Below are 46,550 nucleotides of genomic sequence, written 5' to 3'. Positions count from 1 at the left end.
CACCGCCCTGGACCACGCCGAGCGCCTTGTGGGGGAACTCCTGGATGCCTACCATGGGCAGTTCGGATATTTTCCTGTCAGCCATGGACTAGCCTCTATCGTATACCATGTTGTCGCCGCCCTCGGTAAAAAGGGCGTCGCCGTTTTCCGCGAGCAGCTTGCCGCTGCGGGCGGGCAATGTTATGGATCCGACGCCGGCCTTCAGCCACCAGAAGACGATCAATGCCGCTCTCATGGTCAGAATATCCCTATGATCACGGTGGCCAGCGTCGTTTCAGCATGGTCCAGGATCCTTCTCACGCCGACCAATCCGCTGCCGGGCCCTGTAATCGAGGCACCGCCGGCCAGCGTCACGGTTTCGAGTGTGCCGTCAGCGTACTCCACCCGCAGAGTGCCCTGGGCGGACGTGCCGTTGGCCACAGCGAAGAACCCGTGGCCGGGCAACGTGTAATCGGCGTTGCCCAGGGTAATACTCCTGCGCCCCCTGAAGCATGGCAGCGGATCGTCTCTTCTGTCGAGGTTTGGGCTTGGCATTGTCTTACACTCCTGCTGGCATGATCGTCCGGCGCATAAGCCCGGCCGTATCGGGCACTATCTCGATGTCGATGTTGTCGATGGCGCCCAGGCCGCCCCGCGAATCGACCACCACGGCGCCGATCGCAAGGTCGAGGCCGGCGCGCTCTTCCCACTCGTCATCATCCACCTCGGTCATCAGGCGCACATCGCCGGCGCGGATGAAGGTCAGTCCCAGCTCTTCGGCCTCGAGGACGCCCAGGGCGGATCCCGCCCAGATCCTGAAGGCGTGGGCCCTGTCGACCGAACCGCCGCGAAACCACTGCAGCGAATAGGAAAACGTATAGCTCATGAATGCATCCTGTTCGTCCGGCGCCGTATCGTTCAACCTTGCCCAGGCGTGACCGTCTGCGCGCGCGCGCACCAGGAGGCACGTAGCGTAGGCATCCTCCGGAGAGGGCCCATTGCTGCGTCCAGGGATGACCAGCTGGCGGTCCAGTTCGGATCCGGAAGCCACCCACCTGCGCACGGAGCGCTCGAGGGTTGTCGACGTAGGGGCAATCATGCCGCTCTCCTGATGGCCATGAGCTCCCTGAAGGCGCCCCAGTCGTCCACCATGATTACTCTGTACTCGGTCCCGTTCTCGGCCGGGTACCTGACCACGTCGCCGTCGGCTTCGCCTTCGCGGACCGCATCGGAAGATTCCAGGGTCCAGAACTTCCTGGCCTCCGACAGCCTCAGGCCTTCGGGCAGCTGCTCGCGGTCCTCGCCAGTAACGGGCGCAGTGACAACGAGGATCTGCGTCTCCGTCTCGGCGCCGGGCACCCACTCGCCGTGCTCGTTGCGATCGCCGTCCGCGGTCTTGACGATCACGGCCGCCTCGGTCAGGTAGCTCGAGCGCAGTGCCTGCGCTACGCTCTGGGAGATCTGGCTGCTCATAGCTTCACGGTCCTGTAGGTCACCGCCGTCCGCATCGTTCCGGTATCAATCAGGGGGTTCGTCTTGGGCTTCTTCCGTGCCAGGGTCGATGGCGCATTGGGCGGCTCGCGCAGCTCCACGATCCGCTCCTGGATGGCCTGCTGTACGATCTCGCCGATCTCGTCGCCCAGGGCGTCGCCCACCACCAGGGTCTCGCCCTCCACGTTATCCTTCAGGTGTTCGAAGACCCGTTCCTTGGCAATGCCGAGGGCCTGGCGGAAAAAGGGCCGCTCCGGGACGAGTGTCTTGCCGTCCCGCGTCCTGGTGCCGAACTCGTTCTTGGCGGCCACCGCGGCCACGGGCGTCCCGTCGGGGTACTTGGCCGTGGAGAAGAACCCGATTTCGATCTCGTCCACGCCGATCGCCGTCAGGGCTCTCCTCAAGCTCCGCTGCAGCCTGCGTCCACCCGTTACAGGCATAGCCCGCCTCCATCGTAGCTAGAACACCCTGGCGGTTATTACCAGGGGCGGCGTGCGTCGCTCCAGCGCCAGGAACCGCTGGCCGTACCTGGTCGACGTGAAGAACGACTCGGGCCCGTCCTGGGCCTGCGTGACGTAGGAGACCCGTATCGGCCCCACGCCCTCGCTCTTGACCTCACCCTTCGTAACCTGGCCGGCGGATGCTTGGCGATCGAGCTCATACAGGTGCGCGATCACGTATAGCGTCGCCAGCTTGCGGACGTTGTGAATCTGTACGGCCTCGGCGATCAGCCTGTCGAGGTCGTCGTCCGTCAGTACATCCGAACCTATATCCGGAAACTGGGAGCGGAACTCGTCCCGGGTCGGGGTAGGCAAGGGCGAAACCCTCTCAAGCACCCGAAGGTGGTTTACCAATCGTACTGCGGGCGGGGCAGTTCGCGGTCTGCCCCATTATGGCTGGTAGATCCGCCCGCATCAGCGTGCGCTGTGCGCAGTCCGGAAACCGCGCGAGCGGTTAGATACCGTCGAAGTAGAAGATGGCCGTCGGGCGCTTCACGTTCAGCCCGCTGATCTTGTACTCCATTGGGCTGCAGACCGTGTAACCCTTGTTGATCGTGGTCAGGATCCGCGGGTAGATGGGAATGGCCATCTCCATGACACGGCGGTCGTTGACGGTCACGATCATGCGGTCGGTACTGGATGCCCCGGCCCCTTTGAGCTCCTGGACGGCCTTGAGCATGGGCGTCTCGCCCGTGTACTCGCTCCAGGCGTTGTGGAGCTGGATGTACTGCCAGATCGACCTGTCGGCGTTGTCCCCGATGGGGTCCGACGTGATGATGTTGAACTGGTCGATCGGCAGGTAGATGGTGAGTCCGGAGCGAATCGTCCGCCCGAACACCTCGGCCGTGGCACTGATGACCTGGTTGATGGCGGCCGTAACGAAGTTCCGGATGGCCTCAGACGTGGAGCCGCTGAAATCGACGGGACGCAGGTCCGTGTTGGAGTGCGAGCTGTCGATCTTGGTCACGGCGCCACTGCCCGTCGTCTTCAGGTTGGTGAGGCCCTGAAATCCCCGGTCCTTGTCACCCAAGAGGCCGACCATCTCGATGTGGTCCAGCGCCCCCTGCATGCCCGCTTCCACCGTTTCGGAGTCGAGCGGCACGCCGGCCAGCATGGCCCTGCGCAGGTCCTCCATCGTCCACTCGGGGATGATGCCTGCATACTCCAGGCCGTAGGGCACCAGCCGGACGCCCACGTTGGCGGACGGTGCGGAGGTGCCGTCGTTGTCGATGAACTGGCCCAGGCCGGCCCGGTCGACCACTCGGTAGGCGTAGGTCGCCGCTCCCTCGGGGACATCGGTCACCAGGGGGATGAACTCGGGCAGCCTGAAGCTGGTGTAGAGAATCTCCTCCATCATCGAGTGGATGGCCTGGATGTTGTTGGTCAGATAGCCGAACGCCTGGGCGTTCTGCTCGGGGTTGGCCGCCCGGCGAATGTCGCCGTCGGCGCGGCCCAGAGCGCCAAAGTCGTGCGGCTGGCCACCGAACTCCGCCGCCCGCATGCGCCTCTGGTCCTCCCAGATCCCCGCCTCCTGCATGGAACGGATGTGGGAATACTGGTGGGCTTCTCGTCCGAAGATGTCGGGCATTGTACTCTTCTCCTTGTTACGGTTTGACCAGCATGGCCGGTTTTTGCGTTGCCTGGATCTCAAGGTGACCTAAAAGGCCATCTTGATGGCTAGAAAGCCCGTCCGTTGATTCGGACCTCCGCCAGTTGGTTCGCCGGCACCGGTTCGCGCGAGACGCACACGATCGGGCAGCGCCGCATGGCGGCCAGCAGGGCGTTGACGCCGGTGTTGATCGTCGTGCTTGTCTGGTTCCCCGTCAGGGCCAGGGCCAGGTCGGAAACGGGATTCCACAGATAGTCGTCGCGCTGCCACTCCACCAGCTGATCGTACTCCATGGCCGCACCGGCCATAACGAAGAACGTACCCATCACGCCGACCTTGACGACTGCGTCGTTCTCGTACTCGACGAAGGCCTCGGAGTTGACGCCCGTCGGCGCGGAAGCCAGAGACTTCTGAACCGTGCCCTGGTCGTAGGCCAGGATACCGCACACCTTGGCGCTCTCGGCGTCCGACGTCGGCAGCTTGAAGGAATCCTGGCTCGAGTCGTACACCAGCGCGTCGCCTGGGCGCGGCTTGCGCCCGTTGGCCGGGATGTGCAGGATGCCGGTGTGGTAGTAGTGCGGCTCGTTGGGCCGCGCGAGCTGCCCGGGCCAGCCTTCCTGCTGGTGCGCCCGGTAGCGCTGCTGAATGTTCGTCATCGTGCTGCTCCCTTGCTAGGGGTGGTTTCAGATGTGCTGAAGCATTCTTTGAGTGTCAAATCTTGTCCCGGGACAAGATTCGGCGATCAGGATCTGCTTAAATTAAGCAGAATCAGGACGCCTTCTTCTGGCTCTCCATCCGGCGTAACTCCACAGCCGTCATGGCGCGAGATCCGGACTGCCAGATCTCGGTGCCGCCGCCCGTGCCGATGCCGCTCGTGCCCCTGGACGCGTCCGCGCGCCGCTGGGCGATCTCCTCGATCCGCCCGAGCAGGTAGTCCTCGCTCCTGTCGGCCGCGTTCTCCACCTCGTCGCCGCCTGCGGCCACGAGGATCTCTTTGTCCGTCTTGCCCGCGGTGTCGAACCCGTCGGGCAGCAGGCCGTCGACCTGGCGGAGCAGCGCCACGCGTGCAGCTGCGCGCTTCTCGACGTCCTCCTCGGTCAAGCCTTCGCCGGTGCCGGTACCCTCGCCGGCGCCCTGGTCTGCACCTTCACCAGTGCCCTGGGCACCCGCGGCGCGCGTAAGGCCCGCGGACTCGAGCTTGTCGTCGATGATCTTGCCCAGGCGCTCCTCGAGGGCGCGATCGGCGTCCTTCGCCTCGAGGTCCTTGACCAGGCTTTCCAGCCTGGATGCCAGGGCACTCTCGTTCTCCGAGCCCTTGAACTCGGCCTTCAGATCTTTGATAAGAGCCTGGCGCTCTTCGGTGGTCATGGTGCTTTCTCCTTTGTTAGCGGCCGCCAGCCGGGCGCGGACTGCGTCCGTATCGGCGGGAACGCTGACTATGGACCATTCTACAAGGCGATGACGGCCGTCATCCATGGGCCTGGCCGAGATGCTGGCGGACCGCAGGTGACCCTGGTCCCACAGATTTTTCTTCTCGGCCGCGCGGTCGTTATTCTTCGAGAACTCGAACTCGGCAATAAGCCGGTTGCGATCGTCGAAGTAGAGCTTTGTCGTGCGCCCGATCGGATCTTCCCAGGACTCGTGGGCGTAGAGCACAGACCCGTACTTCATGTACGTGTCGATGTCCATCGTCCGGATCTGGATGGGATAGCCGTCGCCGACGTCGTCGTTGACCGCTATGACCGCGGAGTAGCGGCCGTCGGCCAGACGCTGGATATCCTCGTCCGTGTTGTAGTGGTTACGCACGACGATGTCGATCATGCGTTAACGCTACACAAACGATGAGCACTTTGTCAAAATAAGTTGTAAAATGTTGGAGAGCCGGAAGGTACTAAACGTCTGTGAATCTTGACAGCGGGCGTTAGGTTTCAAGGGACGATCGGGTAATGCGGAGGGTTTTGGAAACCCGTGTCCGCCAGATCGTGTCCTGAGATTTCCATAAACGTCCTTTATGCGAAGTAGGCACCTGGTGAAACTGCTCTGCTGGAATATCGGCCATCGATGGGCGGCATGGAGATCCTTGCCTTATCAGGACGTAGACGTAGTCCTGCTCCAGGAAGGCTATGCACCGCCAGAGGATGTGGCAGACAGGATAGAAGTGGACCCTGCGTCATATTTCAAGGAGGATCCACTGCGACCAGGCAGAAAGGGCAAGGCACTGTCCAGATGTGCTATTGTACGAATTTCCGACAAGGTCAAGGTCGATTATCTGACGGATATACAGTCCAGTCATCCCGGTTGCCTGTCCGCGGCCGTCGTAACTCCTCTTGAAGGCAAGTTCCAGGGCTGGCCGATTCACGTGGTCTCATTCTGTCCAAAGTATGAGACATACCATCCTTCATCCGGCCTTAAAAGCAATGACCTGGTGGACCCGTCGGTACATCGCGTCATATCGGACATCTCGCTCCTGATAGGCAGGAAGGACAGTTTCCGGATGATCGTGGCTGGAGATACTACGGTAATGTACGAAGACGAAGTAGGCGATTACTGGAAGGCCCGCAACCAAGCCGTATTCGACAGGATGTCATCACTCGGGTTGCCCATGATCGGTCCCCAGGGTCCCACCTACTACCATCCCCGTCAAACGCCGGCGACGGCCACCAGGCAACTGGACTACGTGTTCGCTTCGCGAAGCCTGATGCATTCCGTCAGCACAAGGGCACTGAACAGTCCGGCTCAGTGGGGGCCCAGTGATCACTGCAGGATACTTATCGAGGTGTCTTGAGGAACGCTTTGCGCAGGCAGGCGCCGCAGCGGGTTGCGTCCTCGGCGCGGTAGACGAGTGCCTTGCCGCACTCCACGCAGGTGCGGCCGCCATGGCCGTTGAGCGCCGCGGGGCCGGCCTTCACCGCGGCGCCATTGCGATGGTGGCCGTTCACCTTCGACCGTCGAGACGGCTTTGAGAGGTCGTAGTATTCCTGGTCGTAGTGCTTCCTGCACAGGCCCTTGGCCTTCACGGGCCTGTTACATCCCTTCTTCGAGCAGATCTTCACTGACTTATCCACATATCCCCCGAGTTATCCACAGTCCTGGACTGCTTCCTCAAATCTTGCCCCGGGACAAGATTTGGCCTGAGATTCGTAGTGTACGTCATGATAATCCCTGTCTATGCCCGATGGCGCCAGGTATGAACGCCAGGAGCGTCTTCAGGGCCACTGCCATCGAGGGCTCGTCTTCGATCGCTGGCGCTTTCGGGTAAGGAACGACAGCCGCAGACCGAAACGCACTCCAATGTTCATACAGATCGTCCCATATCCGATTCACCACCACCATAACAGCCCCGTTGTCCGGTGGGTCTGTTCCAGGCATTACATCCTCCCCGTCGAAAACCATCGCCTCGGGGTTCAGTTCGGACACGACACCACCAGCATCTCGATAGGCATAGGCATACGCATCGAGTATCAGCTGGCCGTATGAATCGTCTTGTATTCGGACCAGGCTGCGGCCACCCTTTAAACCCTCGGGCGCCTTCCGCTTGTAGTATCCGCATTTGATTCGCCAGAATAGCAGCGCTTCTGCAAACAACGTGAGTGTTGATTCATCCGGGAATTTCAACGGCACGATCTTATCCCCCTATGTCAACATCAACCAGGTAGTCAATCCCGTACTTTTCTCTTTGTGTCCAGTTCGCCTGTGTCACGCGGAGCACCCTCATGCTAGTTTCTGGGTGAAACTGTTGCTCGTTCAGGAAGTTTCCCCAGTCTACATGATCTCCCAGTTCAACCCGCCTGACGCCTTTTCTGATGTTGCCCCTTAGAACGACCCTCGACAAATCTTCCCCGGGTTTCTTCTTGCCGGCGTATTGCTGGGCAACGCCCAATCTATCGGACCAAGAATCCATTCCACCGTATTGCCAGTTCTGTCCCGCTTTGGGAAGGTCAGTGCGTCTCAGTCTTATACCCCTCCAGGAAACGCCGGTTGACCCTGGCTTACATGACTGAACACGTTGATTGTGCAGAGCAGTTTCAGTGGCGTCCAACGCTTCGCCCCGACGTAATTTCTGGTTGAGGTCGCGCTGCAAATGGTATCGGAAGGGGTTGTCGGAATTGTCGGCTATTTCTTCAGTAACGAACGTCCCCTGCTTCTTCGCCCGATCGCGGAACCGCAGGTATTTCTTCTTCCTGGCCTCGATCGCCTTTTCAGTCATCCGTCCTTTCGGTGATTCAAACTGTTTTGAAAAATCCCCGAACGGGTCGGGAGGAAGTTCCGGATCCGGCGTCTTTTTGGGTTTAGGGGACTTTTTGGGAGCTGGCTTCGGCACGGTGGCAGGTGGTTTATTTTTCGGGGCAGAAGGTGTTTTCTGACCCGCCATTGCCTTCAGACGGTCCCGGTCCGCCTTGAGCAGCACCGGGTAGGCCACGCACCGGCACTGAATGTCGTGGCCAGGGGGGCCCGTCCCGTTCGCCGGAGGCTGATCCCACCGGAACATCTTCCCGCCGTTCTCTCTGTGCGTCGGCCGCACGGCCTCGTCAGCGGACGTCCCCCACCTGTATCCCTGGACTCCCAGCTGGCGCTGCCGGATCTCCGTCAAGTTGCCGATCGTCTTCGTGGTCTGGTCGCGGGCGATGCGCCGCAGGTTGTAACCGGTGCTGGCGTATTCCTCGGCCAGGATCTTCGACAGCTTCTGACGGTCGAAGGGCGCGTCCCGGAACTCGCTGCGCAGCCTGTCCGTCAGGCTGTCGTGCATCCGCTGGGGGATGGTTTTGATCAGGCTGACGTTCTCGGCGATCTTGCGGTCGATGAACTGCATGACCTCGGGGCGGGTAAGCAGGAAGGAGATGTCGACGCCCAGGGCGGCCTGGAACGTTTCGATGAGGCGCCGGCGGTGATATCCCCGGACCTTGTCGAAATGCTCCCGGATGAAGTCGATCGGAACCCCGCGGACGGCGGCCGCCTCCACCGCATCGTCAATGGCCCGGTAGACCTGGGTTACGGCTGTAGCTTCACCCAGGCCCGCGCGCAGTCCCTGGAACAGGGGATCGAGGATCTCCCTGCGCAGCTCGCGCTCGTACTGTCGCTCGTGGGCGCGCCTGGCGCGGACGGGTCGGGGGTTACGGGGCATTACTTGTCCTTGTACTTTAGGCCACTTGCCATCAGCAAATACACCACCGAGAACCCCACCAGCGTCCAGGGCCCTGCACCGTTGTAGACGAGAAAACACACTGCGCCGGCGTAGAAACCGAATATCGAGCAGACAATCAGTACGGGAATCATACTTCGCATAATCACCTGAAGAGGGCTACAAGCCATTCTACATAGGCCATCCAAAGCAGTATTGCAGGTGGAGTAGCCAACGCGAGACCGGCAATTATCATACAAGCTTGAATAGCCGTTTTCTTCATGACCTTACCTCCAGTTCGCCGACCGGCTACTGCGCATAATGGTTCTTCTGTAAACGTATGTTTAGTGTTTCCGGGTCTTGGGCTTTTCCGGGTCTCCGCGCCGCGGCGGACGCTCCCTGGGTATCGGCTTGGTCTCCCTGGTCTGCTTCTGGGCCTCGCGGCGGTCCTGCTCGAGGTGACGTCTACTCATCGCCACCACCTCCACCAGGTGGATCCGCAGGACCTCCCGGAGGCGGATCGGGCTCGGGCAGGCCCGGCGCCATCCCCTCGAGCGTGCCGAAGACTGCATCGCCGTCCAGCGCCTCGCGGGCATCATCCTCGTCGATCACTCCGGAGTTGACGGCCGCCATCATGGCCTCGGCCTTGTTCTTGGCGATCGTGGCCTGGTCGACCTCGCTCATATCGGTCAGCGGCAGCCATTCGTATTCGGGCGCCTCGCGGATCCCCGCATTGCGGGCCAGGACCTCGTCCAGGCGCATCAGCGGATCGGTGAGCAGCCTGTTCTGCATGGCGGCCACGTGCTGGGCGTAGTTGACCATATCGGACTCGCCCGTGGCGTTCATCCCGACGGGCGACTGCGACCAGAACCTGGTGGCCGGGATCCCTGCTGCCGCTGCCAGCCGGCGGGCGAACTGCTCCTGGACGTCCTTGATGCCCCCGAAGTTGACAGACACCCGCTCGAACTCCTCATTACCGGCGTCCATCATGAGCAGCCTGAACACGGACTTGTACAGGTTGATGTCCTGGCCGATCTTCTCAGCTGAGGCCTCGTTGTCGTTCTCCGCGGCCGCCAGGGCGTCGCGCAGGTTCGCCACCTTGATGACCGGGATCGAGGCCTCCGTGGCCAGGTGGGCGACCGCGGTGGCGATCGTCTGGTCCTGCATGATGGCCAGGATCGCAGGCACGACCTCGCTGATGCCCCAGTCCCGCTCATAGAGCGTATACCCGTCATCGGACAGCGGCGTGATCCCATCGAAGCGCACGACCCTGGATGCATGTACGTTGAAGCCGAAGCCCCGGGCTGGATTGATGCGGTACACCAGGGCCTGGCCGTAGGTGGGGCTCATGTGATCGTCGTCGCGGACCATCACCGAGGCGTCGAAGCGATCGAACACCTGCAGGCCCACCAGGTCGCCCGGGCGGATCCGCTTTGGATCCATGGGCATCTCGAGGGGCGCCTCCCTCGTCATCATCACCAGGAGGCCCGTGCCGTACAGCCTGCCGGCCTTCATGGCGCGGCCGAGCTTCTGCACGACCTGGTACATCTTCTCGGCCTCGTCCATGGTCTCAGCTGCGGATTCGTTCTCACCTGCTTCCCACTGGCGCCACCTGATCATCATGTCGTCGATCGGGATGTCGATGAATTTTTTACAGGCCCACGATTGAGCATACAGGACTTCAAGGTCCCCTCGCCAGCTGACCCGGGTCGGAGTGAAGAAGGCGTGCTCGGACTTGTCCGCTTGCGTGCCCATGCCGCTGACGGGATTCACGGGCCCGCCCTGGGTGAGGCCGTAGAACTTTCCGTAGGCGGCCGAGCCCGGTCCGGACAGCTGGCGTTGCTTGAGGAAGCGCCTGGCGCGGGCCCTGATGACGGCGCCGCGGATGCGGTTGGGGATCAGATTCATTGGTTTTCTCCTGCATCGGGCGGCTGGATCCGGCCGGCGACAACGACCTTGGGCGGCTCGATCCTGCTGGCGATTTCTTTGATGAGTCGGACGGCTTCGGTCGCGGCGTGGCTGCCCGGACCGGTCGGCTGAACGCCACCGCCTGGTCCAAGTGGTGCTGGGTGGTCGCCGTGCTCGAGGATGTGGGCGACGACGTCGTGGCTCAGTTCCAGACCATGGTTCGTCCTGGCCAGTTCGCGGACCAGGTCGACGGCTTCGGGGTTGATTGAATTGGTCATGAGATCTCCATGGGCAAATCTTGTCTCGGGACAAGATTTGGGGCGAGGCTGCTACTGCGCATAATGTACATTATCAAAACCTATGTTTAGTGTCTATCGTTTTCGGGTTGCCCGCCGTCTTCAGTCGGCGCGAAGCCTCCTACTGGCGGCGGGCTGGGTTGAGGGAACGCTTTGCGAGGATAGCGCTGCCGCCGGGAGGTTGTCCTGGACCCTCGCAAGCTTTCACCGGCCGTCCCTCGCGACCGTAATCCACCCAGGGCCTCCCGAGTTCTGAATCACCTTATGTGGGCCGCGTCAGCCCACCCTCCGAGTCATAGGCGAACGACAGAATAGCCCCGTCGTACGCATCTGGAGACGGCGCGTCGTCAGGCGTCTTGTCGATCTTCATGCGGCCTGACGTGTCCTCCTCCCAGATCGGCTGGTCGAATTCTGCTAATGCCTCCTCGCGGCGCTCGAGCTCCGGACTGATGAACAGGCACTTGTTCATGTCGACGTCGTCGCCCTCCATGAGCCTCTGCGTCAGGTTAGCCCGCAGGCGCATGCCCCAGCCCAACTGCGCGTTGCGACGCTGGAAGAACTGCTCGTTGGTCTGCCCGCGGGTGTAGAGCACCTTCGGGCCCTTGACGGCGCCGCCGAAGTTCTCCGGCCGGATCCCGTAAGTTGGCGAAGGTTTCATCTCGATGAGATGGGACCTGATGCCGGCGCCGACGCCCCCCACGTCGTAGTACAATCTGGTGCCGCCCAGTTCGCGCATGGCACCATCCATGCGCCTGGCCGTCCTGCCCAAGGTGTTCTCGCTCCACCTGTCCAGGCGAAACAGGCACGGACCTCGACGCAGCCCCAGGGCGTTCTTGGCAGCTCCCGTGTCGGCCACGTCCAGGCCGCCGAAAATCACGCCCTTCATATCGTGGGGTCTGATGTCGTACTTCTCCCAGGCCTTCACGCACAAATCCATGAGCGCGTATGGCAGGACCTTGCGCTCGGCGCCTTCGTCGTCCGGCCGTCCCAGCCAGATGTGGGCGTAGCGATCGGGTTGATCGCGTAGGTCGGCCTGGCGCTCGCGCTCCATGGGAGACAATTCGAACCAGGGGTTGTCGGTGTAGTTGATCAGCTTCGTGAAGGCATCGGGTTGCTCGTTTGCCACGAAATACTTGTACACGGGATCGTAGCGGTACCTGGGGTTGAAAGTAAGCCAGATCTCCGAGCCGGGTTTCCTGATGGTCGGGCGCAGGAGTTCCCAAGCCGTCGCCGTCATCATCTCGGCCTGGTCGATCCACACGATGTCGCAGTCCTCCCAGCCCATGATCTCGCGTTCCTGGACGCTGGACAGGCCGCGGAAGAAGAAGAAAGTGCCGTTGGGGTGCGATATGTAATTGTCGCGGATATTGTACCTTGATTGAAGACCGGCGCGTTCGATCGAGGCCTCGAGGACCTTCTTGCTCGACTGATCCAGGCTGAGTTTCCTGTCGCGACATACCGGAACCCTGATAGGCTCGCGGTCGCCCAGGAGCACGAGCGCCAGGCCGACAGACCAGCTTTTCGCTGATCCCCTGCCGCCATATGGAACCTTGTACCGCCATTTGTTCCTCTCTAAAAGAGCGTGTGCCCACCGTGGCTGGTGAAAGGCACCAGGAGGAGGCGGTGAGTCAAGCTCCTGGCTCGTCGGGGGCGTCTTGGTTAGAGTTGTCAGCTTTCCGTTTCCTCAGTTCATCCAGGGCAGGATCTCCCTCGCCATCATCATATATGATCGTGTTGGGCGTATCGAAGTGATGATGGAGGTGCGCATCGTCCTGGAACATACCCAGATGTTTCGCCAGCAACTCCGCGGCCCGCACACGCGCCGACGCGGTGGTATCCGGCCCTTCTCCTTTTGCCTCGGTAGCCAGTAGCTCCAGCACGAAGTCTTGATCTATCTGCGTTCGCTCGGATCTCTCCTTTTGGGCCTCGATGAGCGCAGCCTGAATGTTAGGTTTTGTTAGGTTTTCAGACGCGATGGATCGGGCTGTCTTCTCGCTGTACCCGGCGTCAATCGCGGCCCGGGTAGCGTTCAGGTCGACGAGGTATTCCTGGACGAAGGCCTGCTGCTTCTTGGTGAGTTTGGGCATAAGTATAAGAAAGCCCAGCACTAAACGATTGTCAAGTACCTGGCCGGCGCAGCCTGAACCAGATCCGCTCGAGCACGTGGATCCACCGCGGCGGCGTCCTGTTCGAACGCTCGATATGGTCGGCCAGGGTCCGGAGCCTGAACACGACGTCCTGGTAGGTAGTGCCCGGTGGGCTGTGAATGCTGACGATGACACCCGGTTTCTTCGGTGGAGGGCTGTTTTCAACCTCGTTGATAAGGTCTTCGAGTTCTTTCATCAGGTTCTCCTCTCAGTCTTATGCCAACCGTTTCAGGCGTTCTTCCACCGCTACCCGGAAGTCTGTGTATGGATACCAGCACGACCGAGATACATGGTAGATAAACTTCTCTTCCGTTAAGTGGCAGATACCCAGGAAAGCCATGCTTTCGGGCGGCCCGTCGATGATTTCAATCTCGCGAGTTCTGCACCGCGGCGCCGATATCTTGAACACGTCCCCTACCTTCATGCCCCCTCCTCCTGCGTGTGTGGTCGGCGGGGCCGGGAGTCGAACCCGGACCTCACGGTCGTTGCGAATCACAGTTGCAACTGCCGCCGTGTGTGCTTTCCTGCCGCTACTCGGACCGTGCACAGCCGTTTCGCGATCTCACCACCCCGCCTGACTATTCCGACTTCACCTGATTACTTCCACGAGCCATTCGATGTACTTAACCCACAACATAGTGATCGGTGGACTCAGTAGCATGACCGCGAGGCAAACCAAGACTGTAATCGTTATCGTTCTCTTCATTTCCACCTCCTCCACTTCGCATAAATGAGATTAAGTAAACCTGTGTTTAGTGTTTCTCGCCGCGGAAGTCCTTGATGTCCCTGGATACGTACTTGCGCAACTCGTTGGCTGCCTTCAATTCGTCACCGGTTAAGCGCTTGGAATTAACCAGGAAACACAGAGCTCTTTCGATCATCAGAGCGGCGTCTATGGTCAGATACCACGTCAACTTCTTCTCAGGCCTCGGTACCCGCCTCATGGCTTCACCTCGAGGCGTGCGCCCAGCGCGAAATACAGCTGAGCGTTCAGCCCCAGGAGTTGGCCGTATATGTTTGGGCCGATCCTGGTCGTCGCCAGCCTCAGCTCCTTCATCGCGCCGGCAATCTCCATGCGGGAGGCGTCAGGATCCTCGAGCAACCGGTACGCATCCTCAATGGCCCGTTTCTTTCGCTCTTCGGTTTCCTTCGCCCGGCGCTTGGATTCCTCGAGCGCGGCTTGCTTCTCGGATTCGTTCATGATGCCTCCCATAAATTGAATTCCATCTGCCCTTCGTAGGACAGCTCATCTATCCACTTCAGGACGCGTTTGGCTATCGGTCTCGGTGCCTTCCAGCGACGGACCTGCCAGTCGGTCTCGATGTCGTTCCAGATCTCGGCCCTTGCGGCCTCGAAAGCGGCATGACGATCTTCGAAGGCCTTCCGGTACTTCAACTGGGCAGGAAACGCGTGGCCATACAGATCGATCCGGAGATCGTACGAAAACGACCAGGTCCCCTCGTAGTCAATGAGTTCGATCTTGCATCGCGACCATTGCCGTTCTTCGTCAAGCCAATCTGGCATGGTAATCGTTTCGACTACGTAAGGACCTAGATCCGCGGGCCACTTCGGCTTCTTTGTTCGTCGGGGCAAAGGTCAGTCCGTCCCCGTATGACGGCCACCCTCGTCGAATTTCTGTCGGTCGGCCATGGTGCGCGTCTGGGTATTGTACATCCCCGAAAGCCGCTTCTTTGCCCGGGCAACACGACGGATGGCACAGTTCAACTCCGCCCATATCCTTGAACTGCTTTTCACTCACTCCTGGCATGGTTCCCTCCTACTTCGCATAATTGGCCTTATGTCAACACATGTTTAGCCTGTGAAATCCTGCAGGCGTTTCAACGCGCGGCCCGTCTTTTCGATGTCCCCATGCTCGGCCATCGCCTGGTGCGCTGCCTCGAGCGCCTGGGTCATGCCAGCCACTGCCGGCTGGGTCAACACCTTGTTGGGAAAGTCCCCGCGGTCAGACATGGCCTGGATCTCGCGGTACTGCTCCCGCAGCTCCGTGACACGTTCGATTTCCCGGGTCAACGCTTCAACTAGATTCACAGATTCCTCCCTCATTGGGATATGGTGAGCGCGGCACGGATCTGATCCTCGGTAGCGCATGCCGAGCAGAGATCTCCTTCGACCCAGAAGCATGGACCGGTGAACTCGTCCACACAGGCGGCGTAATCCCAGCATCCGCACACCCGGCAGGTCTGAGCCCCTGGGGGCGCCGGCGGCCCGACGACGATCTCGGGCCATACGAAGTCCATCGTGCCTTTGTATTTCACGGCTGTTCCTCCTTGAGATGCGAAAGCGAACCAAACAGGGGCGTTTCTGGTTCAGGTGGTGGAAGGTGGTCGGGCGTCAGGTCGGTTTCTTCGAACGGTAGGTCGTAGATTCCAAGTTGCCCGCGAACTTTCACTGGCACGTACAGGTCGACGTCGTCCAGTACCCAGGCATAGAGAATGCCGATGCCTGGACATGGGCACTGTGCGGCGATTTCATCTTCAGGCGTCATAACCTTGCAGTCCACCAGCGTTACAACACAGATCAGACAGCCCAGTGGCGGGATGTATGGCTTGGCGTACTTCGACGAGCATATCGCCAGGCGACCGCGGTAGCGCGTGGACCACGTGCGTGTCTCGATGGTTTTCTTACCCGAGGCGATCATGTTCGCCCAGGGCTGACGGACCGAGATGGCTTTCATGGTACCGGCTCCTCGGTACGCTCGTAGGTGCCTTTGTGGATCGGGCAGGCTACCACGACCTTCTCGCCGTTGATGACCACGAGCTTCCGGAACAGGCCGTCCTTCTTCCCGTAGTCCGTGAGGGTGTCGCACTTGACGTTCGCGCCCAGGATCCTCACCCAGGTGGCTTTCAGTTTACGGTTTTTGCTCATCTGTTTTCTCCTCTCGCCTGATCGGTTGATTCATGATTCGCCTCCCCCAGGGTAATGGACTGGACGGGATCGAAAGCGAATCCAGAGGCACAGTCCCACGGGTAATACCAGCCCGAGCTGAGTCCCTCCAGCCGGCGGGACCACTGGTATGGGGTTATGATGACGCCGCAGTATTTCCCGGCTACGCGGTCCCAGTCGATGTTGTCAACCGCCATGTGGTATCCGTACCGCTTGCAGTCATCCATCCACTTGGCCTTGTCCATGTACTCGTCGGTGAACCGATCCAGCTCAATGACGTCAGGGATGATGAGCCAGTCGTCCTCGTTGTTCAGGTGGACCGGATACCGGTATCGCATCCTCTCCGGCCGGAACTGTTCGCCATCGCACCAGTCTGACCAGGTCTGGTTGGCGTTTTCGTCGGAGAACCAGAAGGTCATCTTGGGTTTGAAGCTGCTACCGAAGGGGACGTCCCTGTCCAGGAATGCGTGAAACTGCTGGCGCCGTTCGTCGCCCTCGGGCAGGTCCTCCACTATCCGGGCTTCCTTCTCGACCATTTCATCCCTGCTCTGCAGCCTGACAATCTCCTGCTCACTGAAGTGGTACAGATTCACTGTTATCCTTTCTGTGAACTGTTGCTGGGAGGGATTACCGCGAAGTATCCCTTCTCTCGGGACCGAGGGTACGATCTCCATCCGCGGGGCGATGGATCCTTGGCCCAATTCCGGACGTCATCGATCCGGACTTTCCACCTGCTCGCGGGCAGCCGACCCACGCAGGCCTGCTTGAACATCTGATACAGATCCAGCGCGGTATGGTCATCGGTCGCGTACGCCAGCATGGCCAGGGCCAGCTGGGAGGGCCCGGATCCGCCGTAGCCCCATTCGAATCCCGTGGGGCTGTGGTTTCGCAGATCCAGGCGAAGGGGAAGCTCGTACTGTGTCTTCCGGATGTAGGTGGAGATCAGTGAAACGAAGCATTCTCCATTCGAAAGCCTGTATCCATGGAACTTATCGTGCTGCATTTCCATCATCACATCGCCCTTCCCAGTTCGTCGGCGGCGATGGCTGCGCCGCAGTCCTTCAGCCTCTGCAGCGCCATGCCCTTGATGTCCGCGACTCTGAACCTCGCGGAATCCACCACCAGGCCCTTCGTGTCTTTGATCGCGGTCACCCGGCCGTTCTGCACGTAGACGTGGATCTCAACGAGCTCGTCGTAATGGGTATAGAGCTTCAGGGGAACGACGACCTCATTGATTGTTTGCATGTAATGGGTCATGAAATCTCTCCTCCGTTGTAGCAGGTTGTACAGACGCCATTAGGGTGACGTCCGAACAGAACGTCCGAGAACCGCCCGCATTTTTTGCATCGCAATCTCTTATTTGATAATTTGCTATTTGCCCTATAAGGATCGCGCGAGGCGTTTCCTGCCATGGGTGGCAGTTTTCCCTGCCGCGGGTGGCAGTTTTCCCTGCCATGGGTGGCAGTTTCTGCGATCTCGTTTCTGCCACGGGTGGCAGTTTTGACGAGATAGATGCGCCTCCTGATCCGGACAATCCAACCACCTTCAATCAATGAATTGATACCCCTATGTGCCGTCCGATCTGGAATCCCTGCTGGAACGCAGAACGCCAGGACTCTCGAAACGTGCACGGGGCTTTTCCCATCTCTGGTCAGCGCTGAAATCACCAGCAGGACGTTGATGTCCGGTCTTGGGAGTGAAATAGCTTCGTTGCTGAGCGAAGTGTATTCTCCCGGCAGTTCGTCAAGCCTGGGCATTATCCTCCTCTACCTCGACACCTTCCTGTCTTGCCCACGTCTTGAACAGAACCACGCTTTGAGGATCGCCCCATACGATTACGTTCTTGGTGCGGGCCGCCTTCATGATGGTCTGGCGCCGCTTCGCCATGAACCCAGCGTCGCGGCTGGCCGGCAGCATGACGGCCGCCCTGGTCCTGTTGTCCTGCTGAACCCATTTGAAGTAGCTATTCGCTTCTCGAAATCCCGTTCGAAGGTAGATCATCAGCACGCCGCCTTTCTTTGGCCTTCATGCCAGAAGCTATTCTGCCCTCGGCAGGATATGGTCGAGGTCGTTTCGAACGATGATGTCCATCAGATCCTTGTACTGGTCCCGCGCTGCGTCCAGTGAAGCGGCGAGCTGCTGTTTCTCGACCTTCAGGTCCTCGAGCTCGTCATCCTTCCGTGTCAGCTGCTGCTGCAGGCGCTGCTTCGCCATCCTTTCCTTGTTCAAAGCCTGCTTGGCCTGGTCGTAGACGTCGCGGACCTTGAAGAGCTCGCCCTGCACCGATTCGATCGCGGCGTCCCTGCGACCGACCTCATCCTCGAGGGCTTTGACCTCGAGCTGCAGCGCGTCGACTTTGCTTAGGCGCCCTCCGATTACCGGTTTCGCCTCGATGTCGGGCTGAACGTCCTCGTCCGTCACGTCCTCGACCTCGGTCTGGATCTCGACGCCACCCACATATTCGTGTACTTCAGGCTCGGACTGTTGAGTGGGAAACCCATCTGGTGGGTTCGAAGAAGGCGGTGGGGAATCGTCGCCAGGATGTGGCGGTGGACTGTCATCGGTGGGGGCGTATGCGTACTCGTCGTTGGGGTCCAGGTGCTCTTGGCCGGACCATTGAAATGGATCATCCATTACCGCGGTTTCTTCCGCCCCCTGGGAGAGATATGCCCGGACGGACTTGACGTCGCCCGCCTCAACGTAGCTGCAGCTTTCTCTGAACTTGATGAGCCGCCAGATCCACGCCGGGTCGTGCCCCAGCGCGTTTCGGCAGTAGTCCTCCCAGTGGCCGTGAGGAACGAGAGCTCGCATCTCTTTAGCCGCGGCGCCGGCGTCCCACATGGCCTGTTTGCCTTCGCCGAATTTGCGTTCCGCGCTCTTGAGCGCGTCCCAGAACGTCTTGTTGTGTTCGCCCAGTTCAACCTGGTGGTCGACCGTCAATCCGTAATGCCGATGATCCATTTATGATTTCCTTTCTGTGTGGGACGTGGTCAGTTTGCGGCCGTCTCCGCCAGTATCCTGGCGTGGTTGTTCCTGCAGAAGTCCGAGCAGTACATCGGTTCGTCGGGGATGCCGCCCGTGAACGGCACCGACGCATCGCAGTGCGGATGCCCGCACGGCACCCGGTTCCTGGGCAGCTTCTTGTCTGCCGCGGGTGGGTCCGGATCCGCACCTTCTGCGGCGGTGGAGGCAGAATCGCTGGCTGCCTCCTCTTTCTTTTTTGACCTGGACGATCTAGGGTTGGCCTTGTCGTAGTGCTTACGGCACAGGCCTTTGGCGACCACTACGTTGGTGCATCCCCTCTTACTGCATGTCTTCTTGACCGCGGGCTTCTCACGCGTGGTGGCCTTCCGGGTTGCCTTAGCAGTTACGTCGGCCTCCGGATCCTTGACGTTGCTTCCGGTCGAGTCCTGTACGCCGGCGTCGTCCTTCGACACGGAGCGCGCCGCGGCAAAAAACTCATCCTCTCTCTCGAAATCCGTCAGCACATCGAGCGCGTTGCGCAGCAATGCTGCTTCTTCCTCGAGGGCCGCCAGCCTGTCTTCGACGTACTTTCTGAATTTGCTACTCATCGGACTCCTCCTTATTGATGTCTAGGCGCTGAAGCGCGCACTTTCAGCGGCTTCAGCAGCCTGGTGGGTCAGAATGGAAGATCGTCGTCGTCGATCGGCGGCGGTTCCTCCTGCGGCGGAGGGCTTTCCCCGTTAAAATCGAGCCCCGCCTGATCCTGCGCGGCTGATCCATCACCTGAAGGTAGTTCACTGCCTCCATGGGCTTCCGCGCGGCGCTTCGTCGCCTCGTAATCGTCTTTGGCCTGGTTGTAGGCCGCGAGCGCGTTGTCGACATGCTGGTTCGTGAGCCCTGCGTGTTCCGCGGCGCGGCGCAGATCCGTGGCCAGCTGCTCGTTGCCGATGTCTTCCATGTCGTCGGCCTTTCCGCGCAGCATCGCCCGCTGCTTTTCGCTGGCTTTCTGGTCGGGGTTGCCGCGGCGGGCGCCTCCGCCCCCATGCCCGCCCCCGCCGTTGCCAGGCCGGGGATTTTCGTCTTCTTCGTAGAGGTAGAGCGCGATCCCGAAAAGCGACGCGCATTTCTTCAGGGCGTCGGTTCCGGCGCCCTTGAGTCCCTCACCGTAGGTCGCGCCGTCGTCGTCTCCGGAACCGAACTGCTGACGTGGAACGCCTTCGATCGTCAGCTTCCCGACGACTGCGATCTGGTTGTACTCGACGTCGTAGGGTTTGTTGTCGCGGTCGTACCGTGTTTCCTTGACCATGATCGAGCTCACGAAGTCGACTTCGAACTCCCAGTCAGGCGCGACCTCGTTGAGCCGGCGGATGACTGGCGGCGCCGGTACGTACCGGATCGTCTTCCCGCCGCGGACCTTGCGGCTGCGCACGGCGTCATTGTCGAATTCCTTCTCGAATGCCTCGTACAACCCGGCGAGTTTGCTCTTATCCTGACTCATGACGCCTCCGATCCGGAGATATCAGTTTAGGCGCGTTGTCTCCGAACTTCCACGTGGGCCCGTATTCGGGCCGCGGGGCGCAGTTTTCGACCCTGTAGCACGAACCCTCCCGGTCCGTCAGGCAGTTGTGGCGACAGGCCTTTCCGTCAGCACAGACGACAACTTCTCCGACCAGCTGGTGGGTTGCGTCAGGGAAGACCTCTATCAGCCTGGCGTCGGTGGCTGCGGTCAGGTCGCGCATCAAGTCCGGAAACAGTGTCCCGTTGCTCACCGGATGCGCCGGTGGCTCGTCCTCGGCAACGGGATGGTGGACGCCATGGCGGTACCAGGTCTCCCAGGCTTTCATGCTTTCGATGAATGCGCTGTTCTCGGCGTCCTGGCGCAGAAAATCCTCCCGCGTCTGCGGAGGCTGGTATTTGCGGTCATTCATCGCGCGCACCTCCATGACCGTTCCCCACGGCCTCCGATGGAGCTTCGCCCCCTGCTAAGGGTGCTTCAGCACCGTCCTGGCGGACTGCGATTTCCAGGTATTGGCGGATGGCTTCCGCGACTGTGATGCCGGCAGCATCCGCCCGAAACTTGATGTCGTGATACAGATCGTCGGGTAGTACCAGGTGTACCCTCGAATTCATGGGTTTCTTGGGTTGTAGCATCGTTAACCTCCCGTAGTGGGGTTTTCACCCTCCCGGGCGCCCGTTTGGCCAGCACAGGCCGCGCACGGGCGCCTTGAGGGGTTCTGTTAGATGTCCTGGAACACCTTCCCGATAAGCCAGTTCACCAGGACGAACATGCCCAGGAACATGCCGATCAGGATCAACAGCAGCGAGGTCAGGTCGTAGATCTGGATCAGAACCATGCGGAATCCTTTCGCGTTTCTGGCGGCCGGCTACGGATCTATCTGGTGGACGTCGAATTTGATGCGCATCGCCTCTTTGAAACGGTCGACACTCGCCCTGCAGTTCTTCAACGAGCGGTAGTTCTGTGGTGCCTGGGCAATAGGTGTTTCGTCCTGCAGCAGCTCCCAGGTGGACTTGCCCTGCTTTCCAGCACTGATGATTCTGATTTCTAATGCCATCGTTTAGCTTCTCCCTGCTCGCACTCCGGCACCGGAAGGTGAAAGCGTCCCAGATGCAGAAATCGAACGTTTAGTGCCGTGTTTAGTGAAGCGCATGTCCGTTTAGCCCGGAGATGGGCCTACAGGCGCGCCACGGATACGGCAAGGACCTGAAACGGAAAACTAGACGTAACTATTGTGAATAGAGCGGTTTAGGGCGTTCCGAGGGGCATACTATCTATTATGCGAAGTAGGGTTTTGGAGGGGTAAAGGGAGGATTTTGGGGCCTGGAGCTATAAATCGGACTAGAATGGAAAGAAAATGCCAGTGTACAAATGAAAAGAGTGTTGTACATATACCATAAATAGGATGTACAAATAATAAAATATTAGTACAAATGTTGTTGCAGCACATACAAAGATGTATAGGGTTGTACATTATTGCATAATACAAAAAAGAGTATATTTGTACATATTATGGGCACGTATGTACAATAAGTAGATAAATTGTACATCCGTTATGTTCGGTTCGTCTTAAAAACCAGGTATACTCCTTCCGTCGAAAGTTTGTAAACCACGATTTACAACACCAAGTCACTACATTGCACCCACGACGTTTTATAAACACAGATTTTCGGCAAATTGAACTTGAGGAGTATGATCTTCCCGAATTGCCGAATGATGGTATACTTGTTCAGAACGAGTATACGGCCGTAAGCGTGGGCACGGAGATATACAATTATATAAATGGCTGCGAGCCTGGTGGAATTCCGAGGTTTCCACGATATACAGGTTATTGTAATGCGGGCGTAGTTTTAGAGGTTGGAAAGGATGTAAAGGAGATTGTTCCGGGCGACCGTGTTACCGGACAGGGGAATCACGCGAGTCATTCGATCATGTCTGGCTTAATCAACAAGGTTCCGGAGAATGTATCTTCCAGGGCAGCGGCATTCATGGTCATGGGGGCGACGTCACTGCACGGCCATCGCGTTGCCCGTCCCGAACTGGGTGAGGCCGTGGCGGTGACCGGCATGGGCATCGTGGGCCAGTTGGCCGCCACCTTTGCGAAACTGAGCGGCGCCGTACCTGTAATCGGCGTGGATCTGGATGACTTTCGCCTTCAAAAAGCCCGTGAACGCGGGGTCGACGTATGTATTAACCCGGAGAAAGAAACCGATGTGGCTGAAGCAGTTCGGCAGCACTGCGCGGCAGACGGTGCGGACCTGGTCATCGAAGCAACCGGTGTGCCTTCTGTATATCCGATGGCGTTGACGCTGGCGAGGCTCGGTGGCCGTCTGCTCGCCCTCGGTTCCCCACGCGGATCGGTGGAGGTGAGCTTTTTCCACGAGGTCCATCTGCGTGAGGTCACGATTCTAGGCGCTCACCAGCCCAAAACACCCGACGAGGCCGACCTGTACTATCCCTGGAGCAAGCGCAGGGATCGCGACCTGGTTCTGCGGCTCATGAGCGAAGGAAAACTGCCGATCGAAGACCTGATCACCCATGAAGCCGACCCCTCCGACTGCCAGTCCGTCTACGACATGCTTGCGGAAGATCCCAGGGAGGTGCTGGGGGTAGTGTTCAAGTGGGTGTGATTTGCCCCCATTTTCTCCTTGATTGAACCGTGATTTTCCCTTTAAGTTAACGGTCGGGAATTGCCCATTCGTGGGTATTTTCGATCGCACTTAACCATCTGTAAAACAGGTATTTATCGATTACCAGAACTGGAGAGGATGCCCCATGACCGTTTCCGTCAAGCTCTTTGCCACCCTGCGAAAATACCTGCCCGAGGACGCGGTCAATAAAACGGCGACGATTGAACTGGGTGACCAGGCCACGGCGGGTGACATCATCGCGCAACTGGCCATCCCTGATGGACACATACACCTGATCCTGATCGACGGAAAACACTCGGCTGAAGATACCCCGCTGACGGATGGCGCGGTGGTCAGCTTCTTCCCGCCGATTGCCGGCGGGGCGTAGGGCCGGTGTCCTGCCACACCTATTTCGGATTCAAGCTGGAAGACGCCGTACGGGGCCTGAAACGGGCGCTACAGGATAAGAACATCCCGGTGGTGTCCGTCCGCGAGGCCGATGACCAGGTCGTATTCGCGATCGATGTCGCATCCGAAACCGGGGAAATCACCCTGGCCTACCATACCACGAAGACCCATCCTCTGGCCAGGCTGGGTGAAATCCCCGCGATTGAGGTCACGGTCGACGATCACCTGCCCGATGTCAAACCCGTGCTGACCATGGCCTTTTTGAGAGGCGGAGGTTGACCTCATGCGAGCTGGCATACTGGTTCCCCTTTGCCTTTGTATATTCTCATTTCTGACAACTCCCCTTCCCATATCGGCGCAAGGCTCCGGTAGCAGTAGTCCAGCCAGTGCGGCCGGTCGGATCACTGCGGCTACTACCTCTCTGAATCGGCTTTCCGATCTCGACGCCGGTTTCCTGATCCCTGATACCTACAACAAGGTCCGGGAGGCTTACGATCGATATACACGGGATATACGGGAAGGCAAATCGACCCGGGATATCGATCGGTCCTATACGGAGTTCGACGCCGCCCTGGTCCTGGCGCGGGAACGGCTGGATCGCGTAAACGAGATACTGATGGTACCGCTGGAGAAACGGGCGGCGGCCCAGCGGGCGAACGCCCCCGCGATGGTTCCGGATGCCTTCGAGGACGCCGAAAGCCGCCTCGAACGGGCTATTTCCAGGCTGGAAGACGACCGGGTCTCCGATGCCTTCGCCCAGGGGCAGGAAGCGGCCGCGCTCTTCGATAACGTGAGGTCGTCGGTGATCGAGATGTCGCTCATCGGATCGGCGCAGATCGGCCTGGCCGAAGCCGAGAACCGGGATTGGGACCGGTTGGCTCCGGCGTCCTTCGCGCAGGCCCGCCGGTTGGTGGATGAAGTGACCGGCGCGCTGCACCGCGGGGAACCCCTGACTGCCGCGCTCCGAACCAAGGCACAGACCGCCGATTACGCGGCACGGCGCGCCATTGAGATTGCGACACAAGTCGACGCACTCCGCGGCGATTCCGGGAACTGGGAGCGCATGTTGCTGACACAGGAGGAACTCGTCCGGCAGGCCGCCGACATGGCGGGGATCTCCGCCGATTTCCTGGCCGATGATCCGCAGGCGATTATGACGGAAAGCCTGCGCACGCTCGCCGCCAGGCAGGATTCCTTAAGCCTCCTGCTCCAGCAGGCAGAGGGGGACGCCGCGGTGCTCAGCGCCAAGGTTGATTCCCTGCACCAGGCGATCGAGGAACAGCAGATACGCCTGTCGTCCATGGTGGAAAGCTACCAACAGGACCTTCAGCGGAGAAAAGAGGCGCTGGACCGGGAACGCCGGGAACTCAGGGAGTACGTTTACGAAAAGACCCAGTTGGATGCCGCCGCACAGGCCCAGGAGCGGTTTTCGGACAGCCAGGCGATCGTGGTGCGAGACGCCGAACGCCTTACCCTGCGCCTCATCGGGCTGTCTTTCCAGGCGGGTAGAACGGAAATACCCGGAGGTGCGCGCGGGCTGCTCGAGAGCCTCGGGGCGTTCCTCGTGTTGTACCCTCAGACTCGCGTGGCCGTGGAGGGCCATACCGACGCCACCGGCGCGGAGGACAAGAATATCACCCTTTCGAAGTCCCGCGCCGATGCGGTCATGCAGTTTCTGGCGGATCAATCCGGTGTTGAGGCCGAACGTATGACGTCCTCCGGCCATGGCAGCGCGCAGCCCATCGACAGCAACAATACACGCAGCGGCCGGGAAAGAAACCGACGCATCGACGTGGTCCTGACCTTCACCAGAGATCTATAATACAAAACGCACCGGCGCAGAGTCGCGTGATGTGTCCGTGCCGGGAAGAACGCCAATGCGGGGAGAACGCAAAATTGAGCACAGCATCAAGCAACGAACGCTTCGAAGAGATTAAGGCGAAGCTGTTTTCGGCGGTGATCGCGGACGCCCTGGACGCCTGTGGATTCCGCGACCAGATCCTACGGCACGACATCAGGCCCCTGTTTCCCGATGCGGTCGTCGTGGGCCGGGCGCTGACCGTCCTGTCCGTCGACGTATACGAGATTCCCGACGAGCCCTACAAGCTCGAGCTGGAAGCCGTGGACGCGCTGAAGTCCGGGGACGTCCTCGTGGCGCAGACCAATGGTACGACGCGAAGCAGTCTCTGGGGCGAGTTGCTCTCTACCGCCGCGGAGGCCCGGGGAGCACGCGGAGCCGTGATCGACGGGTTTACGCGGGATTCGCAGGCCATCGCCGACATGGGCTTTCCGCTGTTCGTCCGCGGTATCGCGCCCTATGATTCGAAGGGCAGGAGCGACGTCATTGCCTACAATACGCCCATCGACTGCGGCGGCGTGAAGGTCTGTCCGGGCGATCTGATATTCGGCGACTTCGACGGGGTCGTGGTCGTACCCAAGGCCGCGGAAGATCAGGTACTGAAAGCGGCATTCGAGAAGGCAGCCGAAGAAAAAGAGGTCAAGCAGGCCCTGCAGAACGGCATGTCCGCGACCGCCGCCTTCGAGAAATACGGCATTCTCTGATGAGTGCCCTGGTCGAGTGTGTGCCCAACTTCAGTGAAGGGCGCGATACGGGCATCGTGGAGGCCATTGCCGCCAGCATCGCCGCCGTCGACGGTGTCCACCTGGCCGGCATGGAAATGGACGGAGATCACAACCGCTCCGTGATCACGTTCATGGGTTCGCCCGGAGATGTCGCCCGGGGCGCTTTTGAAGGCTGCAGGACGGCCCGGGACCTTATCGACCTTAGACGCCACCGCGGCGTACATCCCCGGATCGGCGCCACGGACGTCATCCCCTTCATACCCCTTTCCAGTTACAGCATGGACGACTGCATAACCCTCGCCCGGGACTGCGGCGTGGAGATCGGCCGATCCCTCGGGATTCCGGTGTACTTCTACGGCCATGCCGCCTCTGATGCGCGCCGCGGCGAGCTACCGGACATACGCCGGGGAGGATTCGAAGGCCTGGTCGAACGAACCCGACAGGTACAAAAGGCCCAACGCGCCCAGCAGGAACCGGACCTTGCGCCCGACGCGGGACCGGGCAAGGTTCACGCTTCCGCCGGCGCCACGGCGGTCGGCGTCCGCGATATCCTCATCGCGTACAATGTGAACCTGGAAACCGACGACGTTCGCGTGGCCCGGACGATCGCGCAGGTAGTCCGGGAGAAAAGTGGGGGCCTGCCCGGGGTGCGAGCGCTCGGACTGATGCTCCCGGGACGGCACCTCGCCCAGGTGTCCATGAACCTGACCGACTACCGGCAAACGGACATGGCCCGGGCATACGCAACGGTCGCGCACCTCGCGGAATCCAAAGGGGTCGAGGTCCTGGAAAGCGAACTGATCGGACTCGCTCCCCGCGAAGCCCTGGGCGGGGCGGCGCCCGCGGACCTGCGCATGAAGCCGCTGGATCCGGATCGGTATCTGGAAACCCACACCAGCCGATTCGACTGACGTCCTCGCCTGGCTGCTCGCCCCTGCAGTTCCCTAAATACCTTGACGCCGAACCTCCGCCTTCTTATAATGTTGACTAAATTAGTAAACTAAACCCCGGAGGCCAGGGAGGGCGCATGCGAGTATCGGCCAAGGCGGAGTATGCGTGCAGGGCCGTGCTGGAACTGACAAGATACCACGACAAGGCGGAAGTCATCCACATCAGCGACATCGCCGTCCGTCAATCCATCCCCGAAAAATACCTCGTTCAAATCCTCCTGCAGCTGCAGCGCGCCGGACTGGTGCGGAGCAAGCGTGGAGCGACCGGGGGCTACTCGCTGGCCAGGGCCCCGGGCGAAATCTCGCTGGGTGACGTGATCCGGGCCATGGACGGGGCCCTGATCTCCGTAGAAAGCCTGTCCGGCGACGCCGAGATAACGGACCAGTTGAGCGGCCAGCACGTATTGAAGGACGTTTGGATGGGGGTGCAGGAAAAACTCGGCGATATCATGGACGGCATCACTTTCGAAGACATTTCCAGGCAGGCGCAGAAGAGCCTGTCCATGTACTACATCTGAAGGATAGCCCGTGGCGTCCGGGAACGGAATATACGACAGCGCGCTCGACCTGATCGGCAACACCCCCCTGGTTCGCCTGAACCGGATCAACAATGTCCCGGGGGTCGACCTGCTCGGCAAGCTCGAGTCAGGCAACCCCGGCGGCAGCGTCAAGGACCGCGTCGGCCTGAGCATGATCCTGGACGCCGAGCAGCAGGGCCTGCTCAAACCGGGTGGCACCATCGTGGAGCCGACGAGCGGCAACACGGGGCTCGGCCTGAGCATGGTGGCCGCGGTACGGGGCTACAAGGTCATCCTCGTGATGCCGGACAACATGAGTTCGGAGCGGCGCGTGCTGCTGACCTCCTACGGCGCGGAGCTGGTGCTGACACCGGGCATGCTGGGCATGGCCGGCGCCGTGCAGAAGGCGGAGGAGATCCTCGCCGAACATCCCGACTACTTCATGCCCCAGCAGTTCAAGAACCCCGCCAACGTGGAAATTCACCGCAAGACCACGGCCGAGGAGATCTGGGACGCGACCGGCGGTAAAATCGACGCCTTCGTGGCCGCCGTGGGCACCGGGGGAACGCTGACCGGCGTGGGGCAATTCTTGAAGGAGAAGGACGAACGCATCCGCGTGATCGCGGTGGAACCCTCGTTGTCCCCCGTGATATCGGGCAAGCCCGTGGAGAGCCTGGTGCACGCCATCCAGGGCATCGGCGCCGGGTTCGTTCCCGACATCCTGGACCGATCGATCATTGACGACGTGATGTTGATCGACGACGAGGACGCCTACCAGACGGCCCGCCGCGTGGGCCTGGAGGAGGGGCTCCTGGTGGGTATCTCTGCAGGCGCCAATGTCTGCGCCGGCCTCAGGCTGGCGGAGGACATGGGAAAAGGCCGAATCGTAACCATCCTGTGCGATACCGGAGAGAGATACCTCAGCATCCGGGAGTATTTCGAAGGACAGAGCGACTGAGAGGAGGATCCGTTAGATGCCCGTTACCGTTCGCATACCAACCCCGCTGCGCAAGTTGACCGACAACCGGTCCGAAATCGAGATCGACGGCGAAACCGTCGAATCGCTGATCGGAAACATGGAGGCATCCTACCCCGGCATCAAGGATCGCCTCTGCGACGAGTCCGGAAAAGTGCGGCGGTTCATCAACATCTACATCAACGAAGAAGACATCCGGTTTCTGGACGGTACGGACTCCGCGGTCAAGACCGGAGACCGGGTTTCCATCGTGCCCGCCATCGCGGGCGGCCTGGGTGGTCCGGGCGGCCAGCAGGACCGCGGCTGATGTCCTCCGTGCGGGTGCGCGTTCCCGCGACCACGGGCAACCTGGGTTCCGGTTACGACTGCGCCGGCATGGCCCTCGGCCTCTACAACACCATCGAGTTTACCGAAACGGAATCCGGCCTGGACGTGGTCGTGGAGGGTGAAGGGGCCGAAGCGGTGCCCCTGGATGAAGGCAACCTGTGCATCGTCTCCGCCCGGGCTGTTTTTAGCGCCGCGGGCTGGCAGCCCGCCGGTCTCAAGGCGCGCATGCAACACGCTATTCCCGTCTCACGGGGCCTGGGCAGCAGCGGAGTCGCCATCGTGGCGGGCGCCGTGGCGGCCAATGCCCTCGCGGCCAACGCCCTCGCGGGGCGGCCGCTGGGAACCCCGGAACTCCTCCGCATCTGCTCCGACCTGGAAGGCCATCCCGACAATGTCGTTCCGTCCCTGCTCGGCGGGCTCTCCGTCAGCGGCGAGCGGGCGGGAACGATCGTATACCATACTTTCTCCGTGCCCTCCGACCTCCAGACCGTCGTGGCCATCCCCGAATTCACCCTCGATACGAAGGTAGCCCGCGGCGTCCTGCCGGATGCGGTATCCATGGAGGACGCGGTCTTCAACCTCTGCAGCGTAGGTCTGCTGGTGGGCGGGATGGCGTCGGGGAATTACGCCCTGCTCCGGGAGGGCATGTCCGACCGACTGCACCAGCCCTACCGGCAACACCTGGTTCCCGGACTGGCGGAAGTCACCCGAGACGCCCTGGACGCCGGCGCACACGGCGCGGCCCTCAGCGGCGCGGGACCCACGGCCATCGCCCTGGCCACGGAAAACCACGAGGGGATCGGGAACGCCATGGTCGATGCCTTCGCCCGGCACGGCGTTACCGGACAATACCGGGTCCTCCCCATAGACAACGACGGTTGCCAGGTGCTGTCGGACTGAGCCATGGGCGCTCTCAAAGACATTCGCGTCATCGACCTGACCCGGGTGCTCGCGGGTCCCTTCACGACCATGACCCTGGGCGACCTGGGCGCCGATATCATCAAGGTCGAGCCCTTTGGCGGCGACGAGGCGCGGGGATTTGGTCCGTTCAAAGAGGGCGTGAGCGGCTACTTCGAGAATGTCAACCGGGGTAAGCAGAGCATCGCGGTCGATCTGAAGCATTCAGACGGCCGCGAACTGCTCCTCGAATTGATCGGCAGGTCGGACGTCCTGGTGGAGAACTTCAGGCCGGGCGTGATGAAGAAGCTCGGACTGGACTATGAGACGCTGAAGTCGCGGTTTCCGGGACTGATCTACGCCGCCTGTTCCGGGTTCGGGCAGACCGGACCCTACGCCCGGCGCGGGGCCTACGACATGATCATCCAGGGCATGGGTGGCATCGTCAGCATTACCGGCGAACCGGACCGTCCGCCCGTGCGGGTGGGTGTATCCATCGGCGATATTGCCGCCGCCCTTTACGCCTGTATCGGCATCCTCACGGCGCTCTTTACCCGTACGCAGACGGGCAGGGGACAGATGGTGGACATCGGCATGATGGACTGCCAGGTCGCCCTGCTCGAGAACGCCATCGCCCGGTACGACATGACGGACACCGTGCCGGAGCCCCTCGGGGCCCGGCATCCATCCATCACGCCCTTTCAGGCCGTCGAGACGCGGGACGGATGGATCATGATCGCGGCGGGCAACAACGTTCTATGGCAGAGGTTGTGCGAGGTCATGGGGCGGGAAGACCTGGTCCGCGACGATCGGTTCAGGGACAACAACCTGCGCACCGAGAATCACGGCGAACTGCACGAGATATTGACCGGGGTGTTCAGGGAAAGCGCTTCGGAAGACTGGCTGCGGCGTCTCGACTCGGCCGAGATACCCTGCGGACCCATTCAGAACGTCAAGGAGGTCGTGGAGGATCCCCAGGTGCTGGCCCGCGAAATGATCGTGAAGATCCTGCATCCCATCGCCGGCCCCTTGCGCGTGGCAGGCTCACCCCTCAAGCTGTCGGAAACCCCGCCCGAAGTCACCCGCCGCGCCCCCACCCTGGGGGAACACACCGATCAGATACTTCAAACGCTGCTCGATGCATCGTCGGACGATTTGGCACAGTGGCGCGAGGCTGGGGTGATTAAATAAAAACCCTCCGGTCGACCAGCTGGCCGCCAGAGGGCTTCTTCTTTCTGCTCGTTCAAAGATATCTGCTCAGGCCACCGCCCTCAGGCCACCGCCCTCAGCCCAACGCCCCGGCCACGAGGTCGCCGACTTCGCTGGTGCTGTACCCCATCCGGCCGGCGTCCATGCTCTTCATCTTGCTGCTTACCACGTCGATGATGGCCCGTTCCACGGCATCGGCGGCCTGCGCTTCGCCGAGCTGCGCCAGCATCATCTGGCAGGAGGCGATGGCCGCGATGGGATTGATGACGTTCTGGTCCGTGTATTTCGGCGCCGAACCGCCGATGGGCTCGAACATGGCGGTGCCTTCGGGGTTGATGTTGCCCCCCGCGGCGATGCCCATGCCGCCCTGGATGATAGCGCCCAGGTCGGTGATGATGTCGCCGAACATGTTGGTCGTGACGATGACGTCGAACCACTCGGGGTTCTTGACCATCCACATGCAGGTCGCGTCCACGTGGGCGTAATCGGCCGTGATGCCGGGATACTCCTCGGCGACTTCGTAGAACGTCCGCTCCCAGAGGTCGTGGGCGTAGGTGAGCACGTTGGTCTTGGCGCAGAGCGTCACCTTGTTCTGGCGGTTGCGGACCTTGGCCGTCTCAAAGGCGAAGCGGACACACCGCTCCACGCCCTTGCGGGTATTGATGGACTCCTGCACCGCGACCTCGTCGGGCGTGCCCTTCTTGTACACGCCGCCGGCGCCGACGTACAGGTCCTCGGTGTTCTCCCGGACCACGACGAAATCGATATCCTCTGGTCCCTTGTCCTTGAGCGGGCAGTCTACGCCCGGGTACAGTTTGACGGGCCGCAGGTTGATATAGAGGTCCAGCTCGAACCGGATGGTCAGGAGGATGCCCTTCTCCAGCAGGCCCGGCGGGCAGTCCGGATGTCCGATGGCGCCGAGGTAGATGGCGTCGTAGTGGCCCAGTTCCTGCAGACCCTCCCGGGGCAGGATCTCTCTCGTCCTCAGGTATCTTTCACCGCCGAAATCGTATTCCGTGAGTTCGTAGTCGAATGAGAACTTCTTCGAGGCCGCGTTGAGCACTTTCAGCCCCTCACGCACGACCTCCGGGCCGGTCCCGTCGCCCGGAATGACCGCGATATTGTACAAGTGTTCCTCCCGTGTATGTGGGAATGTGGGGTGGGTTTATTCGACGATCAACCCGCCGTGCCGTGCTACGAGTTGATTGAGGGAATGCAGGTAGGCCTGGATGCTGGCTTTCACGACGTCGGTATCGGAGGCGTGGCTGTTGAAGGACTGGTCGTGGAACCCGACGCTGACCTGGACGTGGTGGGCGCCTTCGCGGCCGTTCGACGAGGTCTGGATATCCTTCACGTAGGTGGGCAGCTTGGTGATCCGGTCGACGGCGTTCAGCGCGGCGAATATCTGGTTGTCGCCCACGCCCGCCTCTTCGATCGTCTCGCCGCTGACGTGAAGGCGAACGCTCGCATCGGCCTGGCCGGAGTGCGAGGAGGTCACCCTGAAATCTTCCAGCAGGTACTGTTCGGGCACTTCGACCGGGGAGTCGGATACGATCCGGTGGAGGTCTTCGTCCGCCACCTCCTTCTGCCGGTCCGCCACGTTCAGGAAGCGCACGTGCACCTTTTCGAATTCTTCCTTCCGGGTTTCGTCGTACGTGTAGCCCAGCAACTCGAGCCGGTGCCGCAGGGCGTGCCGTCCAGACCGTGCCGTCAGCACGATGTCGCTCTTCTCGATGCCCACGTCCGACGGGCTCATGATCTCGTAGTTCTCCCGGTGCTTCAGGAAGCCGTCCTGGTGGATGCCCGATGAATGGGCGAAGGCGTTGCTGCCCACGATGGCCTTGTTGCGCTGAACGGGCATGTGCATCAAGTCCCGCACCAGCAGGCTCGTGGAGTAGATCTGCGTGGTTTCTATGTCGGTGCGTGCGTCGTAGAAATCTCCGCGCATCTTGACCGCCATGACGATCTCTTCCAGGGAGGCGTTGCCCGCCCGCTCGCCCACGCCGTTCACCGTGCATTCGACCTGGGTCGCGCCCGCTTTGATGGCCGCCAGGGAATTGGCCGTCGCCATGCCCAGATCGTTGTGGCAGTGCACGCTGACCTTGGCCTTTTCGATGTTCGGCACGGTCGCGATGAGCCGGGAGATCAGGTTGCCCCACTGTTCGGGCACGGCATAGCCCACCGTATCGGGGATATTCACCACGGTGGCGCCGGCGTCGATGACCGCCTCGACGGTCTCGCACAGGTAATCGAAATCGCTCCGGGAGGCGTCCTCGGTCGAATATTCGATGTCCTCGCAGAGTTCCTTCGCGAAGAGGACGGCCTGCACGCCCATGTCCATGATCTGCTGGCGGGACTTGCGGAATTTGTGCTTCAGGTGGGTGTCGGACGTGCCCAGGACGATGTGGATCCGGGGCCTTTTCGCGGGTTTGACGGCCTCGGCCACGGCCACGATGTCCGATTCCACGGCCCGCGCGAGGGCCGTGATCACGGGACCTTCGACCTGCTCGGCGATGTTCTTGACCGCGGCGAAGTCACCGGGCGAGGACGCGGCAAACCCCGCTTCGATCACGTCGACGCCGAGTTCGGCAAGCTGGTGCGCGACCTGGATCTTCTCGTCCCGGTTCAGCGAGGCGCCGGGGACCTGCTCCCCGTCACGCAACGTAGTGTCGAAGATATCCACTTTTCGCATCGCCGCGTGCTCCTGTTGGCTTCCGGTTACTTTTTCTCTTCGATCCAGCTCATCATTTTGCGCAACTGCCGTCCGACCTCTACGATCTTCTTTTCCGACGCGTTACGCCGCAGCGCGTGCAGGACCGGCGAGTTGGCCTGGTTCTCGAGCATCCACTCGCGGGCGAACTGGCCAGACTGGATCTCAGCCAGGATGCGCTTCATTTCGGCGCGGGTTTCCTCGTTTACGATCCGCGGTCCGCGGGTCAGATCGCCGTATTCGGCCGTGTTGCTGACGGAATACCGCATGCCTTCGATCCCGCCTTCGTACATGAGATCCACGATGAGCTTCAACTCGTGCAGGCACTCGAAGTAGGCGATTTCGGGCTGGTATCCGGCCTCCACCAGGGTCTCGAACCCGGCCAGGACGAGTTCGGAGGTGCCGCCGCAGAGGACGGACTGCTCACCGAAGAGATCGGTCTCGGTTTCTTCCCTGAAGGTCGTCTCGATGACGCCGCCCCGTGTTCCGCCGATGCCCTTGGCGTAGGCCAGGCCGACGTCTCGGGCGCGGCCCGTGTGGTCCTGGTGAACCGCCAGTAGGCAGGGCACGCCGCCGCCTTCCTCGAAAACCCGGCGCACGAGATGGCCCGGGCCCTTGGGGGCGACCATGAAGACGTCCACGTTATCGGGCGGGACGATCTGGTTGAAATGAATGTTCAGACCATGGGCAAAGGCCAGGGCGTTGCCCTCCGCCAGGTTCGGCGCGATATAATCGTTGAATAGACGCGACTGAAGCTCGTCGTTGACCAGCAACATGATGATGTCGGCCTCGGCGGCCGCCTGCTCCACGGTACGGGGCTCGAATCCGTCCTCCACGGCCTGGTCCCACGAGCCGCCCTTGCGCAATCCCACGATGACGTCCAGTCCGGAATCGCGCAGGGAAAGGGCGTGGGCGTGTCCCTGGCTGCCGTAACCGACAACCGCGATGGTCTTGCCGTCCAGTATGCCCAGGTCGGCGTCCTGATCGTAATACAGTCGAGCCATTGGTTCTCCTTCATGCCGTACCGGCGGTCAGGCCGTTCCGGCGGTGATCCAGTCGCGTGCCGTACCTGCGGCCATGCTTGCTCAGGCCAGGTCGGCGGTGATCTGCTTGCGTTCCCGCTCCCAGACGGGCTGCGGGGCTTCCGGTGACGGGGTGTCCTTGCTGGTCGATTCGCGGGCCAGCGCCACCCTTCCGGTCCGGGCTATTTCCCGCACGCCGAAGGGCCGCACCATGGTGATGATGGCGTCGATCTTGTCCTCGTTGCCCGTGGCTTCCAGCATGATCGTCTTCTGGTTGATGTCGACGATCTTCGCCTTGAAGATATCGGCGATCTGCACGAGTTCCTGCCGCGTGGCCTGGCTGGCGTTCACCTTGATGAGGGCGAGTTCGCGGTTGATGAAGTTCTCCCCGGTTAGATCCACGACCCGGATCACGTCCACCAGGCGGTTCAACTGCTTGATGATCTGTTCGATGATCATCTCGTCGCCCTGCGTGACGATGGTCATGCGCGCCGTGCCCGGTTCCGCGGCTTCGCCGACGGCGATGCTGTCGATGTTGAAACCCCGGCCGCTGAACAGCCCGGAAATGCGGGCCAGGACTCCGAACCGGTTCTCGACCACCATGGATATTGTATGGCGTGCCATGGTTCAATCCACTCCTGCCGGGACGATCCGCCCGGCCAGTTCACGAGTCTATTCTTCGATCATCTCGTGGGATGCCGCACCCGCGGGGATCATGGGATACACGTTGCCTTCTTCGGCGATCACCATGTCGAGCATCACGGGGCGGTCCTTGACCTTGCAGGCCTCTAGCCAGGCGCCTTCCACGTCCTCATCCTTGAAGACCCGGATGCCCACGGCGCCGTAGGCCTCCGCCAGCTTCACAAAATCCGGGTTGGAGTCACGCAGGTCCACCTCGGAGTAACGCTGCGCGTAGAACAGTTCCTGCCACTGGCGCACCATGCCGAGGTAGCCGTTGTTCAGCAGCACGATCTTGATGGGCAGGCCGCAGGCCACGGCCGTGGCCATTTCCTGGATGTTCATCTGGATGCTGCCGTCGCCCGAGAACACGATGACTTCGCGGTCGGGAAAGGCGAACTGGGCGCCGATCGCCGCGGGCAGTCCGAAGCCCATGGTGCCGAGCCCGCCGGAGGTAATCATCGACCGGGGGTTCGAGAAGCCGTACCACTGGGCCGCCCACATCTGGTGCTGGCCGACGTCGGTGACCACGTAAGCCTCGCCCTTCGTGAGCTGGCCGATCCGCTCGATGGCGTACTGGGCGCAAAGGGGAAATTGATCTGTATCCTTCTCGACGGTCTCCCGGTCGACGCCCTCCAGGCCTTCCTCGTGGAGCCCGATCGTGTTCGCGTAGGTCAGCGGGTGGTCCCGCTTCCACGCCTCGATCTGCTGGAGCCACTCTTCCGTATCGGCCCGTTCCACCAGGGGAATCAACTGCTGCAGCACCTGCTTCACGTCGCCCACGATGGGGAGGTCCACCCGCACGTTCTTGTTGAGGGACGACGGATCGATGTCGATGTGGATCTTCTTCGAATGGGGCGAAAACTCCTCCAGCTTGCCGGTCACCCGGTCGTCGAAACGGGCGCCAATGCAGACCAGCAGGTCGCACATCATCACGGCCGTGTTCGCGTACCAGGTGCCGTGCATGCCGAGCATCTTGAGCGAAAGGGGATCGTTCTCCGGGTAGGCGCCGAGTCCCATCAGCGTGGTCGTCACCGGCGCGTTGAGTTTGCGGGCCAGCGTGCGGATTTCTTCCGACGCCTCGGAGATGATCGCTCCGCCGCCCACGTAGATCACCGGTTTCCTGGCCGAGGTGAGCATCTCCGCCGCCTTGCGGATCTGCTTCGGATGCCCCTCGGTCCGGGGCTTGTACCCGCGGATGTCCGGCCGTTCCGGGTAAGAGAACTCGGCTTCCCCGATCTGGACGTCCTTGGGCACGTCGATCAGGACGGGGCCGGGCCGGCCGGTCGTCGCGATATGGAACGCCTCGGCGAAAACCTGCGCGATGTCTTCGGTTTCCTTGATCAGGAAGTTGTGTTTCGTGATCGGCCGGGTAATGCCTACAGTGTCCGATTCCTGGAAGGCGTCGTTTCCGATCAGGTGCACCGGTACCTGGCCCGTGATCACGATCATCGGGATCGAATCCATGTACGCGGTCGCGATGCCGGTTACCGTGTTGGTGGCGCCCGGACCGGAGGAGACGAGGACCACGCCGGGCTTGCCGGTCGCCCGCGCATATCCGTCGGCCATGTGGGTCGCGCCCTGCTCATGGCGTACGAGGATGTGCCTCAGGCCTGTGGTGCGCTGAATGACGTCATAAGTCGGGATCACCACGCCGCCGGGATACCCGAAGACGATATCGACCCCTTCTTGCTTCAGACACTCTATGACTATTTCAGCACCCGACAGTTTCATCGACCGTCTCCTTATAAAACGAGGATATCCCGCACAGGACGTGATCTACCGCTCACGAAACCGGCTGGATTTCGTCAAGTTCAAAACCCAACTTGTGCCTCGTAAAATACGCCAAGGGCGCTTGTTGTCAAGTTAAAACTCCATAGAAAGCCCTTGACGAAAAGCCCCGATTCTCTTATATGTTCTAGGCTTTGCGCCGGGGTCTGAAACCCCGTCTATTCGACGTTCAGCAAGTGAGAATGACGACGTTCGACCCGGTGCGTTTTAGATTGATTGACCAACGTGACTACACCGGATTCCAACCGGCAGTTTTACGCAACCCATATCCAGGAGGACCGTGTCGATGGCAAGAACGAGACGGCGGATCAGCCGTCGTGAGATGAAGGAAGACCGCTTCATTCTCTGGCTGTACGAAATGAGCAGCGAGATCGACAGGCACTGGAAATCGCTTACCGCGGCCGTCGTCCTGGTGGTCGCCTGCGTGGTCGGCTGGTATTACTGGACCAACATGCAGGCCGATGACCTGGTGGAGGCGGGACAGGTATTCGCGCCGGGCCAGACGGCGATGCAGGACAGCCGCTATGAAGACGCCATTCCCATTTTCGAGCGGGTCGTGACCGAATTCGGTGGTACTGCAGTAGCCCTCGAAGCCACGATCGAACTGGCCAACGCCTGTTTTCAGACAGGTGACATCGAGAAGGCGCGCACCTATTACCAGACCTACCTGGACGAATACGGCAGGCAGGACGTGCATTTCTGGCTGGCCGCACGATCGGGACTGGCCGCGTGTGACGAAGAGGAAGAGAAGTACGAAGAGGCGGCGAACCAGTATCTCGCCCTGGCGGACGAAGATCCGGATAGCTACCTCGCCCCCGGTTTACTCCTGAATGCCGCGCGATGTTTCGGGGCCGCCGACCAGAAGGACCAGGCACGGGCCCTGTACGACCGGGTGGTCGAGAACTATGAAGAGACGCCCTATGCCCGGGATGCCCGGATCGCACTGACCGCGCTCTAACGGAGATCGCGTGAAGGTTACCAACTTTGCCCCCGGACCGACGCCGGTTCCCGACCGGGTCGTCCGGAAGATGTCGGCACCGATCCTCACCCATCGTTCCACCGAATTCAGCGACCTGCTCAGGGGGGTCGCCTCGGGGCTTCAGCACGTATTCCGGACGGAGAACGACGTGCTCGTGCTCACGGCTTCGGGCAGCGGCGCCATGGAGGCCGCGGTCGTCAACCTGCTTTCGCCCGGAGACCGTGTGCTGGCGATCAGCGGAGGGAAATTCGGCGGCAGGTGGGTCGAACTGTGTGCGACCTACGGCATCGACGCCGTGACGTTGGATGTGGAGTGGGGGAAAGCAGCGGATCCGGACGAGGTCGACCGTATCCTGGGAGAACAGGGACCCTTCGAAGCGGTGCTGGCCACCCACAGCGAGACATCGACGGGCGTGCTCCACGACATCGAGGCCCTGGGCGGGGTCGCTCGCGGTCACGGCTGCTACCTGGTCGTGGACGCCATCAGCGGCCTGGGCGCCAATGAACTAAGGACGGACGACTGGCACGTCGACATCGCCCTCACAGGTTCGCAGAAAGCGCTCATGATTCCGCCCGGACTGGCTTTCATCAGCGTCAGCGAGCGGGCGTGGCAGCGTATCGAAGAAAGCCGCCAGCCATCCTACTATCTGAACCTGAAACGGGCCCGGGATTCGTTCGCGAAGGGGCTGACGCCCTATACGCCCGCTGTATCACTGCTCATGGGACTGAGCGAGTCGCTGAAGATGATGAAGGAACTCGGCCTGGAGGAAATCTACCGGATACACGAGCGGAACGCCCTGGTGACCCGCGCGGGCGTCGCGGCCCTTGGCCTGGATCTCTTCGCACGCAGGCCATCCAACGTGCTGACTTCGGTCGTCATGCCGCCCGGTATCGACGGTTCCGATTTGCTGAAGACGATCAAGCAGGAGTGCGGCGTGACCATCGCCAACGGGATGGATCACTACAGGGGCAAGTACGTTCGCATCGCCCACCTGGGCTACAATGTGGTCCCGTCGGACATGATCGTTGCCCTTACGGCCCTCGAGCACGGCCTGAGCCAACACGGGTATGCGTTCGAATCCGGTGCGGGCGTGGCCGCGGCGGAGCGGGTGATTGGGGAGACGGGTTAGCGTCTTAGCCGCCTCGCCCACGCCGACGTACCATCTTACTTATTCAACTCGCGGATCTCAATATTGCTGTCGCTGGTTTCAACCCAGATTCTGGCGCCGCCTCCGTTGAGCGTGTACGTAGCGCTGATCTCCCCTTCATCCGCATCTACATCGTAGCGCTCCGCTTCGAAATCGGACCGGATATTGTATCGCAGCGAGCTTCTGACGGTGTTCCGGTTTTGGATCATCTTCTTCTGCGCTTCGACAGACTTCCTCTGTGCCGCCTGCAACTCACGCTGTGCTGTCCTCAGGTCCCGTTGTAACTCTTGCAGCAACCGCTGCGCCTCTTCGGCCGACAACTGTACCGCCTCGTTTACGCTTCGTGTCAACTTTTCGATAATCTCCTTCAACTCTTCCTCGTCGATTTTCGTAACGGCCTGGTCGGTGTCGATCATCGGAATTTCGGGTATGTCGATGATTATGGGCGCGTCACTACCTGGCAGTGGACTCATTTGAAACACCCCGAATCTCGATTTCTTATCCACGCGAATCCGCGCTTCGATGGTCGCCTTCGCTTCCGGGTCCACGTAGAGTACGACGTCGCCGCCGGCCGAAATGAGCGAGCTGCCCTTGGATCCCTCTGGAGTGATTTCAGCCAGGATCTCACCGCCAGCGGTACGCGCGTCGATCGACCCCGTTACATTCAGAAGCTCCAACTCGCCCCCGGCGGTTTTCACCTGCAATTCACCCTTTGCGTCGCGCAGCTCGATGTCGCCGCCGGACGTGGTGATTCGGGCATTCGCCAGGAGTTCGCCTATCTCGATATCGCCGCCGGATGTCCTGATCCGGGATTTTCCGCCTACGTATTCAATGGTGATGTCCCCACCGGAAGTCTGGGCTTCCAGTTCATTGCCGACGTGGCCGATCCGGATGTCACCGCCGGAGGTCTGGACGTCCAGGTCGGCCGAGGCCTTTTCGACCCGGATGTCGCCCCCCGACGTCTGCAGGTGAACGTCGCCGCCGACCGTGCCCACGCGGATGTCTCCGCCGGAGGTGGTCAGCTCCACGTCACCGCCGATATCCCGGAGCGTTACGTCGCCGCCCGAAGTATGGCTTCTCACGTCTCCGCCCAGGTTGCCCACGACCTCGATATCGCCGCCGCCGGTGCGCAGGTCCAGGTCGAAATCCGATGGCAGATCGATCTTGAAACGCAGGCCCCTACTTCGATTCATCGACCATCTCCTGGAGTCGTAATCGACGCGCAGTATGCCCCCTTCGTAACGTATTCTCAGATCATCCGCACCGCTCGCCGGGACGCCTTGAACGTTCACGACCGCTTCATTTTTGCTCCACGTGGAGATCGTGATATCGCCCGCGCGGGTATTCAGGTCGAGCCGACCGTCCCTTTCCACCTGGAAGGTCTCCGTCCGGTTTCCCGTAGCCCGGTTCTGATCCTCCGTGAGCGCCAGTGCTTGCTGCGTCAGGGCTTGCTGGGCAATTATCAAGACGCCTATCGTGGTTATCAGAAGTTTCATTATGGCTACTCCCTTATCGGCCGCGTCCCTTTAGGGTGCGGACAGATTGCTCAGCACGGTCCTTGCCTTCGTGCGGATGTAAGCGTTCTCGTCGAGAACCATCCTGGTCCTGAGTACGCTTTCCAGCTGTTCATCGAATGAGGCCGGTCCCTGCTCCTGGAGCCGGTTGATCGCGCTGATCCGAAGCGCGGCATTGTCGTCGAACATCAAGGCGTAGATCATGGCGTCCCTGATTTCCTCGTCGAAGGGATACCGGGACAGCGCGTTGAACGCCTCGCCGCGGACGCCGGCGTTCGAGTCGGTCTTCAAGGCCGTGACGAGGGCGTCCCTGATCTCGAAATCCGAATGAAGGCGTTCGGAAGTACTTACGGCGTTCACCGCCCGAAGCCTGACCCCGGGATTCTGCTCATTCAGCACGGCAAAGGTGAGTATGCGTTGTATCTCCGGATCATCGACCGGTCCCATGATCTGTACGGGACGGACGGCTTCGAACCGGAGTCCCAGCGTGCCGTCGGACACGTCGGAATCCACGAACCGGACGTTGGAGATGGCCACGTCATCGTTGTTCAGCAGGTCCGTCCGGTCCATGCCCGGCGCCGCGAATCCGAGCGTCCGGTCGCCCTGGAAAGCCAGATAGTAACCGCCTGCCAGGCCGATAAACAACAGAAGCGCGCCTGCGAGCACCGTTCGGTATTGTGGAAAAACGCTGTTCGTAAGTCCTTGCAGGCCATCGACAAAACTACTCAGCCATCCATTGGAAAAGCGATTTTCGGAGCGGCCCAGCGTCACGCTGGACCACAGGTTGGCTCGGGCATCGAGCAGGTCCGATTCCCCAGGCTTCGCAGGGGCGGCCTGCGCCATGACCATCCTGAATTGATCCAGCTGCACCCGGTACGCCCGGCACTGGGCGCAATCCTTGAGATGACGGTCAAGGGCTCGCTGATCCGCGTCCGACAGTTCACCGTACTGGGAGAGTTCCAGCCATTCCTCCCACTTCGCGTGAGATCGGTCCTGGTCTTCTTTCATGTTCGTATGTCCTCGAGTTGAATGCGCAGCCGCCGGGTGGCGTCGAATAGGTATTTCTTCACGGTGCCTTCGGCACATTCCATGATGCCTGCGATTTCCCTCAGCTTGAATCCCTCGTGGTGACGCAGCACGAACACGGTTCGCAGCCGGGGCGATAGGGTGCTGACGGCGGCACGTATCCGTGAAGCGATTTCGTGGTTGATGACGGCCGCGTCCGACCGATCGGGGGAATGGAGTGTAACCCCCTGTTTCGTCGAGTCATGGTCTTCTCCCTGCTCGTCTTCGATCGGGACGAAGCGCCTTTTTCCATCTCGTGTTCGGTGCGTAAGGCAGACATTGGTGACGATCCTGTACAAGTAGGTCGAAAACCGGCTGCGGAATTCAAATTTTGGAAGGGCTTTTAACAATCGCATGAAGACTTCCTGGTAGATGTCCTTGGCATCGTCCATGTCACCCACGAAGGACATGGCCATGGACAGCACTTTCTCGTCGTATCGGTAGACCAGATCTTCCAAGGCCCGCACGTCGCCTTCCCTTGCCTTGAGAATCAACCTGCGATCCTCCAGGTCCGTGCGATCCCTTGCCGAATCGATCTCCATGTTTTCGTCCTGATGGTCCGGCGCGATTCGGCCTTCGAGTTTGAGGGCAGATTCCACGTTGTGTCCTGGCGTAGAGTGCCGTCTTATGCGGGCGCCTTCTGTGTATGTGACCGGCTATGATCCGGAATGGTTGTGTACGAATTTGGATTCAACGTACTGGAACGAGGAATGTCGAGGATAACTTGTTACCTGTAGACGACGAGGCCTGTCAGGCGGTACGGGATAATGACTGACGAATTACCTGAAGGCAGGAACTGCGGGGTAAAGCGAGGAAATACCGGCTGGTCGGCGTCGGTCGACGTAGGCTGGTGCGCCAGAAGCCGCTGCCTCGACCACCGGCAGGTATCCCAGGACACCAGCAAGCGTCCCGGAACACCGATTGACGACCCAAGACACGGTCAGGCGCCCTGTCGATTCAACCGACCTGACCGCTCGGAAGAAGCGCTTCGGTACGCATCCGTAAAAACCGTTGCACGTTGCTACACCAACGTTCAGCCGTCCTTCGTGGCGGACGTGCCGGAGGTACCCTGTTTCTCTTCGGAGGGCTCTTTATTCTGTGCTTTCTTGAACTCGGTGATCCCCTGGCCCAGACCCTTGGCCAGTTCGGGAAGCTTCTTCGCACCGAAAAGGATCATGACGATGACAAGAATGATAATCAGTTCGGTCGTGCCGAAACTACCTAGCATGTAAATCACCTCCTCGCATTGAGAATACCCTTATCGACCCGTCTTGTCAAGCGCGAATGAATAGACCCGTGGTCGGGCCGGACCCGGGACATACCGACCCGTGGCCAGGCCGGACCCGGGTGACGCTGTTCAGAATCCTTGCCATGTCGTCTATCCCATGTTTATATAGTTTCTGACGTGTGCAGCCGATCCGGCTGCCGGCCGCACCCTGCGTTCAAGGAGGACACGGTGATCGTACGTATCGTTTACTGCGCTGATTGAAGCTACGAACAAGACGCCGCCGGGTTGGCGGTGAAACTGCTGGAGTACTACAAACACGATATCGAACAGCTGCAGCTCGTGCCTTCCGGAGGAGGCAGGTTCGAAGTCACGGTGGATGACTCGCTGATCTTCTCCAAGCTGGCGGCCGATCGGTTTCCGGAATACGCGGAGGTCAAGGACGTCATCGAGGCATCGATCGCGGGCTGACGCGCATTCATCTGCAGCGAGGATTAAGGTTGGTATGAACATCTACGTTTCGCTGGAAGACGAAATCGCCGTGCTTCGCATCGAGGGCAGGTTGTGGGAAGAAGGCGACACCGTCGAGTTGGACCGGATGATCGAAGACACCCTGACCCGGGGCTGCACGCGGTTCGTCGCCGATCTGACCGGCGTGCCCATCATGAATAGTTCCGGACTGGGTTCGCTGATCGCGGCCATGAAGAAGATTCGATCCCGGGACGGGGAAATGGTGCTCACAGGCGTCAACGACCGGCTGGATCATCTGTTCCGGATCACCCGGCTATATACGGTCTTCAAGACGTATGACGATGTAGACGCCGCCGTGGAAAACATGCTCGCCTGACGATCAAACCGGAGCCCGAGGCCCTCATGCCGGACTACCAGCCCCTGGACCTCACCCCGATTTACAACGCGAACCGGTGCGTATACGATTCCATTGCCGATCCTCCCCTGGGATCGCAGGAATTCTACGGGCTGCCCTTTCAAATCGGCGACGGAACCGGAGAAACCGACTGCTTCATCGGCTTCGGGTCCGAGGTGGGCTGTCCGTCCGAGTCCGTCGAGATTCCGGTCGGCCATGCCGCGGTCAACGTGGTTTTCGCCCACGCGGTGATCCGATCGGAGATCGAGGCGGGTGGCCCGATCGCCCTTCCCGTGGCCACGTACCGGTTCGTCTGGGACGACGGACGCGCCGAATCCGTTACGATCCGTGAACGATTCGAAATCGGCTACATGCCCCTACCCTGGGGGCAGTATCCCTTTCTCTGCGTCCCGGACGAGAAGCCGTCGACCTACAGCCGGGCGGGCGGCGACTGGAGCGACGCGGGCCGCCGGCAGACAGAGGCGGAGCAAGGGTGGCCGCGCGGTTACTATCTCTGGGCCTGGCGCAATCCTCATCCCGACCAGAGCATCCGTTCGATTGAAATCACGCCGCAGGGCCCGCCCTTCGTCGTGGCCGCCGTTACGCTCGGCCATGTCGACGAAGATCCCATCTGCCGGTGGGCTGCCCGGGACGTCCAGATCGAGCTCAAGCATCCGGAGGACGCGGGGAAGCCCTTCAACCTGGATGTGGAAGTCGACCGGGGCTACGCGACGTACGCCTATCCGCTGCCCGATCAGGTCGACCAGGCTTTCCTGACCGACACGCACCGCGGATGGGGCCAGGCGGACACCCATCGCGCCAGTCCCGCCCACGTGGGCGTGGCCGGCACGCCGTCGGCCACCGTAACGGTGAAGCAGGATGGGAAGGCGGTCGGTTCGGCCAACTGGGGGGAGCTGGAGGCCAAAGAGGTCGTCGAGACTCCCTCGGTGCGGTTCGAGGTCATCGACACGGGCCGGAACTGGGTACATACCACGGTGCTGGACGACGAGACGGGCAAGCCCGTCCCGTGCCGGGTGCATTTCCGGTCGGCCCGCGGCGTGCCCTACGCCCCGCACGGCCACCATGCCCACGTAAACTCGAATCTGGATACCTGGCACGTGGACGTGGGCGGCGACGTGCGCCTGGGCCAGATGTCCTACGCCTACATCGACGGCAAATGCCAGGGTTGGCTGCCCCGGGGCGAAGTGCACGTGGACGTGGCCCGCGGATTCGAGTACGAACCGATTCGCGAGCGCGTCCACATCGAACCCGGTCAGCGCGAACTCACCCTGCGGCTCAAGCGCTGGACCGATCTGAACGCGGAACGGTACTTCAGCGGCGACACCCACGTGCATTTCCTCTCCACCCAGGGCGCCCAGCTCGAAGCCAAAGGAGAAGACCTGAACGTGGTCAACCTCCTGCTCTCCCAGTGGGGAGGCCTTTTCACGAATACCGAGGAATTCACGGGATCGGCGAACGTGGCTCCGGATGGCGATACGATCGTGTATGCCACGCAGGAGAACCGGCAGCACATCCTGGGCCACCTGTCGCTCCTGGGCCTCAAGGAACCGGTCATGCCCTGGTGTTCGGACGGACCCGGTGAGGCCGAGTTGGGCGGCAACCTGGAAACGACCCTGTCGTACTGGGCCGACGCCTGCCACGCCCAGGGCGGGACGGTCGTGATCCCCCACATCCCCAATCCCATCTGCGAACCGGCGGTCCTGATCGCCACGGACCGCGCCGACGCCGTGGAGATGCTGGTCCATAGCGAATACAACCACCTGGAGTACTATCGGTACCTGAATTGCGGGTACAGGCTACCGCTCGCGGGCGGGACGGACAAAATGTCCAGCGACGTGCCCGTGGGGATCTACCGGACCTACGCCTACATCCCACCGGACGAGCCCTTTACCTACGACAACTGGTGCAAAGCGCTGCGCGGCGGGAACACCTTCCTGAGCGCCGGACCCATCATCCGTTTCAAGGTGAACGGCCAGGATATCGGCGACACGGTGAATCTGCCCGGCAACGGCGGGACGGTCGAGATCGAGGCGTCGGCGGATTCGACGTTGCCGATCCATACGCTGGAAATCGTCCAGCAGGGCCGGGTGGTCGCGTCGGCGGAAGAGCGCAATGGCACCCGGCGGCTGTCGCTCAGGACCTCGCTGAAAATCGAAGGCCACACCTGGCTGGCGGCGCGGTGCGCCGGGCCGAACTACTCGAGCATACCGCACCACGACGGCTGGCGCCGGGGCATCATGGCCCATACGTCGCCGGTTTACGTGGCCTGCGGGGGCCCCTACTGGCTGTTCGACCTGGAGAACGCCCAGTACATGCTGAGCCTGATCGAAGGGGGCCTGTCCTACATCAAGCGCCGGAGCTGGCAGCACAAGCCGGGCACGACGACCCACCATCACGGCGGCGACGACCACGAGGCCTTCCTCGAAGCGCCCTACGTGCAGGCCCGTGAAGCCATCCACCGGCGCATGCACGAGTTGAACATCCCGCACTGAGCATCCGTGCGGGGAGTGCCGTACCCACCCGATATAACCGGAGCGCACGACATGCAAGGACCCCGCGTCGACCGCGTCATATTCTGGAGTGTTGCGGCGTGACCGAACCC

Annotated in this window: 59 protein-coding genes, 1 tRNA gene and 1 pseudogene; 17 read left to right on the top strand and 44 right to left on the bottom strand. The window is 61.0% G+C overall.

Annotated features, from left to right (window positions below; translation table 11 throughout):
• Nucleotides 1-88: 88 nt before the first annotated feature.
• The 9 genes from OXH56_00305 to OXH56_00265 form a co-directional block, all read right to left on the bottom strand.
• Nucleotides 89-235 (bottom strand): hypothetical protein, encoded by a 147-nt coding sequence (locus OXH56_00305; GenBank protein ID MCY3553738.1) that lies wholly within the window; start codon nt 233-235, stop codon nt 89-91.
• A gap of 2 nt (nt 236-237) precedes the next feature.
• Entirely contained in the window at nt 238-534 is a 297-nt protein-coding gene (locus tag OXH56_00300; protein MCY3553737.1) for a hypothetical protein, read from the bottom strand.
• Between the two features lie 4 nt (nt 535-538).
• Nucleotides 539-1,078 carry a hypothetical protein gene (locus tag OXH56_00295; protein MCY3553736.1) on the bottom strand — a complete coding sequence of 180 codons (540 nt, stop codon included), beginning with the start codon at nt 1,076-1,078 and terminating at the stop codon, nt 539-541.
• Complete coding sequence (locus OXH56_00290; protein MCY3553735.1) at nt 1,075-1,452, bottom strand: hypothetical protein; 378 nt, start codon at nt 1,450-1,452, stop codon at nt 1,075-1,077. The genes OXH56_00295 and OXH56_00290 overlap by 4 nt, the downstream gene beginning before the upstream one ends.
• A complete protein-coding gene (locus tag OXH56_00285) occupies nt 1,449-1,910 on the bottom strand; it encodes a hypothetical protein (GenBank protein MCY3553734.1) in 462 nt (153 codons plus the stop codon). The genes OXH56_00290 and OXH56_00285 overlap by 4 nt, the downstream gene beginning before the upstream one ends.
• 18 nt (nt 1,911-1,928) lie before the next feature.
• The gene (locus OXH56_00280) at nt 1,929-2,285 is read right to left on the bottom strand and encodes a DUF4054 domain-containing protein (protein MCY3553733.1); all 357 of its coding nucleotides are present in this window, start codon (nt 2,283-2,285) and stop codon (nt 1,929-1,931) included.
• 139 nt (nt 2,286-2,424) lie between these two features.
• Complete coding sequence (locus OXH56_00275) at nt 2,425-3,558, bottom strand: DUF2184 domain-containing protein (protein MCY3553732.1); 1,134 nt, start codon at nt 3,556-3,558, stop codon at nt 2,425-2,427.
• A gap of 89 nt (nt 3,559-3,647) precedes the next feature.
• A complete protein-coding gene (locus OXH56_00270) occupies nt 3,648-4,235 on the bottom strand; it encodes a hypothetical protein (protein ID MCY3553731.1) in 588 nt (195 codons plus the stop codon).
• A 112-nt stretch (nt 4,236-4,347) separates the two neighbouring features.
• Nucleotides 4,348-5,400, bottom strand: coding sequence for a hypothetical protein (locus tag OXH56_00265; GenBank protein MCY3553730.1), 1,053 nt, complete (start codon nt 5,398-5,400; stop codon nt 4,348-4,350).
• A gap of 604 nt (nt 5,401-6,004) precedes the next feature.
• On the opposite strand from OXH56_00265, the gene OXH56_00260 reads away from it, so the two are divergent.
• Nucleotides 6,005-6,364 (top strand): hypothetical protein, encoded by a 360-nt coding sequence (locus OXH56_00260; GenBank protein MCY3553729.1) that lies wholly within the window; start codon nt 6,005-6,007, stop codon nt 6,362-6,364.
• Here OXH56_00260 and OXH56_00255 read toward each other — a convergent pair.
• From OXH56_00255 to OXH56_00130, 26 genes are all read right to left on the bottom strand, one after another.
• Nucleotides 6,348-6,644 carry a hypothetical protein gene (locus tag OXH56_00255; GenBank protein MCY3553728.1) on the bottom strand — a complete coding sequence of 99 codons (297 nt, stop codon included), beginning with the start codon at nt 6,642-6,644 and terminating at the stop codon, nt 6,348-6,350. The genes OXH56_00260 and OXH56_00255 overlap by 17 nt on opposite strands.
• Before the next feature lie 85 nt (nt 6,645-6,729).
• Nucleotides 6,730-7,200 carry a hypothetical protein gene (locus OXH56_00250; protein ID MCY3553727.1) on the bottom strand — a complete coding sequence of 157 codons (471 nt, stop codon included), beginning with the start codon at nt 7,198-7,200 and terminating at the stop codon, nt 6,730-6,732.
• A 4-nt stretch (nt 7,201-7,204) separates the two neighbouring features.
• A complete protein-coding gene (locus OXH56_00245) occupies nt 7,205-8,701 on the bottom strand; it encodes a minor capsid protein (GenBank protein ID MCY3553726.1) in 1,497 nt (498 codons plus the stop codon).
• 341 nt (nt 8,702-9,042) lie between these two features.
• The gene (locus tag OXH56_00240) at nt 9,043-9,171 is read right to left on the bottom strand and encodes a hypothetical protein (GenBank protein ID MCY3553725.1); all 129 of its coding nucleotides are present in this window, start codon (nt 9,169-9,171) and stop codon (nt 9,043-9,045) included.
• On the bottom strand, nt 9,164-10,606 hold the full coding sequence (locus OXH56_00235; GenBank protein ID MCY3553724.1) for a DUF1073 domain-containing protein: 1,443 nt from the start codon (nt 10,604-10,606) through the stop codon (nt 9,164-9,166). Before OXH56_00235 ends, OXH56_00240 begins: the two co-directional genes overlap by 8 nt.
• Entirely contained in the window at nt 10,603-10,884 is a 282-nt protein-coding gene (locus OXH56_00230; protein MCY3553723.1) for a hypothetical protein, read from the bottom strand. Before OXH56_00230 ends, OXH56_00235 begins: the two co-directional genes overlap by 4 nt.
• Nucleotides 10,885-11,164: 280 nt before the next feature.
• Nucleotides 11,165-12,574 (bottom strand): phage terminase large subunit, encoded by a 1,410-nt coding sequence (locus OXH56_00225; GenBank protein ID MCY3553722.1) that lies wholly within the window; start codon nt 12,572-12,574, stop codon nt 11,165-11,167.
• On the bottom strand, nt 12,531-12,989 hold the full coding sequence (locus tag OXH56_00220; GenBank protein ID MCY3553721.1) for a terminase small subunit: 459 nt from the start codon (nt 12,987-12,989) through the stop codon (nt 12,531-12,533). The genes OXH56_00225 and OXH56_00220 overlap by 44 nt, the downstream gene beginning before the upstream one ends.
• 31 nt (nt 12,990-13,020) lie before the next feature.
• Complete coding sequence (locus tag OXH56_00215; GenBank protein MCY3553720.1) at nt 13,021-13,245, bottom strand: hypothetical protein; 225 nt, start codon at nt 13,243-13,245, stop codon at nt 13,021-13,023.
• Nucleotides 13,246-13,493: 248 nt separating this feature from the next.
• Nucleotides 13,494-13,579, bottom strand: a tRNA-OTHER gene (locus tag OXH56_00210).
• Between the two features lie 222 nt (nt 13,580-13,801).
• Entirely contained in the window at nt 13,802-13,993 is a 192-nt protein-coding gene (locus OXH56_00205; GenBank protein ID MCY3553719.1) for a hypothetical protein, read from the bottom strand.
• Nucleotides 13,990-14,250: a hypothetical protein gene (locus OXH56_00200; GenBank protein ID MCY3553718.1), complete on the bottom strand. Its 261-nt coding sequence runs from the start codon at nt 14,248-14,250 to the stop codon at nt 13,990-13,992. The genes OXH56_00205 and OXH56_00200 overlap by 4 nt, the downstream gene beginning before the upstream one ends.
• Nucleotides 14,247-14,573, bottom strand: coding sequence for a hypothetical protein (locus tag OXH56_00195; protein MCY3553717.1), 327 nt, complete (start codon nt 14,571-14,573; stop codon nt 14,247-14,249). The genes OXH56_00200 and OXH56_00195 overlap by 4 nt, the downstream gene beginning before the upstream one ends.
• A 288-nt stretch (nt 14,574-14,861) precedes the next feature.
• Entirely contained in the window at nt 14,862-15,098 is a 237-nt protein-coding gene (locus tag OXH56_00190; protein ID MCY3553716.1) for a hypothetical protein, read from the bottom strand.
• Between the two features lie 11 nt (nt 15,099-15,109).
• Entirely contained in the window at nt 15,110-15,325 is a 216-nt protein-coding gene (locus OXH56_00185; protein ID MCY3553715.1) for a hypothetical protein, read from the bottom strand.
• Complete coding sequence (locus tag OXH56_00180) at nt 15,322-15,744, bottom strand: ASCH domain-containing protein (GenBank protein ID MCY3553714.1); 423 nt, start codon at nt 15,742-15,744, stop codon at nt 15,322-15,324. The genes OXH56_00185 and OXH56_00180 overlap by 4 nt, the downstream gene beginning before the upstream one ends.
• Nucleotides 15,741-15,935 (bottom strand): hypothetical protein, encoded by a 195-nt coding sequence (locus OXH56_00175; protein ID MCY3553713.1) that lies wholly within the window; start codon nt 15,933-15,935, stop codon nt 15,741-15,743. The genes OXH56_00180 and OXH56_00175 overlap by 4 nt, the downstream gene beginning before the upstream one ends.
• Nucleotides 15,932-16,546: a hypothetical protein gene (locus tag OXH56_00170; GenBank protein MCY3553712.1), complete on the bottom strand. Its 615-nt coding sequence runs from the start codon at nt 16,544-16,546 to the stop codon at nt 15,932-15,934. The genes OXH56_00175 and OXH56_00170 overlap by 4 nt, the downstream gene beginning before the upstream one ends.
• A gap of 2 nt (nt 16,547-16,548) precedes the next feature.
• The gene (locus OXH56_00165; GenBank protein ID MCY3553711.1) at nt 16,549-16,968 is read right to left on the bottom strand and encodes a DUF6166 domain-containing protein; all 420 of its coding nucleotides are present in this window, start codon (nt 16,966-16,968) and stop codon (nt 16,549-16,551) included.
• Entirely contained in the window at nt 16,965-17,198 is a 234-nt protein-coding gene (locus OXH56_00160) for a hypothetical protein (GenBank protein ID MCY3553710.1), read from the bottom strand. Before OXH56_00160 ends, OXH56_00165 begins: the two co-directional genes overlap by 4 nt.
• A 498-nt stretch (nt 17,199-17,696) precedes the next feature.
• A complete protein-coding gene (locus tag OXH56_00155) occupies nt 17,697-17,954 on the bottom strand; it encodes a hypothetical protein (GenBank protein MCY3553709.1) in 258 nt (85 codons plus the stop codon).
• A gap of 36 nt (nt 17,955-17,990) precedes the next feature.
• Entirely contained in the window at nt 17,991-18,914 is a 924-nt protein-coding gene (locus OXH56_00150; GenBank protein ID MCY3553708.1) for a hypothetical protein, read from the bottom strand.
• Between the two features lie 29 nt (nt 18,915-18,943).
• Entirely contained in the window at nt 18,944-19,525 is a 582-nt protein-coding gene (locus tag OXH56_00145) for a hypothetical protein (GenBank protein MCY3553707.1), read from the bottom strand.
• Nucleotides 19,526-19,593: 68 nt separating this feature from the next.
• Nucleotides 19,594-20,415: a Rad52/Rad22 family DNA repair protein gene (locus OXH56_00140; GenBank protein ID MCY3553706.1), complete on the bottom strand. Its 822-nt coding sequence runs from the start codon at nt 20,413-20,415 to the stop codon at nt 19,594-19,596.
• Nucleotides 20,402-20,845, bottom strand: a complete 444-nt coding sequence (locus OXH56_00135; protein ID MCY3553705.1) for a hypothetical protein — start codon at nt 20,843-20,845, stop codon at nt 20,402-20,404. The genes OXH56_00140 and OXH56_00135 overlap by 14 nt, the downstream gene beginning before the upstream one ends.
• A gap of 456 nt (nt 20,846-21,301) precedes the next feature.
• Complete coding sequence (locus OXH56_00130) at nt 21,302-21,490, bottom strand: hypothetical protein (GenBank protein MCY3553704.1); 189 nt, start codon at nt 21,488-21,490, stop codon at nt 21,302-21,304.
• A gap of 874 nt (nt 21,491-22,364) precedes the next feature.
• On the opposite strand from OXH56_00130, the gene OXH56_00125 reads away from it, so the two are divergent.
• From OXH56_00125 to OXH56_00075, 11 genes are all read left to right on the top strand, one after another.
• A complete protein-coding gene (locus tag OXH56_00125) occupies nt 22,365-23,063 on the top strand; it encodes a zinc-binding alcohol dehydrogenase (protein MCY3553703.1) in 699 nt (232 codons plus the stop codon).
• Nucleotides 23,064-23,208: 145 nt separating this feature from the next.
• Entirely contained in the window at nt 23,209-23,451 is a 243-nt protein-coding gene (locus OXH56_00120) for a MoaD/ThiS family protein (GenBank protein ID MCY3553702.1), read from the top strand.
• Nucleotides 23,452-23,456: 5 nt separating this feature from the next.
• On the top strand, nt 23,457-23,750 hold the full coding sequence (locus tag OXH56_00115; GenBank protein MCY3553701.1) for a hypothetical protein: 294 nt from the start codon (nt 23,457-23,459) through the stop codon (nt 23,748-23,750).
• 4 nt (nt 23,751-23,754) lie between these two features.
• Nucleotides 23,755-25,293 (top strand): OmpA family protein, encoded by a 1,539-nt coding sequence (locus OXH56_00110; GenBank protein ID MCY3553700.1) that lies wholly within the window; start codon nt 23,755-23,757, stop codon nt 25,291-25,293.
• A 74-nt stretch (nt 25,294-25,367) separates the two neighbouring features.
• Entirely contained in the window at nt 25,368-26,033 is a 666-nt protein-coding gene (locus OXH56_00105; GenBank protein ID MCY3553699.1) for an RraA family protein, read from the top strand.
• Complete coding sequence (gene ftcD, locus OXH56_00100; protein ID MCY3553698.1) at nt 26,033-26,965, top strand: glutamate formimidoyltransferase; 933 nt, start codon at nt 26,033-26,035, stop codon at nt 26,963-26,965. The genes OXH56_00105 and ftcD overlap by 1 nt, the downstream gene beginning before the upstream one ends.
• A 116-nt stretch (nt 26,966-27,081) precedes the next feature.
• On the top strand, nt 27,082-27,522 hold the full coding sequence (locus tag OXH56_00095; protein MCY3553697.1) for an Rrf2 family transcriptional regulator: 441 nt from the start codon (nt 27,082-27,084) through the stop codon (nt 27,520-27,522).
• Nucleotides 27,523-27,532: 10 nt separating this feature from the next.
• The gene (cysK, locus tag OXH56_00090; protein MCY3553696.1) at nt 27,533-28,480 is read left to right on the top strand and encodes a cysteine synthase A; all 948 of its coding nucleotides are present in this window, start codon (nt 27,533-27,535) and stop codon (nt 28,478-28,480) included.
• Nucleotides 28,481-28,496: 16 nt separating this feature from the next.
• A complete protein-coding gene (locus OXH56_00085; protein MCY3553695.1) occupies nt 28,497-28,805 on the top strand; it encodes a MoaD/ThiS family protein in 309 nt (102 codons plus the stop codon).
• A complete protein-coding gene (gene thrB / locus OXH56_00080; protein ID MCY3553694.1) occupies nt 28,805-29,725 on the top strand; it encodes a homoserine kinase in 921 nt (306 codons plus the stop codon). Before OXH56_00085 ends, thrB begins: the two co-directional genes overlap by 1 nt.
• Before the next feature lie 3 nt (nt 29,726-29,728).
• A complete protein-coding gene (locus tag OXH56_00075) occupies nt 29,729-30,913 on the top strand; it encodes a CoA transferase (GenBank protein MCY3553693.1) in 1,185 nt (394 codons plus the stop codon).
• A 94-nt stretch (nt 30,914-31,007) separates the two neighbouring features.
• Here the strand turns inward: OXH56_00075 and OXH56_00070 are convergent, their stop codons facing one another.
• The 5 genes from OXH56_00070 to ilvB form a co-directional block, all read right to left on the bottom strand.
• Entirely contained in the window at nt 31,008-32,060 is a 1,053-nt protein-coding gene (locus tag OXH56_00070; GenBank protein MCY3553692.1) for a 3-isopropylmalate dehydrogenase, read from the bottom strand.
• 36 nt (nt 32,061-32,096) lie between these two features.
• Entirely contained in the window at nt 32,097-33,623 is a 1,527-nt protein-coding gene (locus OXH56_00065) for a 2-isopropylmalate synthase (protein ID MCY3553691.1), read from the bottom strand.
• Nucleotides 33,624-33,649: 26 nt separating this feature from the next.
• Nucleotides 33,650-34,645: a ketol-acid reductoisomerase gene (ilvC, locus tag OXH56_00060; protein MCY3553690.1), complete on the bottom strand. Its 996-nt coding sequence runs from the start codon at nt 34,643-34,645 to the stop codon at nt 33,650-33,652.
• An 81-nt stretch (nt 34,646-34,726) separates the two neighbouring features.
• Nucleotides 34,727-35,287, bottom strand: coding sequence for an acetolactate synthase small subunit (gene ilvN, locus OXH56_00055; protein MCY3553689.1), 561 nt, complete (start codon nt 35,285-35,287; stop codon nt 34,727-34,729).
• Nucleotides 35,288-35,335: 48 nt separating this feature from the next.
• Nucleotides 35,336-37,075, bottom strand: a complete 1,740-nt coding sequence (gene ilvB, locus OXH56_00050) for a biosynthetic-type acetolactate synthase large subunit (protein MCY3553688.1) — start codon at nt 37,073-37,075, stop codon at nt 35,336-35,338.
• 343 nt (nt 37,076-37,418) lie between these two features.
• Between ilvB and OXH56_00045 the strand changes: the two genes are divergently transcribed.
• A complete protein-coding gene (locus OXH56_00045) occupies nt 37,419-38,090 on the top strand; it encodes a tetratricopeptide repeat protein (GenBank protein ID MCY3553687.1) in 672 nt (223 codons plus the stop codon).
• 10 nt (nt 38,091-38,100) lie between these two features.
• Nucleotides 38,101-39,240 carry an alanine--glyoxylate aminotransferase family protein gene (locus OXH56_00040; protein MCY3553686.1) on the top strand — a complete coding sequence of 380 codons (1,140 nt, stop codon included), beginning with the start codon at nt 38,101-38,103 and terminating at the stop codon, nt 39,238-39,240.
• A 35-nt stretch (nt 39,241-39,275) separates the two neighbouring features.
• Here the strand turns inward: OXH56_00040 and OXH56_00035 are convergent, their stop codons facing one another.
• From OXH56_00035 to tatA, 4 genes are all read right to left on the bottom strand, one after another.
• Nucleotides 39,276-40,754, bottom strand: a complete 1,479-nt coding sequence (locus tag OXH56_00035; protein MCY3553685.1) for a DUF4097 family beta strand repeat-containing protein — start codon at nt 40,752-40,754, stop codon at nt 39,276-39,278.
• Between the two features lie 30 nt (nt 40,755-40,784).
• Nucleotides 40,785-41,780 carry a HEAT repeat domain-containing protein gene (locus OXH56_00030; protein ID MCY3553684.1) on the bottom strand — a complete coding sequence of 332 codons (996 nt, stop codon included), beginning with the start codon at nt 41,778-41,780 and terminating at the stop codon, nt 40,785-40,787.
• A complete protein-coding gene (locus OXH56_00025; GenBank protein ID MCY3553683.1) occupies nt 41,777-42,436 on the bottom strand; it encodes an RNA polymerase sigma factor in 660 nt (219 codons plus the stop codon). Before OXH56_00025 ends, OXH56_00030 begins: the two co-directional genes overlap by 4 nt.
• A 434-nt stretch (nt 42,437-42,870) precedes the next feature.
• Nucleotides 42,871-43,065, bottom strand: a complete 195-nt coding sequence (gene tatA / locus OXH56_00020) for a twin-arginine translocase TatA/TatE family subunit (GenBank protein MCY3553682.1) — start codon at nt 43,063-43,065, stop codon at nt 42,871-42,873.
• Nucleotides 43,066-43,341: 276 nt separating this feature from the next.
• Between tatA and OXH56_00015 the strand changes: the two are divergent.
• The 3 genes and pseudogenes from OXH56_00015 (at nt 43,342) to OXH56_00005 (ending at nt 46,440) form a co-directional block, all read left to right on the top strand.
• A pseudogene (locus OXH56_00015) lies at nt 43,342-43,533 on the top strand (Rdx family protein).
• Nucleotides 43,534-43,567: 34 nt separating this feature from the next.
• Complete coding sequence (locus OXH56_00010) at nt 43,568-43,909, top strand: STAS domain-containing protein (protein MCY3553681.1); 342 nt, start codon at nt 43,568-43,570, stop codon at nt 43,907-43,909.
• A 26-nt stretch (nt 43,910-43,935) separates the two neighbouring features.
• On the top strand, nt 43,936-46,440 hold the full coding sequence (locus OXH56_00005) for a CehA/McbA family metallohydrolase (protein ID MCY3553680.1): 2,505 nt from the start codon (nt 43,936-43,938) through the stop codon (nt 46,438-46,440).
• The last annotated feature ends 110 nt before the right edge of the window (nt 46,441-46,550 follow it).

This window comes from Gemmatimonadota bacterium (genome assembly GCA_026702745.1).
Classification (GTDB): Bacteria; JAAXHH01; JAAXHH01; order JAAXHH01; family JAAXHH01; genus JAAXHH01.
Note: the sequence above shows the minus strand (reverse complement) of the source record. Positions and strands in the feature narration are given on the sequence as shown.

Excerpts from the sequence above, each read along its gene's own strand:
- OXH56_00305 (MCY3553738.1), bottom strand. The coding sequence starts at position 235 with ATGAGAGCGGCATTGATCGTCTTCTGGTGGCTGAAGGCCGGCGTCGGA.
- OXH56_00300 (MCY3553737.1), bottom strand. The coding sequence starts at position 534 with ATGCCAAGCCCAAACCTCGACAGAAGAGACGATCCGCTGCCATGCTTC.
- OXH56_00295 (MCY3553736.1), bottom strand. The coding sequence starts at position 1,078 with ATGATTGCCCCTACGTCGACAACCCTCGAGCGCTCCGTGCGCAGGTGG.
- OXH56_00290 (MCY3553735.1), bottom strand. The coding sequence starts at position 1,452 with ATGAGCAGCCAGATCTCCCAGAGCGTAGCGCAGGCACTGCGCTCGAGC.
- OXH56_00285 (MCY3553734.1), bottom strand. The coding sequence starts at position 1,910 with ATGCCTGTAACGGGTGGACGCAGGCTGCAGCGGAGCTTGAGGAGAGCC.
- OXH56_00275 (MCY3553732.1), bottom strand. The coding sequence starts at position 3,558 with ATGCCCGACATCTTCGGACGAGAAGCCCACCAGTATTCCCACATCCGT.
- OXH56_00270 (MCY3553731.1), bottom strand. The coding sequence starts at position 4,235 with ATGACGAACATTCAGCAGCGCTACCGGGCGCACCAGCAGGAAGGCTGG.
- OXH56_00265 (MCY3553730.1), bottom strand. The coding sequence starts at position 5,400 with ATGATCGACATCGTCGTGCGTAACCACTACAACACGGACGAGGATATC.
- OXH56_00245 (MCY3553726.1), bottom strand. The coding sequence starts at position 8,701 with ATGCCCCGTAACCCCCGACCCGTCCGCGCCAGGCGCGCCCACGAGCGA.
- OXH56_00240 (MCY3553725.1), bottom strand. The coding sequence starts at position 9,171 with ATGAGTAGACGTCACCTCGAGCAGGACCGCCGCGAGGCCCAGAAGCAG.
- OXH56_00235 (MCY3553724.1), bottom strand. The coding sequence starts at position 10,606 with ATGAATCTGATCCCCAACCGCATCCGCGGCGCCGTCATCAGGGCCCGC.
- OXH56_00230 (MCY3553723.1), bottom strand. The coding sequence starts at position 10,884 with ATGACCAATTCAATCAACCCCGAAGCCGTCGACCTGGTCCGCGAACTG.
- OXH56_00220 (MCY3553721.1), bottom strand. The coding sequence starts at position 12,989 with ATGCCCAAACTCACCAAGAAGCAGCAGGCCTTCGTCCAGGAATACCTC.
- OXH56_00215 (MCY3553720.1), bottom strand. The coding sequence starts at position 13,245 with ATGAAAGAACTCGAAGACCTTATCAACGAGGTTGAAAACAGCCCTCCA.
- OXH56_00205 (MCY3553719.1), bottom strand. The coding sequence starts at position 13,993 with ATGAGGCGGGTACCGAGGCCTGAGAAGAAGTTGACGTGGTATCTGACC.
- OXH56_00200 (MCY3553718.1), bottom strand. The coding sequence starts at position 14,250 with ATGAACGAATCCGAGAAGCAAGCCGCGCTCGAGGAATCCAAGCGCCGG.
- OXH56_00195 (MCY3553717.1), bottom strand. The coding sequence starts at position 14,573 with ATGCCAGATTGGCTTGACGAAGAACGGCAATGGTCGCGATGCAAGATC.
- OXH56_00180 (MCY3553714.1), bottom strand. The coding sequence starts at position 15,744 with ATGAAAGCCATCTCGGTCCGTCAGCCCTGGGCGAACATGATCGCCTCG.
- OXH56_00175 (MCY3553713.1), bottom strand. The coding sequence starts at position 15,935 with ATGAGCAAAAACCGTAAACTGAAAGCCACCTGGGTGAGGATCCTGGGC.
- OXH56_00160 (MCY3553710.1), bottom strand. The coding sequence starts at position 17,198 with ATGCAAACAATCAATGAGGTCGTCGTTCCCCTGAAGCTCTATACCCAT.
- OXH56_00155 (MCY3553709.1), bottom strand. The coding sequence starts at position 17,954 with ATGATCTACCTTCGAACGGGATTTCGAGAAGCGAATAGCTACTTCAAA.
- OXH56_00150 (MCY3553708.1), bottom strand. The coding sequence starts at position 18,914 with ATGGATCATCGGCATTACGGATTGACGGTCGACCACCAGGTTGAACTG.
- OXH56_00145 (MCY3553707.1), bottom strand. The coding sequence starts at position 19,525 with ATGAGTAGCAAATTCAGAAAGTACGTCGAAGACAGGCTGGCGGCCCTC.
- OXH56_00140 (MCY3553706.1), bottom strand. The coding sequence starts at position 20,415 with ATGAGTCAGGATAAGAGCAAACTCGCCGGGTTGTACGAGGCATTCGAG.
- OXH56_00135 (MCY3553705.1), bottom strand. The coding sequence starts at position 20,845 with ATGAATGACCGCAAATACCAGCCTCCGCAGACGCGGGAGGATTTTCTG.
- OXH56_00130 (MCY3553704.1), bottom strand. The coding sequence starts at position 21,490 with ATGGCATTAGAAATCAGAATCATCAGTGCTGGAAAGCAGGGCAAGTCC.
- OXH56_00125 (MCY3553703.1), top strand. The coding sequence starts at position 22,365 with ATGTCTGGCTTAATCAACAAGGTTCCGGAGAATGTATCTTCCAGGGCA.
- OXH56_00120 (MCY3553702.1), top strand. The coding sequence starts at position 23,209 with ATGACCGTTTCCGTCAAGCTCTTTGCCACCCTGCGAAAATACCTGCCC.
- OXH56_00110 (MCY3553700.1), top strand. The coding sequence starts at position 23,755 with ATGCGAGCTGGCATACTGGTTCCCCTTTGCCTTTGTATATTCTCATTT.
- ftcD (MCY3553698.1), top strand. The coding sequence starts at position 26,033 with ATGAGTGCCCTGGTCGAGTGTGTGCCCAACTTCAGTGAAGGGCGCGAT.
- OXH56_00095 (MCY3553697.1), top strand. The coding sequence starts at position 27,082 with ATGCGAGTATCGGCCAAGGCGGAGTATGCGTGCAGGGCCGTGCTGGAA.
- OXH56_00085 (MCY3553695.1), top strand. The coding sequence starts at position 28,497 with ATGCCCGTTACCGTTCGCATACCAACCCCGCTGCGCAAGTTGACCGAC.
- thrB (MCY3553694.1), top strand. The coding sequence starts at position 28,805 with ATGTCCTCCGTGCGGGTGCGCGTTCCCGCGACCACGGGCAACCTGGGT.
- OXH56_00075 (MCY3553693.1), top strand. The coding sequence starts at position 29,729 with ATGGGCGCTCTCAAAGACATTCGCGTCATCGACCTGACCCGGGTGCTC.
- OXH56_00065 (MCY3553691.1), bottom strand. The coding sequence starts at position 33,623 with ATGCGAAAAGTGGATATCTTCGACACTACGTTGCGTGACGGGGAGCAG.
- ilvC (MCY3553690.1), bottom strand. The coding sequence starts at position 34,645 with ATGGCTCGACTGTATTACGATCAGGACGCCGACCTGGGCATACTGGAC.
- ilvN (MCY3553689.1), bottom strand. The coding sequence starts at position 35,287 with ATGGCACGCCATACAATATCCATGGTGGTCGAGAACCGGTTCGGAGTC.
- ilvB (MCY3553688.1), bottom strand. The coding sequence starts at position 37,075 with ATGAAACTGTCGGGTGCTGAAATAGTCATAGAGTGTCTGAAGCAAGAA.
- OXH56_00045 (MCY3553687.1), top strand. The coding sequence starts at position 37,419 with ATGGCAAGAACGAGACGGCGGATCAGCCGTCGTGAGATGAAGGAAGAC.
- OXH56_00035 (MCY3553685.1), bottom strand. The coding sequence starts at position 40,754 with ATGAAACTTCTGATAACCACGATAGGCGTCTTGATAATTGCCCAGCAA.
- OXH56_00030 (MCY3553684.1), bottom strand. The coding sequence starts at position 41,780 with ATGAAAGAAGACCAGGACCGATCTCACGCGAAGTGGGAGGAATGGCTG.
- tatA (MCY3553682.1), bottom strand. The coding sequence starts at position 43,065 with ATGCTAGGTAGTTTCGGCACGACCGAACTGATTATCATTCTTGTCATC.
- OXH56_00010 (MCY3553681.1), top strand. The coding sequence starts at position 43,568 with ATGAACATCTACGTTTCGCTGGAAGACGAAATCGCCGTGCTTCGCATC.
- OXH56_00005 (MCY3553680.1), top strand. The coding sequence starts at position 43,936 with ATGCCGGACTACCAGCCCCTGGACCTCACCCCGATTTACAACGCGAAC.